This is a genomic window from Streptomyces sp. NPDC008238, assembly GCF_042956445.1.
Classification (GTDB): domain Bacteria; phylum Actinomycetota; class Actinomycetes; order Streptomycetales; family Streptomycetaceae; genus Actinacidiphila.
On record NZ_JBIBGK010000026.1, the window covers coordinates 57,672 to 108,044 of the forward strand.

The window sequence follows — 50,373 nt, forward strand, 5'->3', positions numbered from 1 at the left end:
GGTCGGTGCGCATCGAGGACCGGGCGCCGCTGTGCGTGATGACGGCGGCGCGCGGCGGGGCGTGGATCGTGCCCCAAGTCGGCGCGCCGGTACGGCTGCTGCCCGGGGACGTGGCCGTGGCGCGGGGCCCGGCGCCGTACGCGGTCGCCGACCTCCCCTCGACCCCGACGCAGGCGTGGATCCTGCCCGGTGAGGTGTGCCGTACGGCGGAGGGCCACGACCTGGCCGACGCGATGGCGCTGGGCGTGCGGACCTGGGGCAACCGGAGCGACGGCAGCGACGTGCTGCTGGTCGGCACCTACCGGCTGGACGGCGCGGTCGGCCGGCGGCTGCTCGACGCGCTGCCGCCGCTGCTGGTGCTCCCGGCGCGCGAGTGGGAGAGCCCGCTGCTGCCGCTGCTGGCCGAGGAGGTCGTCAAGGACGAACCAGGGCAGGAGGCGGTGCTGGACCGGCTGCTGGACCTGCTGCTGATCTCCGTGCTGCGCACGTGGTTCGCCCGGCGCGGCGAGGCGGCGCCCGCCTGGTACCGGGCCTTCGCCGACCCGGTGGTGGGCCGGGCGCTGCGGCTGCTGCAGAACAACCCGGCCCATCCGTGGACGGTGGCGGTGCTCGCCGCCGAGGCGGGTGTGTCCCGGGCGGCGCTGGCCCGGCGCTTCGGGGAGCTGGTCGGTGAACCGCCGATGGCGTACCTGACCGGCTGGCGGCTCGCGCTCGCCGCGGACCTGCTGCTGGAGCCGGACGCCACCCTCGGGGCGGTCGCCCGCCGGGTCGGCTACGGCAGCCCCTTCGCGCTCAGCGCCGCCTTCAAGCGGGTGCGGGGGGTGAGCCCCCAGGAGCACCGTGCCGGCACGGTCCGGGCGGAGTGACACTGGAGGGAGGAGTCATGAACGGTTCGGTCCAGGTCGGGCGCGTGTTCGGGGTCCCGCTCCGGATGCACTGGAGCGTCCCCGTCCTCGTCGTGCTGCTCGGTTACGGACTCGGCCGCGAGACGCTGCCCGCCCGGGTGCCGGGGCTGTCGTCGGGGCTCTACACCCTCGCCGCGGCCGCGGGCGCGGTCCTGCTGATGGCGAGCCTGCTCGCGCACGAGGTGGCGCACGCGGCCACGGCTCGGCGCGAGCACCTGTCCGTCGAGGACGTCACCTTGTGGGCCATGGGCGGGATGACGCGCATGGGACGGCCCGGCTCGGCGGGCGCGGCGTTCATGGTGGCCGTCAGCGGCCCGCTGACCAGCCTGGTCATCGGCGGCGCCGCCCTCGGCGCGGGTATCGGTGTGGACGCGGCGGCCCCCCGCTCGCTGCCGGGGGCGCTGCTGGTGTGGCTGGGCTGGGCGAACCTGCTGCTCGGCGTCTTCAATCTGCTGCCCGCCGCACCCCTGGACGGCGGCCGGGTGCTGCAGGCGCTGCTGTGGTGGCGGACCGGGGACCGCGACCGCGCCGATCGGGTCGCCGGGCGCGGCGGGCAGGTGCTGGGCTTCCTCTTCGTCATGGCCGGCTGGCTGGTCTTCGCCCGGGGCGCGCCCAGCGGCCTGTGGCTCGCCCTGGTGGGGCTCTTCATGGCGCTCACGGCGGGCGCGGAGCGGCGGCGCGCGGTCATCAACGCGGCCCTGCGCGGCGTGCGCCTCGCGGACGCCATGTCGGCGCCCGTCGTGACGGGTCCCGACTGGCTGCCGGTGGACCGCTTCGTCGACGAGGTCGCGGTCACCGCCCGCCATTCCACCCTGCCCCTGGTCGACTTCGACGGCCGCCTCAGCGGGGTGGTGCAGCTGCGCCGGCTCGCCTCCGTCCCGGCGGAGCGCCGCGCCGAGGTGCGGGTCCGCGACGTCGCCGTCCCGCTGTCGCAGACCACCACCGGGACGCCGGAGGAGTACGTCAACGACGCCCTGGACCGCCTGCGCCCCGGGGCCGGCGGGGTCCGCGTCATCGTCGTCGACGGCGGCCGCCCGGTCGGCATCGTCACCGGCAGCGACGTCTCCCGGATCGTCCAGCACCGTGGCATGACGGCCCGGCGGCCCTCCGCCTGACCTCCGCGGCGGCTGCGCGCACGGCACGGGCGGTCCAGGATGGAGCCATGTTGCTCGCTGAGCTCGCCCGGACGTCCCGGGAGGTGGCGGCCACGCCCGCCCGGTCGGAGAAGGTGGCGGCGCTGGCCCGGCTGCTGCGTACCGCGGAGCCCGACGAGGCGCCCGTGGTGATCACGTACCTGGCGGGGCGGCTGCCCCAGCGGCGTACCGGGGTCGGCTGGAGCACGCTGCGGGAGCGCGCGGAACCCGCGCCGGCGCCCCGGCTGACGGTGGGCGAGGTCCACGCGGCGCTGGACCGGATCGCGGCGGTCACCGGCAAGGGGGCGGCGGCCGAACGCAAGCGGTTGGTGGCGGGGCTGATGGGGGCGGCCACCGAGGAGGAGCAGGTGTTCCTGCTGGGGCTGATCGGCGGCGAGCTGCGGCAGGGGGCGCTCGACGCGCTCGCGGTCGAGGGCCTCGCCGCGGCGGCCGGGGCGCCCCCGGAGGAGGTGCGGCGCGCGGTGATGCTGGGCGGTTCGCTGGGCGCGGTGGCGCGGGCGCTGCTGGCCGGTGGTCCTCAGGCGCTGGCGGCGTTCCGTCTGGAGGTGGGCCGACCCGTGCAGCCGATGCTCGCGCAGACCGCGAAGGACGTGGACGAGGCCCTGGACCGGCTGGGCCCGTGCGCGCTGGAGGAGAAGCTGGACGGCATCCGGGTCCAGGTGCACCGGACGGGTGAGGACGTCCGCGTGTACACCCGCACGCTGGACGAGATCACCGGCCGGTTGCCGGAAGTCGTCGCCGCGGCCCGGGAGTTGGACGTGGCGGAGGCCGTGCTCGACGGCGAGGTCATCTCCTTCGGCGCGGACGGGCGGCCCCGCGCCTTCCAGGAGACCTCCTCGCGGGTGGGCTCGCGCCTGGACGTCGCGGCCGCCCGGGAGTCGCTGCCCGTGGCGCCGGTCTTCTTCGACCTGCTGTCGGTGGACGGCCGCGACCTGCTGGACCTGTCCACCGCCGAGCGCCACGAGGAGCTGGCCCGGGTCGCCCCCGAGCCGCGCCGGGTGCGCCGGCTGGTGGCGCACGACCCGGGCGACCCGGCCGTCCGTCAGGCGGCCCGCGACTTCGCGGAGGAGGTGCTGGAGCGGGGCCACGAGGGGATCGTCGCCAAGGCGCTCGACGCCCCGTACAGCGCCGGGCGGCGCGGTGCGGCCTGGCTCAAGGTGAAGCCGGTGCACACCCTGGACCTGGTGGTCCTCGCCGCCGAGTGGGGGCACGGCCGGCGGACCGGCAAGCTGTCCAACCTCCACCTCGGCGCCCGCCGCCCCGACGGCACCTTCGCGATGCTCGGCAAGACCTTCAAGGGCCTGACGGACGCCATGCTCGACTGGCAGACCGGGCGGCTGGGCGAACTGGCCGTCAGCGACGACGGATGGGTGGTCCGGGTCCGCCCCGAGCTCGTCGTCGAGATCGCCTTCGACGGCCTGCAGCGCTCCACCCGCTACCCGGCGGGCGTCACGCTCCGCTTCGCCCGCGTCCTGCGCTACCGCGAGGACAAGACGGCCGCCGAGGCGGACACCGTCGACACGGTGCTGGCGTTGCGGCGCTGAGGGGCGGGCCCGGCACGGGGCGACCGTGCCGGGCCCGCCGGGGCACCGGGGTCAGGCGGTGCCGCGGCGCCTGCGGCGCAGGGTGAGGTACCCGCCGGTGGCGGCGGCGGCCAGCGCCGCCGCCCCGACGCCGACCGGGAGCGCGGGGAAGGCCGGGGCGTCGGTCATGGCGGCGGTGGCCTGCATCGCCGGTCCCGCGGTGATGTGCGTGGCGACCGCCTTCACCGGGCGGATGGGGCCGACCGACCTGACCGAGCCGTCGGCGTTCAGCAGCACCTGCTTGCCGTTGGGGTGGCGGAAGTCGAACATCCCGGTGAGCGGGCCCGCCGTGGCGTCGAAGGAGTGGTCGCCGATCCTGCCGGTGCGCCAGTTGTCCTCGATGAAGCGGAGGACGGAGGCCTGGTCGGTCAGGGTGTGGTCGACCTTGTTGACCTTGCTGTACGGGGAGACCACCAGGAGCGGCTGGCGGGTGCCGGGGCCGCAGCGGTCCGCGTAGCCGCCGGACGCCTTCGGTCCGGCCTGGCAGGCCGGACCGTCGGTGGCCTTGCCGTTGGAGCCGGCGGAGGTGTCGGTGGAGCCGTTGCGCGGCTTGGCGAAGGTGTGGTCGTACCAGCCGTCGGAGTCGTCGTAGGCGACGACGACCGCGGTGGAGCCCCACTGGGGCGACTGCTGGATCGCGTTGATCTGCTGGACGAGGAAGTGCTGCTCGTCGATCGGGTCGGAGTAGGCGGCGTGTCCGTCCTGGTACTCGGGCGCCTTCACGAAGCTGACGGCGGGCAGCTTGCCGGCCTTGAGGGCGGCGTCGAAGTCGGTCAGGTCGTAGTTGTGGTTGGCCTGGCCGTCGTGCCCGATCTCGTCGACGCCGCGGGGCGGCAGGTGGTGCGGGTTGGACGTCGACCTGTAGTACTCGAACGGGGAGTGGTGCGGGCTGTAGTCGACGACCGGGGCGCCGCCGATGTTGGCGTGCGTGGTGTCGCACTTGGCGTAGTCGCCCTGCTTGCCGTCCCACGGGGTGGAGGGCCGGAAGCCGCCCTGGAACCAGCCCCAGCTGACGCGCTTGTCGTTCAGCAGGTCGCCGATGTTGCGGCCCTGCATCACCGCGAGCGGGTTGGTGCTGGTGTGGTCCTTGTCGGCGCAGTCGTCGAAGGCCGGGTCCGGGTCGTTGATCACCGTGCCGACGCCCTTGGCGTCGGGCGACTTGACGGTGTAGGCGTCGGGCGTGGACGTCTGCTTCGGGTGCTCGGTCCCGGTGGCCGGGTCGACGGAGACGACGCCGTGGGTCTGGCCGGAGACCAGGTCGAGCGCGCCGGGCGTGGACGGGCCGTAGACCGAGCTGAAGGAGCGGTCGCCCAGGGAGTAGTGCTGGGCGTAGTTCCACAGCGCGGTGACGGTGTTGCCGTCGTAGTAGTCCATCACCAGGCCCGGCTCGCCGAACAGCCCGCCGCTGCAGGTGTCGACGTCGGTGTTCTGCACGAACTGGTCGGCCCTGCCGCCGTTGTAGGCGTACTGCTCCGGACCGTAGGAGTGGTTCTGGTCGCAGGTCAGGGCCTGCGCCGGGGTGAGCCGCTGCGGCGCGTACTGGTTGGGGTTCTTCTTCAGCAGCCCGGCGGTGGCGAGGTTGTCGATGTCCTTCGGGGTCTTCTTGGACGCCGTGAACTTGGTGCCGTCGGTGTTGGCGGCCTTCGGGTACGTCCCGAAGTAGTGGTCGAACGAGACGTTCTCGTCGAAGAGGACGACCACGTGCTTGATGGGCGTGGCCGTCGATGAGGGGGCGGTGTGGTGCGCGGGCGCCGCCCAGGCGGCGGCGTTGCCGCCGAGGACGGTGAGTGCCGCGGCGCTCAGGAGCGCTCCCAGGCCGCGGGCCGTTGCTCGTCTTCTCCTGCTGATCATGCTGGTTCACCCTCTGGGGAGGATCGTCGGTGCGTCGTACGCCCACGGATGCTCCGCCCGGTGCGCTGCGCGTCGGCGGAGCGATGGTGGCCCGGGGATGAACAGGGGGTCAGGGAAGGTGGGCCGAAAATTGACCGTGCGTTGACCGAGCGGCCCTTCGGGGGCACGGCGGCGGCATCAGCCCAGCAAGGAGCGTCCGTACCAGTCCTTTACGTCCCGCACTCCGGGGAGGGCGAAGAAGTAGCCCCCGCCGAAGGGCTTGATGTAGTCGGTGAGCGGCTCGCCCGCCAGGCGGTGCTGGACGGTCTCGAACTGCCGTGCCGGGTCCTGCTGGTAGCAGCAGAAGAGCAGTCCCATGTCGAGGTTGCCGTTGGCGTCCACGCCGCGGTCGTAGTTGTAGGGGCGGCGCAGGATGCGCTGGTCCGCGCTGCCCGGCGTGCGCGGGTTCGCCAGCCGTATGTGGCTGTCCAGGGGTATGACGTCGCCCTTGGGGTCGTCGGCGTACTTCGGGACGTCGCGTTCGAGGTCGCCGTCCAGGGGCGCCCCGGACTCGCGGGCCCGGCCGAACATCCGCTCCTGCTCGGCGAGGGAGACCCGGTCCCAGAACTCCACGAGCATGCGGATCAGGCGCACGACCTGGTAGCTGCCGCCGACGGCCCAGTCCGGTTCGCCGCCGCCTCGGCCCACCCACACCAGGCGGTCCATCGCGCGTGCGTCGGCGGGGTCCGGGTTGGCGGTGCCGTCCTTGAAGCCCATGAGGTTGCGCGGGGTCCCGGAGGGGCGCGGCGGGTTGCCGAAGCCGTCCAGGCGCCAGCGGACCTGCAGCCCGCCGCGGGTGTGCCGGGCGATGTCGCGCAGCGCGTGCAGCACGGTGTCGGTGTCGTCGGCGTGCAGGTGCAGGCTCAGGTCCCCGTGGCACCACTCGGGGCGCAGGTCGTCGTCGGGGAAGGCGGGCATCTCCGTCAGGTGCCGGGGCTTGCGGGCGCCGAGGCCGAAGCGCCCGTCGAACAGGGCCGCGCCGACGCCCACGGTCACCGCCAGCGCGGCGGACGGCGGTCGGCCGCCGAGCAGCCCGGAGTCGGCCGGCGGCCCCGTGATGCCCACCGGCCGCGGTGTGCCGCCGGTGGTGAGGGCCCGCGCGCGGTCGGTCAGCGTGCGCAGCAGGTCGGCCAGTTCGGCACGGCTCTGCGCGGTCACGTCGAAGGAGGTGAACGCGGTGACCCGGCGGCCGGGTGCGGTCACCGAGGCCTGCCGGCCGCCGTGGAAGGGGGCGATCGGCGGGACGGCCGCGCCCTCTCCCGCCCCTGTGCCGTCCGCGGGGCCCGGTGCGGCCGCGCCGCCCACGGCGATCCCGGCCCCCGCCACCGCCGCGCCCCGCAGGAAGCCGCGCCGTCCGACGCCGCCGGTGCCGTGATCGGTGCCGTGGCCGGCGGTGCTCACACCGTCCTCCGCGGTTCGCACAGGGTGGCCACCGAGGCCAGCCGCTCCACGAGTTCGTCGAGGGCGGCGTCCACCTTCTCCCGCTGGGCGCGGCTCAGCCGGGGCAGCGGGGTCCACTCGCCGTCCGCGGCGAACGCGTCCAGGGTCTCCTGCGCCCGGTCCATCTCCCGGTCGAGCTCGGGCAGGTCGGCGTCGCGCGTGGCGAGCAGTGGGCGCAGCCGCGACAGGACCTCCCGGGTGCCGTCGAGGTTCGCGCGGGCGGTGCCCAGGTTGCTGCCGCTGCCGAAGTCGGTCCGTCCGGTCAGCTCGAACTGCACGGTGTTCTCCAAGATCTCGTGTGCCCGCAAGCCCAGTTGGGCCGGGTCCATGCGGGCCTGCGACCAGTCGTCGCGCAGTCCCGTCACCGCGGTGACCAGGGCGGCCGCCGGGGCGCGCAGGCGCGCGGCGGACTCGCCGTGCCACAGCCCGTGCTCGATGCGGTGGAAGCCGGTGAAGGAACGGTCGTGGACGCCGCCGGGCAGGCCCGCGTCCGTTCCGTTGATCAGCGCGTCGGCGTCGCCGAAGGCGTCGTAGGCCGCGCCGAGCCGCTCGTACTCCAGGTGCGCCGGCAGCCAGGCGCGGCGCGCCGCGGCGAGGTCGCCGCGGTCGACGGCGTCGCGCAGCCGCCCGGTGAGCAGCACCACCCGGTCGAGTCCGCCGGCGACCCACTTCTGGTAGTCCAGCGACGGCGGGATCAGGTCGTGCTGCGTGACGGGGGCGGCCCCCGGCCCGCCCCGCCCCGACGTGACGCGGACGGTGGGCCCGGTGACGGCGTCGGCGTCGTCGGGCACGCACCTGAAGGCGTACGCGCCCTTGCCGAGGTCCACGGTCAGCGGCCGGGTCGTGCCGGGGCCGATGTCCTCCACCTCGCCGTAGACGGCCTTGCTGCGCGGGTCCTCCAGGTAGACCTCGGCGGCCTCGGAGGAGGTGTTGTGCAGGTCGAAGACCTGCAGCCCGGCCCGCGGCGCGCGCCAGCCGGCGCCGCAGGCACCGCGCGACACCTCGACGGCGGTGTGCGGCGGCCCGGCCGCCCGCACGGGGGCCGGGGACGATCCGTGCGCGAGGAGCAGCGCCCCCGCCAGGGCCAGGACGAGCAGCGCGCCCAGGCTCCCGGCGAGCGCGCCCGGACGCGAGAGCCGCGCCCCGAGGCCGGACAACGGCATTCCGGGCCTCCCCCGGGGTCGTACGGTGCGTGATCACCTCATGCTAGGCAGGGCATGCGGGCCCGTACCTTTCCCAGACGAATCGATGACCAAGAGTTCCGCCCCGGTTAACCCGCGGCCCGGCCCGGGCTCCGCCCGGACCCGCGCCACAGCACGGAAGGAGATCCGGGATGGAGCACGCCGGAACCGGTGGCGGACAGGCATGGGTCACCGCCGCCCGGGAGCGGCTGCGGGCAGGAGCGGCCCCGGCCGCGGTCTGCGGTGAGCTCGCCGCGCGAACACCGCGGTGGTCGGACTCGGCCCTGGCCGTCGGCCTGGCGCTGGGCATCGCGGAGCCGGAGCTGCTCCGGCGGCTCCACGGCGAACCCGGCCGGCTCCAGGAGCAGTTCCGCGCGGGCGAGGAGCGGTGGTACGGCGAGCTGATGGCGGCGATCGGCGTCTTCGACGTCCCCAGGCCGCTCGACGAGCGGGAGTCGGCCGTCGCCGGACACCTGCGGGACGCGATCCGCGCCATGGGCGGCGTGGCGAGCGGCGCGGCTCTCGGCCTCTCGCGCGGGTTCGTCCGGGGCGAGCTCACCGGCGTGTTCCGCTCGCTCGCGCGCCTGGGCCCCCGTGCAGCCGGCGGCGGCCGGCCGAGAGCCTTCTGGGCGGCCCTGGTGGCCGCCGGAGAACTCCTCGACCAAGGGCCAGACGACAAGGACGGCCTGGCGCGCACGCTCGAGCAGTGCGGGCGCCGCCTGGCCGACCACACCGGTGACGCGTTCTGACGAAGCGGCGGGGGCCGGTAGGGCGTCCTGCCGGCCACGGCGTTGAACCCGGTCAGGCCGTTCCTGCCCGCCGTCGCGGGTTCGGCCCCGAAGTCCGGCCGCCCCATGATCGGCTCATCGCGCCGTCGCAGCTCGTCGGCGCCGGGGGACGGCCCGCCCCTCCCGCCCTCGCGCGCCAGGTCGTTCGAAGACCTCCTCCGGATCACCGGCCCCCTGCCTGCCGGAGCCGCACGTCACTGCTCGCCGGGCCCCCCGCCGGGCAGTCGCGCCGCGAACGCGGCGTAGGCCGGCTCGTCGAAGAGGACGAAGCGGACCTCCTCCACCGCGGTGTCGGTGTCCTGGACGGTGGCCACGGCGATGCGCGCGGCGTCCTCGAGGGGCCAGCGGTAGACGCCGGTCGAGATCGCGGGGAAGGCGACGGTGCTCGCGCCGAGCTCGTCGGCGACGCGCAGCGCCTCGCGGTGGCACGAGGCGAGCAGTGCGGAGCGGTCCTCGGTGGCGCTGTGCACCGGGCCGACGGTGTGGATCACCCAGCGGGCGGGGATGCGGCCGGCCGTGGTGGCGACGGCCTGCCCGGTGGGCAGGCCGCGCCCGTAGCGCGAGGCGCGCAGCGCACGGCACTCCTCGAGGATCTCCGGGCCGCCGCGGCGGTGGATGGCCCCGTCGACCCCGCCTCCGCCGAGCAGGGAGGAGTTGGCGGCGTTGACGACGGCGTCGACGGACTGCTGCGTGATGTCGCCCCGTACGAGGGTGATGCGTGCCATGCGGGCGATCATGCCACCGCCAGTGGCCGGTCGCCCGGACGTCCTGCGCCCGCGGTCACCAGTCGCAGGGCACCCGCAGGTCGATCAGCGAGTCGCTGAACTCGGCGGGGACCCGCGGCCAGCCCTCGCGGTGCCAGTGCGCGATGCGCCAGCCCAGCCGCTTGGGCCACAGCGGCAGGTGCCGCAGGTCCTCGACGGGGACCCAGACCGGGGCGGCCGCCTTCTCGAGGTCGAGGGTGGAGCGGGGCCCGATCCGGCCGTGCGCCTCGACGAGGAAGTAGTGCCCGGGGTGCGAACCGCGGTGGACCCGGTCCACGCGGGCGATCTCCGGGCCGACGGTGCCGCTCAGCCCGGTCTCCTCGGCGAGCTCGCGCAGCACGGCCGTCTCGGGGGTCTCCCCCGGCTCGACCCCGCCGCCGGGTATCTCGTAGAAGTCCCCGCGCCGGTGGGCGTAGCGGATCAGCAGCATGTGCCCGTCGCGGATGATCACCGCCCCGGCCCGGGTCCGTTTGGGCGGCCGGCCCAGCGGGTCCTCCAGCACGAGGCGCCCCCGCCACCAGGGCGGTCCGTCCCAGGAGCGCAGTATGGCCTCCCAGGCCGTCCAGGGCGCGAGCGGCAGGTGCAGGGCCTCGTCCCGGCTGAGCAGCCGAGCGGCGGCGGGGTGGGGCGGCGGCGGTACGGCGGCCCGGTAGTACAGGTGGGTGCCGCCGGTCGCGCGTACCTCCAGGCAGGGCCGGGGGTCGGTGCGGACGTCGGCGCCGAGGATCTCGCGGGCGGCCTCGCGGGCGGTCCCGGCGGGGTCGCCGCGTGGCGGGACGGGGGCCCGCGGCAGGCTCAAGTCGCTGTGCACGGCAAGTCGTCGGTCGTGGAAGAGGAGCACTCCCGCATGAGTTGAGGACATCCCGCCGACGCTAGCAGCGCTCGCCGTGCGGGCCACGGGATTGTCGCGGGTCGGTGCAGGGACGTCCGCGGTGCGCGTCGCCCCGGCCGTCTGGTGGTCGGCCCGCGGGCGTCGCACCCTGGAGGGGAGGAGGCGAGCTGACATGACACGTCCGGTCGGTATAGACCTCGGCACCACCAACTCGGTGGTCTGCGCCCTGGAGGGCGGCGAGCCCACCGTCATCACCAACACGGAGGGTGCGCGGACCACGCCCTCGGTGGTGGCCTTCAGCAAGGGCGGCGAGGTCCTCGTCGGGGAGATCGCCAAGCGCCAGGCCGTGACCAACGTGGAGCGGACCGCCCGCTCGGTCAAGCGGCACATGGGCGATCCCGACTGGCGGTTCCCCGAGTCCGGCACCATCGACGGCAAGCGCTACACGGCCCAGGAGATCTCGGCCCGGGTACTGCAGAAGCTGAAGCGGGACGCGGAGGCGTACCTGGGCGAGGACGTGACGGACGCGGTGATCACGGTGCCCGCGTACTTCGACGACGTCCAGCGCACCGCGACCAAGGAGGCCGGGGAGATCGCCGGCCTGAACGTGCTGCGGATCATCAACGAGCCCACGGCCGCGGCCCTCGCCTACGGCCTGGACAAGGAGAACGACCAGACGATCCTCGTCTTCGACCTGGGCGGCGGCACCTTCGACGTGTCCCTGCTGGACATCGGCGAGGGCGTGGTCGAGGTCAAGGCCACCAACGGCGACACGGAGCTGGGCGGCGACGACTGGGACCAGCGGATCGTCGACCACCTCGTAGAGCGCTTCAAGAACTCCTACGGCCTCGACCTGGCCAAGGACAAGATGGCGCTGCAGCGGCTGCGCGAGGCGGCCGAGCGGGCCAAGATCGAGCTCTCCTCGTCCACCGAGACGACGATCAACCTGCCCTACGTCACGGCCTCCGCCGAGGGCCCGCTGCACCTGGACGAGAAGCTCACCCGCGCCCAGTTCGAGCAGCTGACCGCGGACCTGCTGGAGCGCTGCAAGGGCCCGTTCCACCAGGCGGTGAAGGACGCGCGGATCAACGTCGCCGACGTCGACCACGTCATCCTGGTCGGCGGTTCGACGCGGATGCCGGCGGTCACGGACCTGGTGAAGTCGCTGACCGGCAAGGAGCCGCACAAGGGCGTCAACCCGGACGAGGTCGTGGCGATCGGCGCGAGCCTCCAGGCGGGGGTGCTCAAGGGCGAGGTCAAGGACGTCCTGCTGCTGGACGTCACCCCGCTGTCCCTGGGGATCGAGACCAAGGGCGGCATCATGACCAAGCTGATCGAGCGCAACACGACGATCCCCACGAGGCGTTCGGAGATCTTCACCACGGCCGAGGACAACCAGCCGTCGGTGCAGATCCAGGTCTTCCAGGGCGAGCGCGAGATCGCGGCGTACAACAAGAAGCTCGGGGTCTTCGAGCTGACCGGGCTACCGCCGGCGCCGCGCGGCATCCCGCAGATCGAGGTCTCCTTCGACATCGACGCCAACGGCATCATGCACGTCACGGCGAAGGACCTCGGCACCGGCAAGGAGCAGAAGATGACCGTGACCGGCGGCTCCGGGCTGCCGAAGAGCGACATCGACCGCATGATGCGCGAGGCCGAGCAGTACGCGGAGGAGGACCACAAGCGCCGCGAGGAGGCCGAGACCCGCAACAACGCGGAGAGTTTGGTCTACTCCACCGAGAAGCTGCTGCGGGACAACCCCGACAAGGTCCCCGGTGACCTGAAGTCGGAGGTCGAGTCGGCGGTGGCGGAGCTGAAGGAGCAGCTGAAGGGCGAGGACCCGGCGGGCATCCGCCGGGCGACCGAGCGGCTGACCGCCTCGGCGCAGAAGGTCGGCACCGCGATGTACGCCCAGGCCCAGGCGGAGCGGTCCGCGGCGGGCGAGGGCGAGGCCCCGCACACGGCTCCGACGGAGGGCGACGAGGACGTGGTGGACGCCGAGATCGTCGACGACGACAAGCGGGAGGGAGGCACGGCGTGAACCGCGCCGGCCCGCCTCCGGGCGGCGAGCTGCGGGCGCGGCTCGTCGAACGCACGGCGGACCTGCGGCGGCTCAAGGCCGAGTACGACAACTACCGCAAGCGGGTGCAGCGGGACCGGCTTGCGGTGCGGGAGGCCGCCGTCGCGAACGTGCTGCAGGGTCTGCTGCCGGTGCTGGACGCCGTCGACCGGGCGCGGGAGCTGGGCGAGGTGACCGGTGGCTTCCGTGCCGTGGTCGAGGTGCTGGAGCGGCGCCTGGCGGAGCTGGGCCTGCGGTCCTTCGGCGAGCCCGGCGAGCCCTTCGACCCGGTGTGCCACGAGGCGGTGGACTCGTCGTGCGCCTCCGGCGCGGAGCGCCTGGTGTGCGGCGAGGTCGTACGCTCCGGCTACCGGGTCGGGGCGCACCTCCTGCGTCCCGCGGAGGTGGTGGTCGGCGGACCTGCGGGGGCACCGGCCGCGGTGCACCCTGGAGGCATGGAGACAACCCACAAGGTCGACGTGGCGCCGCTGGGGTCCGACCACCGTTACCGCCGGGTGCACATCCGGGGCGTGGGATGGCGGGAGCTGGAGCGGGAGGAGTTCGAGCCGCGGGTGCGCCGTGCCTTCCCGGACATCGAGATGTCGGACCCGGACCAGGTGCACTGGGCGGACCACCCCGGCGAGTGGCCGCGGTGGCAGCCGGGCGAGGCCTGAGCGCGACGGACCGGCAGGGTGCCGCCCGGGGGTCAGCGGGCGCCGGCGTCCAGCAGCGCGGCGATCCGCTCGACGGCGAAGGCGTAGCCCTGGACGCCGCAGCCCGCGATCACGGCGTCGGCCCGCGCGGAGACGTAGCTGTGGTGCCGGAAGGCCTCGCGCCGGTGGATGTTGGAGATGTGCACCTCGACGACGGGCAGGCCGTCGCAGGTGTTGAGAGCGTCCAGGATCGCCACCGAGGTGTGGGAGTAGGCGCCGGGGTTGATCACGACGCCCGCGTGGTGTTCGCGGGCCTCGTGGATCCAGTCGATCAGCTGTCCCTCGTGGTTGCTCTGCCGGCAGTCGGCGGTCCCGCCGTGGCGCGCCGCCGTGGCGGCGCACAGCGCCTCGACGTCGCCGAGCGTCTCGGAGCCGTAGATCTCGGGCTGCCGCTGACCGAGCAGGTTGAGGTTGGGACCGTTGAGGACCATGATCGGCGCGCTCGCGAGGGTGCGGGTCATGGCCCCAAGGTCTACCACGCGATCACCCGAAGGTGACGGCGGCGTCCATCTCCCAGACCAGCACCTCGGCGCCCTCGGCGCCGGCCGTGAGCCGCTGGCCCTCGGCCCCGGTGACGCGTACGGCGTCGCCCTTGGCAAGGATTCCGGTGCCCTCGAAGGCGACCTCGCCCTTGGCGACGTACAGGTGCACGAAGGGGGCGGTGGGCAGGGCGAGGGTCTGCTGCGGGGCCATGCGGGCGGCCTGCAGCGCGGCGTGCTTCTGGGCGATGGAGATGGCGCGCTCGTCGCGGTCGCGGTCCATCCCGGAGGCGACGGTGACCCAGCCGCCGCGGGCGAGTTCGTCGTTGATGTCGAGCTGCTCGTAGCCCGGCTTGATGCCCTGCTCGTCGGGGAAGACCCACATCTGCACGAAGTGCACCGGGTCCTTGTGCTCGGGCGTGCCGGTCAGCTTCCAGCTGTCGTTCTTCTCGCTGTGCAGGATGCCGGTGCCCGCGCTCATCCGCTGGGCGAGGCCCGGGTAGATGACGCCGTTGTGGCCCTCGGAGTCCTGGTGGACCAGGCCGCCGTCGAGCACCCAGGTGACGATCTCCATGTCCCGGTGCGGGTGGGTGTCGAAGCCGGTGCCGGGGGCGACGACGTCGTCGTTGGAGACGAGCAGCAGGCCGAAGTGGGTGTTCTTCGGGTCGTAGTGGTGGCTGAAGGAGAAGCAGTGGTGCGAGTCGAGCCAGCCGGCGCGGGTGTGGAACCGCTGGCCGGCGCGGCGGACATCCAGCTGGGGGGCCATCGGGGATCTCCTTCTGCGGGGTGGGGTGCCTTTCGGTGCCTTTCGGCCAACCTAACATGTTGAATCTCGAACTATATTCCCTGGATGCCGTAGCTCCGCAGCTTGCGGTAGACCGTGGCCCGCGCGATGCCCAGCGCCTTCGCCGCCCGCGCCTTGTTGCCCCCGTGGGTGCGCAGCGCCTCGAGGATCGCGTCCCGCTCGGCCCGCTCCAGGCTGCCGAGACGGCGCCCGCCGGCCCCGCCGCGCACGGCGTCCGGCAGTTCCTCCGGGCGCACCGGGCCGCCGAGCCGGCGCTCCTCCGCGAGCGTCCTGACGACCGTCGCCAGCTCGGCGACGTTGCCCGGCCAGGTGTGCCGCTCCAGGGTGCGCCGGGCCTCCACGGTCCAGGTCAGCGGCGGGTGGCCGGGCGCGGGCCGCGGGCTGAGGGCGGCGAGCAGCACCGGCAGGTCCTCGGGGCGCTCGCGCAGCGGCGGCACGGACAGCGAGCGCGCCGCCAGCCGGCCCAGCAGGCGGTCCAGGCACGCGCCCGTCCGGTCCCCGGGGGTGTGGGTGACGGTCAGCCGCAGGTGGGGGCGCTGTTCCAGGAGCGCCACCAGCGCCGCCGCGGCACCGGCGTCCAGCGCCTCGACGTGGCGGACCAGGACCCGTCCCGGCGCGGGGCGCACGGCCAGCCGCCGCACCCAGTCACCGGCGGCGGCGCCCGTCGTCTGGGCCGCGTCCAGCTCCAGCTCGCCGGGCCGGACGGCGCGGGCCAGCGTCGTCTTGCCGGTTCCGGCCTCCCCGGACACCAGCAGGGACCCCTGTTCACCCCCGAGCCGTACCGCGCGGGCCACCGCGGCGCGCCAGGACAGTGACGAGCCGACGAGCCCCGGCAGCCTCGGCTCCGGCAGGGCGGGCGGTCCTGCGGCCCCCTCGGCCGGGGCGGACAGCACGGCGACGGCGCCGATGACCTCGCCGGAGTCCATGACGGGCTGGAGCCGGGCGCGCCAGCCGCCGTCCGGCAGGGGCAGCTCGTACGCCTCGGTCCGGCCGTCGCGCACCATGCCGCCGGCCCGGCGCTCCAGCAGCGCCAGCGCCTCCTCGGACAGCCGCCGCGCGGCCTCGACGCTCACGATCCGCGTCCTGCCGTCGGCGGCGACGACCGCCCGGCCGCCCGGCCGCTCGCGCAGGTAGGCGCCGAGCAGCAGCTCTTCAGGGGATGTATCGGATTGAGACACGCCGGCGGTCTCCCTCTGATCCACGATTCGTTCGTTGCCATTTCAATTATCCGTCAAGGAGCCGCATTGATGGAGACCGTCGAGACCGATGTGCTCATCGTGGGCAGTGGGCCGGCCGGGGCAAGCGCCGCACTCGCGCTGAGCACGTACGGGGTACCGAACATCGTGGTCACGCGCTACGGCCGGCTGGCCGACACCCCGCGTGCCCACATCACCAACCAGCGCACCATGGAGGTGCTGCGGGACCTCGGCGTCGAGCAGGAGGTCGTCGCCAGGGCGACTCCCCAGCACCTGATGGGGAACACCGTCTTCTGCACCAGCCTCGCGGGCGAGGAGCTGGGGCGGCTGCGTTCGTGGGGCAACGACCCGCTGGTGCAGGCCGCGCACGACCTCGCCAGCCCGAGCCGCATGTGCGACATGCCGCAGCACCGGATGGAGCCGGTGCTGATCGAGGCCGCCGTCGCACGCGGCACCCGGTTGCGCCACAGCACCGTCTACAGGTCCTTCGAGCAGGACGACGACGGCGTGACCGTCCTCGTCGAGGACCGGCTGCGTGGCGATACGTACACCATCCGCGCCAAGTACCTGATCGGCGCCGACGGCGGGCGCAGCCAGGTCGCCGAGGACGCCGGACTCCCGATGGCCGGGACGATGGGCGTGGCGGGCAGCGTCAACATCGTCTTCGACGCCGACCTCAGCCGCTACGTCGCCCACCGCCCCAGCACCCTGTACTGGGTGCTCACCCCCGGCGCGACGGTCGGCGGGATCGGCGCGGGTCTGGTCCGCAACGTCCGGCCGTGGAACGAGTGGCTCATCGTGTGGGGCTACGACGTCAACGCGGCGCCCCCGGACCTCACCGAGGAGTACGCGCTGTCGGTGGTCCGCAAGCTCGTCGGCGACGACGAGGTGCCGGTCACGATCCGCTCCACCTCGGCGTGGACGGTCAACGAGATGTACGCGCGGACCTACTCCAGCGGCCGCATCTTCTGCGCGGGCGACGCCACCCACCGGCACCCGCCGTCCAACGGGCTGGGCTCCAACACCTCCATCCAGGACTCCTACAACCTGGCCTGGAAGCTGAAGCTGGTGCTGGACGGCGCGGCCGCGCCCTCGCTGCTGGACACCTACACCGCCGAACGGGCGCCCGTCGGCGAGCAGATCGTCACCCGCGCCAACAAGTCGATCGGCGAGACCGCCCCGGTCTTCGAGGCCCTGGACCTGCTCGCCCCGCAGAGCCCCGAGCAGTTGCTCGCCAACATGGAGTCCCGCAAGGAGGCCTCCCCGGCCGGCGAGAAGCGGCGCGCCCGGCTGCGCGAGGCGATCGACTTCAAGCGGTACGAGTTCAACGCGCACGGCGTGGAGCTCAATCAGCGCTACACCTCGGCCGCGGTCGTCCCGGACGGCACCCCCGACCCGGGCTTCGACCGCGACCCCGAGCTGTACCACCAGCCGAGCAGCCGCCCCGGCGCCAAGCTGCCGCACGCCTGGCTGACGGCGGGCCCCCGCACCCTGTCCACCCTCGACCTGGGCGGCGGCGGCCGGTTCGCACTGCTCACCGGCATCGGCGGCGAGGCCTGGACGGCAGCGGCCCGCGCGGTCGGCGCCGAGCTCGGGCTGGACATCGCGACCGCGGTGATCGGCCCCGGGCGCGAGTACGAGGATCCCTACGGGGACTGGGCGCGGCTGCGCGGCATCGGCGACACGGGCGCGCTGCTCGTGCGGCCGGACCTGTACGTCGCCTTCCGGCGCTCCGAAGGGGCCGCCGACGACGCCGAGGCACGGTCCGTGCTCGGCACCGCGCTGCGGCGCATCCTGGGACGGGACTGACGAGGAGAGACCATGGACTTCACCGAACAGAGCGCGACGCCCGCCGTCGTGGAGAGCTTCGCGCGGACGCCCGACCCGCGGCTGCGGGATGTCCTCGGCAGCCTGACCCGGCACCTGCACGACTTCGTCCGGGACGTCGAACCCACGATGGAGGAGTGGGAGGCGGCGATCGGCTTCCTCACCCGCACCGGGCAGGCCTGCACCGACACCCGGCAGGAGTTCATCCTGCTCTCGGACGTGCTCGGCGTCTCGATGCTGGTCGAGACCATCAACCAGCGGAAGTCGGCCGGCGAGGGGGCCACCGACTCCACCGTGCTGGGCCCGTTCCACATGGTCGGCTCCCCCGCGCGGGAGTTCGGCGACGCGATCGACATGATCGGTTCGGGCGAGCCGTGCGTCGTCACCGGGCGCGTGGTCTCCGTGGACGGCACGCCGCTGCCGGGTGCGACGGTGGATGTGTGGCAGGCCGACGAGCACGGCTTCTACGACGTCCAGCAGCCGGGCGAGCAACCCCAGGGCAACGGGCGCGGGCTCTTCACGGCCGACGGGGAGGGCCGCTTCCGGTTCCGCACCGTCGTGCCCGCGCACTACCCGATCCCGACGGACGGCCCCGTCGGCGGACTGCTGAACGCCACCGGGCGGCACCCCTACCGGCCCGCGCACATCCACTTCATCGCGGCCGCCGAAGGGCACCATCCGGTCACCACGCACGTGTTCGTCCAGGACAGCCTCTACCTGGAGTCGGACGCGGTCTTCGCGGTGAAGAAGAGCCTGGTCCAGGAGTTCACCGTGGTGGACGACCCGGAGCGGGCGGCCGAGTACGGGGTTCCCGGCCCCTTCCGGCTGGCGAACTTCGACATCGTGCTGCAGCGCTCATGAGCCTGGAGTTCGTCCACGAGGCACTGCCGATGCGGGTCGTCTTCCGCGCCGGCGCCGCCGGCACGGCCGTCGCCGAGGAGACAGGACGCCTCGGGCTGCGCCGCGTGCTGGTGCTGTGCGGCCGGCACGGCGAGGACACCGCGCGCTCCGTCGCCGCCTCCCTCGGCACGGCCTGCGCGGGCGTCCACCCGGGCGCGGTGATGCACGTGCCGGTGAAGGTGGCCGACGAGGCGGTGGCGGTGGCCGCGGAGCTGGCGGCCGACGGGCTGGTCGCGGTCGGCGGCGGCTCGGCCGTCGGCCTCGGCAAGGCGGTCGCGCTGCGCACCGGGCTGCCGCTGCTGGCCGTGCCGACGACCTACTCGGGCTCCGAGATGACCCCGGTGTGGGGCCTGACGGAGGACGGCGTCAAGCGCACCGGCCGCGACCGCCGCGTCCTGCCGCGCAGCGTCGTCTACGACCCGCGGCTCACGCTGTCGATGCCGCCGGCGCTGTCCGGCACCAGCGGCGTCAACGCCCTGGCCCACGCGGTCGAGGCGCTGTACGCCCCCGACGCCACGCCCGTCGTGTCGCTGATGGCCGAGGAGGGGGTGCGCGCCCTGGCCGAGGCGCTGCCCCGGGTCGTCGCCGACCCGGACGGCCTCGACGCGCGCGCCCGGGCCCTGTACGGGGCCTGGCTGTGCGGGGCGTGCCTCGGCGCCACCACGATGGGCCTGCACCACAAGCTGGCCCACGTGCTCGGCGGCGCCTTCGACCTGCCGCACTCCGCGACCCACACCGTGCTCCTGCCGTACGTCCTCGCCTTCAACGCCCCGGCCGCGCCGGGGGCGACGGCCGCCCTGCGCCGGGCACTGGGGGCCGAGGACCCGGCGCGCGGACTGTGGGAGCTGGGCGGACGGCTCGGCGCGCCGCGTTCGCTGGCCGAGGTCGGTCTGCCGGCCGACGGCATCGGCCGCGTCGTGGAGCTGGTGGGCACGGCCTCGTACGCCAACCCGCGCGCCGCGGACGCGGAGCAGTTGCGCGCGCTGCTGACGGCGGCGTACGAGGGCGCCCCGCCGGCGGCCTGAACGACCGGTCCGCGAGCGCGAGTCGGGCGCGGACGGGCGCGGGGCGGCGTTCCTCACGGGCGGCCGCCGCGCCCGGTCCGCGCCCGGCGCGCTCCCGCCCGGAGTCCGGGGGAAAGGCCGCGAAGCGCCGTCCGGATTCCGGCCCGGATGCGTTTTCCCCGTACAGGCGAACACCTCTTCGCTGTACGGTCACGCGCCCGAACGCATTCCGCCGATCCGGTCCCTCGATTCCCCGCGGAATCCGGCCTTCCGCCGCCGCACGGGAATCCCTCAGCCCCGGCGCCGCGGCTCCCGGTCCGCCGCCGCGGGCGGGCCGGCGCCGTAGTCCAGTCTTTCCGCCGTCCTGACCAGGCGTTCCAGCGCGGCACCGTCCCGCGGCCCGCCGCGCAGGGCACGCCGGGCCCGCGCCGCAACACCGCACAGGCGTACGGAAAACAGGCGTTTCGCGTTCCCAAACGCCATCCCCCGCCACCCCTTCCGCAGTTTAGAAATATCTACCAAGGTTGAGCGTATGAGAAATGCGGCACCGAAACAGGCAATGGAGTGGCTGGCCGCCGCCGCGGCGGATCCGCGGGCGTGCAAGCGGGAATGGGAACACGGCGAGAGCGGGACGGTCCTGCTGCCCGCCGGGCGTTTCTGGGACGTGCTCAGCGTGCCCGAGGACCTCGGCGTGCTGGCCCTCGACGCGCTGCTGCGCCTCCCCCGCGCGGAACCCGGCCCCACGCTGGCCGACACGGCCTCCCGCCGGGTCGGCTTCTTCCTCCCACCGGATCCCGTCACCAGATGGGTGGGCACCGGGATCCGCTACGCCGGCCGGGGCGCCTGGATCGCGGTCCCGCCCCCGTACCGGGCCGCGGGGGCCCTGCGGTGGCTGGTACCGCCCGACGGGACGGGCACCCTGCACACCCCTACATCGGTCGAACTGGCCCTGTTCCAGGCAGCAGTGGCGGCGGAGTGCCGCCGCTGAGCCCGGTCGTGCGCGGTGGTACGTCGGCCCCCGCGAATCCGGGGACCGCGCGCCCGCGGGCCCGCCAGTCGGCCAGGACTTCCGTGTAGATCGGCGGGTCCGTCCAGTAGGCGCCGGTGAGTTCGGCGAAGGTCCGGTGGTGCTCCGGATGTCCCTGGAGAAGGCATCCACGGGTCGAGGATGTGCTGCTGTCCATGTCCCCTTGCAACGCGGCTCGTGCGCCGGTGGTACGTCCGGGGCGGGCGGCGCCACTGGAACGAGTGAGTGCGCCCCCCTCGTTAGGGGCCTTCCTTTCACCGTCTCATCGTCTCGTCGTCTCATCCGCCCGCACGGGAGACGGCTCCGGCAGTCCGAGGGCACGGGAGAGCAGCGGCCATGCCGCGGCGAACTCCCGTCGCCAGTAGGCCCATTCGTGTCGGCCACCCTCGTAGTAGTGCGTCGTCGCCGTGATGCCCCGCAGCTCCAGCGCGGTGGCGAAGACGTGCGCGGCCGGCCACAGGGTGCTCTCCAGCACCTCCGGCAGCAGTTCGGTGCCGCCCGCGGCCGGGGCGGCACCGCTTCCGCAGGAGACGTAGAGCGCCGTGCCGCGCAACCCGCCGGCACGGGCGGCGGGATTGAAGGACCGCCAGGTCTCCCACCGGTCGACGGGGTCGCCCCACAGCGTCCCGGGGCACAGGTCCTCGCGGAGCAGGAGGGCGTCGAGCGCGGCGGGCACCCCGGCGAACGTGGTGTCCAGGACGCCGCTGAAGGAGGCGGCGGCACGGAAGGTTCCCGGGTGGCGGGCGGCGTGGGCCATGGCACCGTGGCCGCCGGTCGAGACGCCCGCCACCGCCCGTACGCCGGAGGCCCGGTAGTCGCGGCGCAGCAGCCCGTCGAGCTCGCGCAGTTGGAAGGTCTCGTAGTCGGAGCCGTCGAGCCAGCGGCTCGACAGCCCCGCGGGGCCGCAGTCGGGCATGGCGAGGATGAGCCCGGCGTCAGCGGTGAGCTCCTCGACGTCCGTCTGCCGGCTCCAGGCGGTGTGGTCCTCGTGCGGCCCGTGGAGCAGGTAGAGCACCGGCCAGGTGCGCCCGGGCGCTCGCGCGAAGTCCGCGGGCAGGACGATCCGGGCCGCCGCCGGACGCCCGAGAGCGGCCGAAGCCACCGTCAGGTCCCAGGTGCGTGCGTCGACACGGGTCGCGGCGGCCACCTCGGCGGCGGCCCGGTCGCCCGGACGCGCGGTGGTGGGGGTCATGGGGGCGGCTCCTCGAGGGACAGGGGGGAACAGGGGCGGAACGGGGGCGCGCACGGACCGGCCGCACCACCTTTACCCGGGGTAACGGACGCGGGCCGTCAGCGGTTCAACGGCGAGCCGCGATCCCTGCGCCGCGCCGGGGGCACGGCGTCGCGCAGCGGCGTGGCCCCGTGACCGACCGGTAGGTTCGGTGCCGGGTCCCACCCCGGGGCCCGGAACGGGCCGAGGGAGCACACGCGCATGACCTGGTTGCTGTACGGGGCCACGGGCTACACGGGCCGCCTCGTCGCACGGGAGGCCGTGGCCCGCGGCGAACGCCCGGTGCTCGCGGGCCGGTCGGCCGCCGCGCTGGCCCCGCTCGCGGACGGACTGGGCCTGGAGCACCGGGTCTTCGCCCTCGACGACCCCGCGGCCCTTCGCACGGCGCTCGCGGACGTGGACGCGGTGGCGCACTGCGCCGGGCCCTTCTCCGCGACGGCGCTGCCGATGGCCGAGGCGTGCCTGGACACCGGCACGCACTACCTCGACATCACCGGCGAGATCGACGTGCTGGAGGCGCTGCACGCGATGAGCGCCCGGGCCCGCGCGGCGGGCGTGGTCCTGCTGCCCGGCGCGGGATTCGACGTCGTCCCCACCGACTGCCTCGCCGCCACCGTCGCCGCCGCGCTGCCCACCGCCACCCACCTCGACATCGCCTTCCTGGCCGGCGGCGGGGCGAGTCCGGGCACGGCGCGCTCCGCGCTGGAGGCGCTCGACCGGGGCGCCGGAGGCCGCGTCCGCGTCGACGGGGTGATCCGCGACGTCCCGCTCGGGCACCCCCGGGTGACGGCGTCCTTCCGCACCGGGCCGCGCCGTGTCGCAGGCGTCGCCTGGGGCGACGTCAGCACGGCCCACCACTCCACCGGCGTCCCGAACGTCTCGACGTACACCTGGCTGCCGGGTGGTGCCCCGCTCGTGGCGCGCGTGCTGGGCCTCGGCCCGGTACGGCGGCTGGCCCGCGCGGGCGTCGACCGCTTCCTGACCGGCCCCGGCGAGCGGGCGCTGGGGCGTACCCGTTCCCAGGTCTGGGCGCGCGCCCGCGACGCTCACGGCCGCGCAGCCCAGGCGGCGCTCTCGGCGCCCAACGCCTATGCGCTGACGGTCGATTCGGTGCTGCGCGTCGTGACCCGCCTGCCCCGCCTGCCGCACGGCACCCAGACCCCGTCCTCGGCCCTGGGCGCGGACTTCGTCCTCGAACTGGACGGGGTTCGCCGCAACGGACCCCACGTCGGCTGATTCCTCGCTACGACGGGCGTACCGCCGGGGCGCGTTGGGCGGCGGTCGCGGCCGCCGCCGCCCAGCCCTCCAGGCTCGTGACGAAGTGCTCCGCGCAGTCGGGCCAGTGCAGGGCGCCGCGGGCGGCGGCGTGGCCGCGGGCGCCCATCGCGCGGCGCAGTGCGGGGTCGTCGCGCAGGCGGCGGACGGCGTCCGCGGCCGCCGCGGGGTCCCCGAACGGGACGAGGAGGCCGCAGTCGTGCCCCCGGACGAGTTCCGCGGCGAGGGGGTTGGGGGTGCTCACGACCGGGATGCCGTAGGCCATGTACTCGGCGACCTTGGTGGGCCGCGAGTGGCGGTAGTTCGCCTCGTCGCGCAGCAGCGACACCCCGGCGAGCGCCCCGCACAGCCGCCCCAGGGCCGCGTCGTTGGGCAGGAAGCCGTGCCAGCGCAGCACGCCGTCGCGGTCGGCCGCCGCCAGCAGCGCGCGGACGTCGCCGTCGGCGGCGCCGATGAGCTCCACCCGGACGTCCGGGGCCAGCAGCCGTGCCATGGCGACCAGTTCCTCGGCGCCGCGGGCCCGGGACAGCTGCCCGAGGTAGACCACGCGGTCGTCGCCCGGTGCCGGCGGGGCCTTTGCGGGGACGGTGACCAGGTTCGGCACCACGGGGTGCGTACGGCGGAAACGGCGCTGGTAGGCGTCCTCGGCGAGCAGCAGGTGCAGATGCCGCTCGGCGGCGAGTTCGGCCGCGCGTACGACGAGGCGCAGCGGCGGGCGCAGCGGGCGCGGCACCCAGGCCTTCATGGCGAGGGCGGCGGCGGTGTCCTCGTGGACGTCCCACACCACCGCGGGCCGGCGGGCGCCGGTGCGGTGCCAGTGCCGCAGGGTGCGCGGCAGGGCGAGCAGGAGTTCGGGGTCGTGGAGCAGCACGGCGTCGACGGTGGGCCCGCGCCGCGCCAGCAGCCGGCGGGCCTCGCGGACGGCCGCGCGCCGGTCGCGGCCGGTGGCCCGCGGCAGGTCGACGCCCTCGACCCCGAGGCGGGGCGGGGTCGCCCGGGCGGTGAACGGCGCGGCGTAGGTGACGGTGTGGCCGTGGGCGATGAGGGCGGCTATCTGCCGGTGCAGGATGCGCGCGTCCTCGGGGTGGTGGACGACGGTGACGACCAGCACGTGCATCACAGCACCTCGACGTCAGGCCGGAAGATCCGTCCGCGCGTGTCGAACAGCAGGCGGGCCCGGTCCGCCACCACCTGGAGGTCGTACGCGCTGTGGTCCTGCAGCAGGACCGTCAGGTCGTGCTCGCGCAGGGCGGCGGGCAGGTCGCCGGCCCTGGGGACGGCTTCGCCGTCGACCTCCCAGACGTCCACGAAGGGGTCGTGGAAGGAGATCCCGGTGCCGAGCCTGCGCAGCAGTCGTGCCACGGGGACGGCGGGGCTCTCGCGGCGGTCGGCGACGTCGGGCTTGTAGGTGACGCCGAGCAGCAGCACCCGCGATCCCTGCAGCGCCTTCCCCGCCGTGTTCAGCAGGTCCTGCGCCCGGCGCACCACGTACTCCGGCATCCGGTGGTTGATCTCCCGGGCGAGTTCGACGAAGCGGAACTCGTAGCCGAGGGTGCGCACCTTGTACGACAGGTAGTTGGGGTCGATCGGGATGCAGTGGCCGCCCACGCCGGCGCCGGGGCGGAAGGCCTGGAAGCCGAAGGGTTTGGTGGCGGCGCACTCGATGGCGTTCCAGATGTCCACGCCCAGTTCGCGGCAGAGGACGGCCAGCTCGTTGACGAGCGCGATGTTGACGTGGCGGTAGGTGTTCTCGATCAGCTTGGCCATCTCGGCCTCGCGGGTGCCCTTGGCCCGGACGACGGTGTCGACCAGCTTCCCGTAGAACGCGACGGCGCGTGCCGCGCACCCGGGCGTGTGCCCGCCGACGATCTTCGGGGTGTCGCGGAGGCCGTGGGTGTGGTTGCCCGGGTCGATCCGCTCGGGCGAGAAGGCGAGGGCGAAGTCCGGCCCCGCGCGCAGTCCTGAACCCTCCTCGAGGATGGGCCGGACGACCTCGTCGGTGGTACCGGGGTAGGTCGTCGACTCCAGGACGACCAGGACGCCGGGGCGCAGCCTGGCGGCGACCGCCTCGGCGGCCCCGGTGACCGCGGTGAGGTCGGGTCCGCCGTCCCCGGACAGCGGGGTGGGGACGCAGATGACGACGGTCTGCGCCTCCGCCAGGCACTCCGGGCGGGTGGTGGCGGTGAAGCCGGCGGCCAGCATGCGCCGCAGGTCCTCGTCGCGGACGTCGTCCACGTGCGAGCGGCCGGAGTTGAGGGCGTCCACCACCGCGGGGTCCAGGTCGTGCCCGACGACGCTCAGGCCCACCGCCGCGGCCTCCCTGGCGAGGGGCAGACCGACGTATCCGAGTCCTACGACTGCGAGCTCCACCGTCATGTCGCACCATCCAGTGCTATACGGCCCCGAGAACGCGGTAGGCGTCGCGCGTCCGCCCCGCGATGTGCGCCCACGTGCGGTCGTGGGCCACTCGTGCACGGGCGGCGGCGCCCATCATCTGCCGGTGATTCGGACTATAGAGCAATATTTCGAGCGCATCTGCCCAGGCTTGTACGTCTCCTGGCGGAATTAGCCTGCCGTTCACCTCGTCTTCGACCAGCTCGCCCATCGCCGTGACATCACTCGCCGCGACGGGAAGACCGCTCGCCATCGCCTCCACCGGCTTGAGAGGGGTCACGAGATGGCACACCCGCTCCCCGGTCCTGGGCACCGCGAAGACGTCCAGCACGGCGTGGTGCGCCCGCACCTCGGCGTACGGCACACGGCCCGTGAACAGGGCGTACTCCCCCAGGCCGAGCCCGGCCGCCTGCCGCTCCAGTTCGGGCCGCAGCGGGCCGTCCCCCACGATCAGCAGCCGCAGCGGCACCCCGCGGCGGCGCAGTTCGGCCCCCGCGCGCAGCAGGGTGCCCACGCCCTCGTGGGGCGTGAGCGTGGAGACGGTGCCCACGACCAGCTCGCCGGGGCCGATGCCGAGACGATCGCGCAGGTCACCGGGGTCGGGCAGGGGCTGGAGGAAGACGTCGTCCACGGCGTTGGGCACGATCCGCACCCGGTCCTCGGGGACCCCCCGGGAGACGATCTCCTCCCGCATGGCCTCACCGAGGGTGAGCACCAGGTCGGCGGCCTTCATGCAGTGCGTCTCCAGGGCCCGCCGCTCCCGGTAGGAGGCGCTGTCGCGATCGCGGCCGGGCCCCTGCGTCAGCCAGGTCTCCTCCAGGAAGCCGCGCACCTCGTAGACGACCGGCAGGCCGAACGATTCGCGCAGGGCGAGTGCCACTCGGCCGTTCGGGTGATCGGTGGCCGCGTGCAGGACCGCGGGGCGCAGCCGTTCGACGAGCCGGGCGGCGAGCTCGGCGTTGCGGGCGAGGGCGGCCGCCGGAGTCCCCGGCATCCGCACCGGCAGCAGGCGGTGGTAGGGCACCCCGTCCACGACCTGGGCCGGGCGCCCGTCCCAGACCCCCTGGGCGACGGGGAAGCCCAGCCGGGTCACGACCTGCGGGTCCAGGCCCGCCTGCCGCTGGGCGCGCGCGATGGCGTGCGTCCTGACGGTGTAACCGGCGTTCCGGTACGGCAGGGAGTTGGTGACCAGGTGCAGGACCCGTCCCGGCACCGCCGTCCCCGGCACACCGGCCGGGGCCGGCACGCCGCGCGGCCCGTAGGGCGGGGCGCCGCCGCCCCCGCGGTGCGGATCGCGTCCGGGCAGCCGGGCCAGCGCCCACCGGGCGGGCCGCCGCGCCGGCCCCGGGGCGACCCGCAGGGCCAGGGACGCCGCGCGCACCGGGTCGTCCCGCAGATGACGTACCGCCACGGAGGCGGCGAGAATCAAGGCACGAAGAGTACGACGACGCACATTCCCACCCTAAGCACCCGCAGTGAACGGGAGGCACCGTGCTCGGCTCGGTAGTCCACGTGGTCGGTGCCCGGCCCAACTTCGTCAAGGCCGCCCCGGTCGTCGCCGCCCTGCGCGGCGCCGGGCAGCCGCAGTCGGTGGTGCACACCGGACAGCACTACGACGAGCGCATGTCGCACGTCTTCTTCCGGGAGCTCGGCCTGCCCCAGCCGGACGTGGACCTCGGCGTCGGCTCCGGCAGCCACGCCCGGCAGACCGCCGCCCTGCTGACCGCGCTGGAGGACGAGCTGTCGGCCCGCGCCCCGGCCCTGGTCACGGTCTACGGGGACGTGAACTCCACGCTCGCCGCCGCGCTGGTCGCCGCCAAGCTGGGGCTGCCCGTGGCGCACGTCGAGGCGGGCCTGCGCAGCTTCGACATGACGATGCCGGAGGAGGTCAACCGGCGGCTGACCGACCAGCTCGCCGACCTGCTGTTCGTCACCAGCCCGGAGGCGGTGGGCCATCTGGCGGACGAGGGCGTGGACACCGCGCGGGTGCACTTCGTCGGCAACCCGATGATCGACACCCTCCTGGCCCACCTGCCGCGGTTCGACCCGCACGCCGCCCGCGCCGCCCACGGGTTGCCCGCCCGCTACGGCGTCGTGACGCTGCACCGCCCCGCCAACGTCGACGACCCGGCCGCCGCGGCCGCCTGCGTGGCGGCGCTGCGCGAGGCGGCACGGCACCTGGAGCTGGCCGTACCGCTGCACCCGCGCGGACGGGCCGCGCTGGAGGCGGCGGGGCTCGGCGACACGCCCGGCATCCGGATCCTGGAGCCGCTCGGCTACCTGGAGTTCATGGGGCTCCTGCGGGGCGCAGCCGCGGTGGTCACCGACTCGGGCGGGGTCCAGGAGGAGACCACCGTCCTGGGCGTGCCCTGCCTGACGCTGCGCCCGAACACCGAACGGCCGGTGACGGTCACCCACGGCACCAACCGCCTCGTGACCCCCGACGGCCTGGCCCCGGCCCTGCTCAAGGCGCTGGACGGCGAGGCGCCCGCCCCCGAGGGCCCCCCGCTGTGGGACGGCCGCTCGGGGCCCCGCATCGCCCGCGTCATCACCGAATGGCTGGACCACCATGTCTGAGCCGCACCCGCACGACCAGCTCGCCTACTGGGACGCCCGCCACCGCGAGCACGACGACCTCGCGTCCGGCGGCCACATCGGCCTCGACCGGCCGGGCAACGAGGTCTTCTACGCGCTGCGGGTCGCCGAGGTGCTGCGCATCACCGGCGACTCCGAACGCGCGAGCGACCGGCTGCTCGTGCTGGACGCGGGCTGCGGCAAGGGCCACTTCGCGCGGGCGCTGGCCGGCTGCGGCCACCTCGTCGACGCCTTCGACGCCAGCCCCTCGGCGGTGGACCACTGCCGCGTGCTCGGCGGCGGCCCCCGCTATCGGGTGGCGGAGCTGTCGGCGTGGCGCAGCCCCTGGCCGTACGACGTCGTGCTCGCCGTGGACGTGCTCTTCCACGTGCTGGACGACGCCGCCTGGCGGGCCGCCCTGGTCAACCTCGCCTCCCTCGTCCGGCTGACCGGCCGGCTGGTCGTCACCGACGAGGACGCGCCCGGGCGCGTGGCCCGCGGCGACCACGTCCTGCACCGTCCGGCGGCCGAGTACCGCGCCGTCGTCGAACCGCTCGGCCTGCGCCACGGCGGCTTCACGCCGTACGGTTTCCGGGAGAGCAGGGTCGGTTTCCACGTCTTCACGAGGACCTCCTGATGCGCCTTCTCGATCTGCTCCACCCGCACCTGGACGGGGTGACCGAGGTCGTCGACGCGACCGGCGGCGGCATCCCGCTCGGCCCCTACCTGCACCTGCCCGAGGGCGTCCGGCTGCGTGCCCACCCGCCCGGCGAGGGGGAACCGGTCGGCGAGGGACGACTGGCCCTGCTGTCGTACGGCCCCGACCCCGCCCTGCACGGGGACGAGGAGGCGTGCCTCGCGGGGCTGCGGCGCATGCGGCCCGGCGGCAGGGGCCTGATCGTGTTCGGCCACCCCGGCGCCGAACTGCCTTACCACCGGCTGCTCGACGCCCTGGTGGCGCAGCACTGCCAGGTGCTGCGGGCGGCCGGCCTGGACTACCTGCACCTGCACGGCGGCGCGGTCTTCACCTGCACCGACGCGCTGCTGCCGCTCCTCGACCCGTCGGGTCGGCCCGTACCGGGCGAGGACGGCACCGCGTTGCGGCTGGCCGGCGAGTACGTGCTGGCGGAGTTCGTCACGCGGGCCGAGCGGGCGCGGCTGCTGGACCTGGAGCGCCGGCACGAGGAGGACCGCCGCGCCCTGGAGGCGCTCCAGGACGGCACGGACGGGGAGCGGACGGCGGCTCTGACCCGTGAGCGCGACCGGATCGCCGCCGAGCTGCGGCGCGCCCGGGAGCGGATCGAGGTGCTGGAGACCCGGGTCGGCATGCTGCAGGGCTCGACCTCGCTGCGGGTGGGCCAGGCGCTGGTCTCGGCCGCCCGGTCCCCGTTGCGCGGTTCGACGCGGCTGCCGCGCGAGCTGTACGGGATGTGGCGCGGCCGCGGCAGGGGCGGGCGTCCGTCGGCGGCCCGGCCGGGCGGGCCCGTCGCCTCCGCGGCGCAGGATGCGGCCGGGGCCGCGGCCGACGGCCACCTGCACCTGGCCCACCGGGCCTTCACGGCGGGCCCCCGCGACCGGCTGGTCCTCGCCGGCGTCCTGGACCCCGGCACCGCCGCGGACTTCTCCCACGACGCCGTCGTCAACCGTGTGCTGCCGCACGACGCCCGGCAGGTCACCGAACGCACCGACCCGGACGTGCTCGTCGTGCAGCTCAGCGCCTGCCTCCGCGGTGCGTGGGCGCACACCGGCACCGGCGACGCCCCCGACCTGGACCGGCGGCTGGCCGAACTCCTCGCCGTCGCCCACGCGCTCGGCCGCACCGCCGTGCTGTGGCGGGACGCCCCCGCCTCGGCCGCCCCGGTCCTGGCCCCGTTCCCCTGGGACGCCGTGCTCGACGGGGACACCGGGGTGCAGCCGGCCCGGCTGGACCCGGCGGCGGTGGACCGGGCCGGCCTCCGGGAGATCTTCACGACCCGGGCCACCCGGGTGCGGTTGTCGGAACTCGCCAGGATCGCCGGGGCGGCGGACCCGCTGGACGCACGGCGGGTGTCCGTGCTGGCCGACCCGCGTGACGACGCCGAGGTCTCGCGCCTGGTCGCGCAGGTCATGGCGCAGCGCCACCGCCCCGCCGAGGTGCTGGTGCCCGTGCCCGGGACGGCCTACGCGGAACTCACCGCGGGCGGGGTCGCCGTACGGGCCGCGGCGGACGGGCCGGGCGCGCCCTGGGTCGCGGACTGGTCGGACCTCGCGGAGGAACGCTCGGCGGTCCACCTGCTGGACCTGATGTGCGCCCAGGAGTGCTCCGGGGCCGACGTGGTGGCCTTCAGCGCCGACACGGCGGGCTTCGTGCCGCACGTCAACGGCTTCCGCCCGGCGCTGGTGCGCAGGGCTCTGTGGCCGTCCCCGGGGGCGGGACAACTGTTCACGATCCGTCCGGAGGAGGTCCGATGACGGGCACGCGCACGGTCAGGGCGATGGTCTACGGGGACGTGGACCTCAACCTCATCGACGGTTCCGCGGTCTGGGCCCAGTCGACGGTGCAGGCACTGGCCCGCGCCGGCTGCGCGACCCGGCTGGTGCTGAAGGCGCCGGTGCGCACCGGGCGGCTGGTCGACCCGCTGGCGGAGTTGCCGGGGGTGTCCGTCGTACCGACCGGCCACGTCCTCTCCGCCGTCCAGGCCTCGCGGGTGCTGCGCGAGCAGGACGAGCGGGAGCCGTGCGACCTGCTCGTGCTGCGCGGACGCCGCCTGGTGGCGCAGGTCGTCGCCGACGGCGCCTTCGACGGACGGATCTGGGCGTACCTCACGGACATCCCGCAGTCGGCGGCGCACATGACGGAGGAAGCCGTCGAGGAGCTGACCGGGATCGCGGAGGCGTCCCGGCATCTGCTCTGCCAGACCGAGGAGTTGCGCTGCTTCATCGAGGCCTGGGTGCCGGCCGCGTGCGGCAAGTGCGTGCTGTACCCGCCCAGCGTGCCCGTCCCGGACTTCGCGGTGCCGGAGCACGAGGCGGCGGGCGACCCCCTGCGCATGGTGTACACGGGGAAGTTCGCGCCGCGCTGGAACACCCTGGAGATGACGGAACTGCCCGAGGCGCTGGCGGCCCGGGGGATCAGGGCCGAACTCCACACCGTCGGCGACAAGATCCACGACGACCCGCGGCACCCCGGCTTCCACGCGGACATGGAGCACGCGCTGCGCACCGCGACCGGCGTGGTGCACCACGGGGGCACCTCGCGCCAGGACGCCATGCGCATCGCCGCGGGCTGCGACCTGGGGCTGGGCTGGCGTCACCCGGAACTGGACGCAAGCCTGGAACTGTCCACCAAGGTGCTGGAGTTCGGGACGCTGGGGCTGCCCGTCGTGCTCAACCGCACCCCCGCGCACGAGGCGCTGCTCGGCGCCGACTACCCGCTGTTCGTCCCCGGCCGGGGCACCCTCGACGACGCGGCGGAGGCGGTCGCCGCCGCCCGCTCCCCCGAGGCCTACCGCACGGCCGCCCGGCGCTGCCGCGAGGCCGCCGCGCACTTCTCGCTGGACCGGGCCGCCGAGCGGCTGCGCGGCCTGGTCGAGCGGGCGCTGCCCGCCGCACCGGCCGGTCTCGCCGGACGCGGCCGGCCGCTGCGGGTCGTCGTCGCCGGGCACGACCTGAAGTTCTTCACCCGGCTGCTGGACCACCTCCAGGCGCTGCCCGGGGTGGAGGTGCGGGTCGACGCCTGGGAGGCGCTGGCCCGGCACGACGCGGCGGCCGGCCGCGAACTCGCCGCCTGGGCCGATGTCGTGGTCGTGGAGTGGTGCGGGCCCGCGGCCGTCTGGTACAGCCGCCACAAGCGGCGCGGTTCCCGCCTGGTGGTGCGGCTGCACCGCTTCGAGCTGTACGCCGGCTACCCCGCGCAGGTCGACATCGACGCCGTCGACCGCGTCGTGTGCGTCAGCCCGCACTACAACCGGCTGACGCGGGAACGCACCGGCTGGCCGCAGGAGAAGCTCGTCACCGTCCCCAACTGGGTCGACGACCGGCAGCTGGACCGTCCCAAGGTCCCCGACGCCCGCTACCGCCTCGGCATGATCGGCGTCGCGCCCTCGCGCAAGCGGCTCGACCTGGGGCTGGACGTACTCGAGGCCCTGCGGGCCCGGGACCCGCGGTGGCGGCTGTCGGTGAAGTCCAAGATGCCGTGGGACTACTGGTGGATCTGGAACAAGCCCGAGGAGCGGGCCCACTACGACGCCGTGCTGCGGCGGGTGCAGTCCGGCCCGCTGGAGGACGCCGTGGTCTTCGACGACTTCGGTCCCGACGTGGCGAGCTGGCTGCGGCGCATCGGCTTCGTCCTGTCCACCAGTGACGACGAGAGCTTCCACCTCGCCCCCGCCGAGGGCATGGCCTCCGGGGCGGTGCCCGCCCTGCTGCCCTGGCCGGGCGCCGACGCGATCTACGAACGCCGCTGGATCCACGACTCCCCCTCGGCCATGGCGGACGCGATCTCCGCGCTCGCGGCCGACGGCTGGGAGGAGGCGGGCGGGCAGGCCCGGGACTGGCTGCGCCGCAGCTTCGGGCTGGACACGGTCCGCGAGGCGTGGACGGAGCTGGTCACCGCTCCGGCGCCGTGACACCCCCGGGCAGCCGGGCGGCCGGGCAGATCCGTGATCGCCCGACGGGGGTCACCCCCCGGCCGTAGCATGACGGCGGGGTGGTGACTGGAGGTGCGCATGACCACGCAAGAGTCGCCGTACGACGTGCTCGTCGTCGGTGGTTCCGGGGTGGACACCGTGGTGCGGGTGGACAGCCTGCCCGTGCCGTACGTGGACTCCCTGGGGGCGGGACCGGTCCGGGAGTGGCCCGGCCAGACCGGCGGCAACGTGGCGCTGGGCTGCCGCGCGCTCGGCATGACCGTGAAGTTCCTCGACTTCGTCGGCGAGGACTGGGTCGGCACCCTGCTCCGGGAGCGCCTGGCCAAGGGCGACGTCGACTTCGAGCCGCTGATCTCCCCCGCCGGGACCCGGCGGGCGGTCAACCTGGTGGACGCAACGGGCCGGCGGATGTCCTTCTACGACGGACGCGACCCGGCGGACCTGCGGATGCCGCGCGAGTTCTACCTCCCGCACCTGCGCCGGGCCCGGCACGTGCACCTGTCGATCTCGCACTTCACCCGCTTCCTCTACGACGACATCGAGGAACTCGGCGTGCCCGTCTCGACGGACCTGCACGACTGGGACGGACTGGCGGAGCACCAGCGGGAGTTCGCCCGCCGCTCCGACCTGGTCTTCCTCAGCGCGGCGGGAGCGGGCGAGCGCATCGCGGACGTGATGCGCGGCATCCTGCGCGACGGCCGCGCGCAGGCCGTGATCGCCACCGCCGGGGCGGGCGGCGCCTACCTGCTCGCGCGCGACGGGAGCAGCACGCCCCGGCACGTGCCGGCCGTCGTCCCGCCCGGCCCGGTGGTGGACTCCAACGGCGCGGGCGACGCCTTCCTGTGCGGCTTCCTCCACGGGCGCACGCGCGGACTGGACCTCGAGTCCTGCGCCCGCCTCGGTGCGACGGCGGGTGCGTACACCTGCACGGCGGGCGGCAACCTGGCCCTCATCGACGCCGCGACGCTGGATTCCGTTCAGGTCTCCCGCGCCGGCTCGTAGTCGGCCTCCTCCAGTCCGAAGGTCCAGGCGACGCCCTCACGGGCGGTCCGGGTCCGCGGCGGCACCCGCAGCCAGTAGGTGCGGTGGGTGCCGTCCGGCTCCGGCGTGGAGTTGACGACCTCGACCATGACCAGCGGCTCGTCCCCCTCCAGTTCGATCCGCCAGAGCACCCCGGCCGCGTCCCGCTGGACGGGCTCCGCCCCGGACTCCTCCAGGTAGCGCTCGTAGCCGTAGTGCTCCAGCATCACCCGGCGCAGTTCGGCGTTCTCCTCCTCGCGTATGCGGCGCGGGGTCAGCCCGGCAAGCCCGTCGAGGAACTCGGCGGGGACCGGCATGCCGCGCCAGGCGTGCAGCGCGAAACCGTCCGCGAAGGCCAGCGCGGGGCCGTCGCCGCGGTCCAGCCGGCCGGCCTCGTCCCGGTGCAGTTCCAGGGGGCGTTCGGCGACGACCGCCGTCCGCTCGTACGGCCACCACCAGCCGGCGTTCCTGGCGACCGCGGCGATCCCGGCCAGCTCGCCCGTGTCCTCCTGGCCGTCGAAGGCGGCCAGCCACGGCGCGTCGTGCTGCCCGAGCACGGCGTCGAGCAGCGCCAGCCGCACGGCCTGCCCGCCCCCGGACACCGCCGGTGCCGCGTCGGCCACGGCGGTCCGTATCCGCTCGGTCAGCAGCACCGTCGTGTCCCACAACTGCGCGCCGGTGACGGCCCAGTGGTCCGCCCAGCCGGCCGGCCCGAGCCGGCCCGCGACCCGCTCCCGCGCGGCCGCCCACGGCCGGGTGCGCACCGCGTCGCGGACGCTGCCGCCCGCCGTGCCGTCCGCCGTCAGACGCACGGCCAGGGCCACCGCCTCCAGCGGCGAGGCCGCCCACACGATCCGTTCCGGCTCCGTCAGCCCGGCCAGCCGGTAGGCCCGGCGCACCCCCTCCTCCGCCGCGGCCCGGTCCGCCGGGCCCGTCGCCGCCACGACCTCGCGCCACAGCGCCGTCGTGTCGGCCTCCGCACCCGTGCCCGCAGCCGCACCCGTGTTCGCAGCCGCACCCGTGCCCGTACTCGCCACCGTCGTCATCGCTCCGCTCCCCCGTCCCCGTCAGTCCGCCACGACGCGCACCGCGCCGGGCGCGTACTCGCGCTGCCGCACGACCCGGTACCAGCCCTTGGGCAGCGGTATCGCGGCGTGCTCCTCGTGCACCACCCGCCCGCCGTCCGGGAGGTGGAGGTACGCCGCCCCGAACGGCCCCGCCTCCCGCACCAGCGTCCCCGGCCCGACCACCGCGTGGGCGTGCCCGGTCACCTCGCCGAGGGCCAGCACGAGCCTGCCCCGCGGGTCCCTCGGCTGCCGCGGCAGCCGCTCCGTGCCCGGCGGCACGGCCGCCTCTGCGACGGGCACGATCAGGACGTCCCCCTGCCGGTACATGCGTGTCTCCCTTCGCCGTCGGCGCCCGCCGACCCGATGTCCACGACGCTACGCGGGGGGTGTGACAACGCCCCCCGGCCGACTGTGCACAGCCCGCGGCGAGCACTGTCGGAGGGACTTGGTAGAACTCTTCGCGAGCGGGGCACACCGCCCCGCGGCAGTGGCCGCACCGAGGCGGCAGCACCGCCGAGGCACCGCGTCCGTCCATCCCGGGGAGACCACCGATGTCCTACGTCGAACATCTGCAGGAACTGAACGGCCTGCCGGCCTTCGACTTCCCCGCGCCCGGCGCGCGGCAGGAACTCCCGGCGGCCGGCGCGGTGGCCTGGCGGCTGGCCGTCAACCCGTACGACGACGACGCGAAGGAGAACTTCGCGCAGCTGTGGGACCGCTTCCTGGAGACCGTGGAGCCCGCCGGGGTGCGGGCCCTGGTCCTGGGGCAGTGGGGGGAGCCGTACGACAACGACTCCGGTGCCGTCGTGCGGCCGCTCGTGGAGGCACGGGAGCGGCTGACCGGGCTGGAGGCCGTGTTCATCGGCGACCTGGAGATGGAGGAGGCCGAGATCTCCTGGATCGAGCAGTCCGACGTGACGCCGGTGCTCGGCGCCTACCCCCGGCTGGAGGTGCTGGGCGTACGCGGCGGGTCGGGGCTGCGCTTCCCGGCGACGGGCCACCAGCGGCTGCGCACGCTGCGCTTCGAGGCGGGCGGCCTGCCCGGCGAGGTCGTCCGCGGCGTCGGCGCGAGCGAACTCCCCGCGCTGGAGCACCTGGAGCTCTGGCTCGGCGTGTCGGAGTACGGGGGCGACGCCACGGTCGCCGACCTGGCGCCGATCCTCGCCGGCGGCCGCTTCCCGGCACTGCGCCACCTCGGCCTGCGCAACAGCGAGATACAGGACGAGATCGCCGGCGCTGTCGCCGCGGCCCCCGTCGTGGCCCAGCTCTCCTCGCTCGACCTGTCCCTGGGCGTGCTCACCGACGACGGTGTGAGCGCCCTGCTCGCCGGCCAGCCGCTCACCCACCTGAACTGGCTCGACCTCCACCACAACTTCGTCACCGAGCCGGTCGCCGAGCGCGTACGGGCCGCCCTCGAGCCCTCGGGCGTCGAGGTCGACCTCTCCGAACCCGGCGACGAGGACGAGTGGGACGGCGAGATCCACCGCTACACCGCCGTCGCGGAGTGAGGCCGTCATGACAGTGACACACCACCTGGAGACCTTCCACGGGCTGCGCGTGCACACGCTGCCCGAGGCCGGCACCGCCGAGCTGCCCGCGCCCGACGCCGTGGCCTGGCGGCTGGACTGCTTCGAGGCCGGCGGGATCCCCTTCCCCGAGGTGTGGGGCCACTTCACCTCGGCGGTCGACACCACGCGGGTGCGCGCCCTCGTCCTCGGGCCCTGGTGGGACGACGAGTACGCGGAACTGCGTCCCGCGCTGGATCTGGTGCTGGCGGACGCGGAGCGCTTCCCCGCGCTGCGCGCCCTCTTCCTCGCCGACGTGACGTACGAGGAGTGCGAGGTCTCCTGGCTGCAGCTGACCGACGTCACGCCCGTCCTCGAACGCTTCCCGCTGCTGGAGGAGTTCGGTGTCCGCGGCGGCGACTCGCAGGGCATGGGCCAGGAGCCGCTGTCCCTGCGGCCGGTCCGCCACGAGGCGTTGCGCGTGCTGCGCTTCGAGTCCGGCGGACTGCCCGGCGCGGTGGTGCGGGCGGTCGCCGCCTGTGAACTGCCCGCACTGGAGCGGCTGGAGCTGTGGCTCGGCGTGTCGGAGTACGGGGGCGACGCCACGATCGCCGACCTGGCGCCGGTCCTCGCCGGCGGCCGCTTCCCCGCACTGCGCCACCTCGGCCTCCAGGACAGCGAACTGCAGGACGAGATCGCGGCGGCGGTGGCCTCGGCGCCCGTCGTCGCCCAGTTGGAGACGCTGAACCTGTCCATGGGCACGCTCGGCGACACCGGCGCCGAGGCGCTGCTGAACGGCCAGCCGCTCACCCACCTCAAGCGGCTCGACCTGCACCACCACTTCCTGAGCGAGGCCGTGGCCGAGCGGCTGCGCGCGACGGTGGGCTCCGCGGGCACCGAGGTCGACCTGTCGGAGCAGCTCGCGTCGCGCCGCCGTCGGGGCGAGGAGTGGCGCTATGTCGCCGTCTCCGAATAGCCGCACCGGCGGTGCGCCGCGGATCGCCGTGGTCGGCAACCCCGGCAACCGCAGGACGACGCTGTTCGCCGACGCGGTACGCGCCGCCGGGCACCGCGCACCGCGCGTGGTGGCGTGGCGCGACGTGCTGCGCGGCCGGTACGCCTTCGCGCCCGGCGAGTTCGTGCGCGTCGACTCCCCCGGTGAGGACGCCGAGGTCGACCGGCTGCTGCGGGGCGCCGACGACCCGGCCCGGGTCGAGGGCACCGCGCTGTGGTACCGCCGTTTCACCGCCGCGGTGCACGAGGTCACGGATGCGGTCCGGCGGGCCGGCGCGGTGCCGTCGGCGTACGCGGGCGAGGTCGCCGTCCTGTTCGACAAGCGCCGCTGCCACGCCCGGCTCGCCGCGGCGGGCGTCGCGGTGCCGCCCGCGCCCGGCGGGCCGCCGGTGCGCGGCTGGGACGAGCTCAAGGAGCGGCTGCGGGCCGCCCGGATCTCCCGGGCGTTCCTCAAGCCCGCGCACGGCTCCTCCGCCTCCGGTGTGGTGGCGCTGGCGATGGCGGGGCCCGGCCGGATCAGGGCGACGACCTCGGTGGAGACCACGACCGACGGACGCCTGTTCAACTCGCTCCGGGTGCGTGAGTACCGCACGGAACCGGAGGTGGCCGCCCTCGTCGACGCGCTGGCCCCGGACGGGCTGCACGTGGAGCGCTGGCTGCCCAAGGCGTCCCAGCACGGGCGCGCGGCCGACCTGCGGGTGGTGGTGGTCGCCGGCCGCGCAACGCACGCCGTCGTCCGCACCAGCCCGCACCCGATGACGAACCTGCACCTCGGCGGCGCCCGCGGCGACCTGGACACGGCCCGCGCGGCGATCAGCGCCGCGGGCGGCGACTTCGGGGACGTGCTGGCGACCGCCGAACAGGCGGCGGCGTGCTTCCCCGGCACCCTCTGCGTCGGCGTGGACGTGCTGGCCACGACGGGCTGGCGCCGCTTCGCCGTCGGCGAGGTCAACGCCTTCGGGGATCTGCTGCCCCGGCTCACCGGTCTCCCGGGCAGCGGGGCCGAGGGACTGGACACCTACGCCGCCCAGGTCGCCGCCGTACCGGCCGCGATGGAACGCGCGCGACGCGAGGAGCACCACCATGACGCCACCGCTTGACATGAACCAGATCGTGGGCAGCCACGACATCCTGCTGGTCACGCTGGACACCCTCCGCCACGACGTGGCCGAGGAACTGGCCGCGGCGGGCCGCATCCCCCACCTGGCCCGCCATCTGCCCGGTGGCCGCTGGGAACGCCGGCACGCCCCCGGCAGCTTCACGTACGCCTCCCACCAGGCGATCTTCGCGGGCTTCCTGCCCACGCCCACCGAGCCCGGCCCCCACCCGCGGCTGTTCGCGGCGCGCTTCGCCGGCAGCGAGAGCACCGCGGACGGCACCTTCGTCTACGACACCCCCGACCTGGTGTCGGGGCTCGCCGCGGCCGGCTACCGCACGGTGTGCATCGGCGGCGTCGGCTTCTTCAACAAGCAGGCCCCGCTGGGGTCGGTGCTGCCCGGGCTCTTCCAGGAGAGCCACTGGGAGCCGGAGTTCGGCGTGCCCTCACCCACCTCCTTCGAGGCACAGGTGGCCCGCGCCGAGGAGGTCGTCGCCGCCCTGCCGCCGCAGCGGCCGCTGTTCCTCTTCGTGAACGTCTCGGCGCTGCACCAGCCCAACTGGTTCCACCTGCCCGGCGCCACCCGGGAGGCCGGCGACTCGCGCGCCACCCACGCCGCCGCCCTGGAGTACGTCGACCGCCACATCGGCAGGCTCTTCGCCGCCGCCTCCAGCCGCCGTCCGTGCCTGGCCGTCGTCTGCTCCGACCACGGCACGGCGTACGGAGAGGACGGCCACACCGGCCACCGCATCGGCCACGAGGTCGTGTGGACGGTGCCCTACGCCCACTTCATACTCGACGGGGCCGCCCGATGACCCGCACCGACGTCACGCTCTCCCCGACGCCCCCGGCCACGGCCGCCGTGCGCCCGTACCGGCACTACGTGTACGCGTACCCGCACAAGACGGCCTACCGCGCACTGCCCCGCGAGCAGGCCGGGCTGCGCGACCTGTGGGCGGACGAGCCGAAGGACGCGCTGTCCCTCTACTTCCACATCCCGTTCTGCGAGGTCCGCTGCGGCTTCTGCAACCTCTTCACCAGGATCGGGGCGCCGGACGGCCTTGCCACCGCCTACCTGGACGCCCTGGAGCGCCAGGCCGCCGCGGTGCGTGAGGCGCTGGGCGAGGGGGCGCGGTTCGTCAACGCCGCGTTCGGGGGCGGGACTCCCACGTACCTGGAGGCCGGCGAGCTGGAACGGCTCTGCGACCTGGCGGAACAGGGCCTGGGCGCGGACCTGCGGGCGATACCGCTCTCCGTGGAGGCCTCGCCGGCCACCGCGACCGCCGACCGGCTGTCGGTGCTGGCGGAGCGCGGCACGACCCGGCTGAGCCTGGGGGTGCAGAGCTTCGTCGAGGCGGAGGCCCGCGCCGCCGTCCGCCCGCAGCGCCGGGCCGACGTCGAGGCGGCGCTGGGCAGGATCCGGGAGGCGGGCATCCCCGTGCTCAACGTCGACCTGATCTACGGCATCGACGGTCAGACCGAGCGGTCCTGGACGACGTCCCTGGACGCCGCGCTCGCCTGGGGCCCTGAGGAGCTGTACCTGTACCCGCTCTACGTCCGCCCGCTCACCGGCCTCGGCCGGCACACCGCCGGCGCCGCGCCGGACGAGGCGGCGTGGGACGAGCAGCGGCTGCGGCTGTACCGCCACGGCCGCGACCATCTGCTGGCGCACGGCTACGAGCAGGTGTCGATGCGCATGTTCCGCCGTGCTGACGCCCCCACCACCGGCGGCGGGGACTACGCCTGCCAGACCGACGGCATGGTCGGCCTCGGCTGCGGGGCCCGTTCGTACACCTCCACGCTGCACTACTCCTTCGACTACGCCGTCGACATGCACCGCATCCGCGGCATCATCGACGCCTACACGGAGCGCACCACGCGGGAGTTCGGTCACGCCGACTTCGGGTGGGAAATGGACTCCGAGGAGGCGCGCCGGCGTCATCTGCTGCAGTCCCTGCTGCAGGCCGACGGCCTGCCCGTCGCCGAGTACCGCGCCCGCTTCGGCACCGCTCCGGAGGAGCACTTCGCCGAGGAGCTGGGCCGCTTCGCGGAGCGGGGCTGGCTGGACACCGCCGCGGGTCCGGACGTGCTGCGGCTGTCGCCCGAGGGCCTGGCCCATTCCGACGCGGCCGGTCCCGAGCTGTTCTCGGCCGCCGTGCGGCGGCGCATGGCCGCCTACGAGCCCAGGTGAGCGCCCCCGCCATGGACCTGACGATCCTCTACCGCGGCCCGCTGGCCTCCTGCGACTACGACTGCCCCTACTGCCCGTTCGCCAAGCGCAGGGACAGCAGGGCCCAGCTGACCGCCGACCGCGCCGCGCTCGAGCGCTTCACCGGCTGGGCGGCCGAACGGACGGACGACCGGCTCTCGCTGCTGTTCACCCCGTGGGGCGAGGGCCTGGTGCGCTCCTGGTACCGGCGCTCCCTGGTCGAGCTGAGCCGGTTGCCGCACGTGAGCCGGGTGGCGATCCAGACCAATCTGAGCTGCCGCACGCAGTGGCTGGACGAGGCCGACCTCGGCACGCTCGCGCTGTGGTGCACCTTCCACCCCGGTCAGACCCCCTACGACCGGTTCCTGGCCAAGTGCCGCGACCTGGCGGACCGCGGGGTCCGGCACAGCGTGGGCGTCGTCGGCCTGCCGGAGCACCTGGAGCAGGCCCGCAGGCTGCGGGCCGACCTCCCGGACCACGTCTACCTGTGGGTCAACGCCGCCGAGGGCCACACGTACACCGACGCGGAGGCGGCCCGGTGGACGGACCTCGACCCGCTCTTCCCCTACAGCCGGCATCCGCACCGCAGCGCGGGCCTGCCGTGCCGGACGGGCGAGTCGGTCGTCTCGGTGGACGGCGAGGGCACCGTCCGGCGCTGCCACTTCGTCCCCGAGGAGCTGGGCAACCTCTACGACGGCTCCTACCGGGCGGCGCTGCGCCCGCGGGCCTGCCCGCTGGCGGTCTGCGACTGCCACATCGGCTACGTCCACATGGAGACGCTGCCGTTGTACGACGTGTTCGCCGGCGGGGTCCTGGAGCGGATCCCCGCCGCGCCGCCGCCCGGGCGGGCACCGCTGCGGCTGCTGACGCCGGCGTCCCCCTGAGCAGGCCCGTGGGGCGGCGTCAGCCCTTGCGGCCGACGCCTCCCCAGAAGGCGATGCGGACGTGCTCGCCCTCCTGCGGGGGCGGGCCGTCCGGGCGCCACCGCGGCACCTGCACCAGGCCCGGCTCGACCAGGGAGAACCCTTCGAAGAAGGGCTCGATCTCCGCCTTGCCGCGCAGGGTGAGCGTGGAGGTCGCGTTCTTGTAGGCCTCCCCCGCGTCGGCGTCGACGTCCCGGTGGAAGTCGGTCGTGCCGTGGCTGAGGATCAGCAGGCTGCCGGGCGCGAGGTTCTTGGTGAGGGTGCGCACGATCCCGGCCGGGTCCTCGTCGTCGCGGACGAAGTGCAGCAGCGCGACGAGCATCAGGGCGACGGGCTCGTCGAAGTCGATCAGCTCCCGGATGGTGGCGTGCTCCAGGACGGTCTCGGGCTCGCGGACGTCACCGAGGAAGAAGCCGGCGTTCCCGGTGTTGGTGAGCCGCGCACCGGCGTGGGCGGCCACGATGGGGTCGTTGTCGACGTAGGCGACCCGGGCGTCGGGGGCGACGGAGCGGGCGACCTCGTGGGTGTTGGGCGAGGTGGGGATGCCGGTGCCGATGTCGACGAACTGCCGGATGCCCTGCCCCGCCGCGTAGCGCACCGCGCGCTGCATGAAGTCCCGGTTGGCGCGTGCGCTGGGGCGCGCGTCGGGGGTCATGCGGATCACCATCTCGGCCGCCTCGCGGTCGGCCTCGTAGTTGTCCTTGCCGCCGAGGTAGTAGTCGTACATCCGGGCCGGGTGCGGCCGGCTGGTGTCGATCTCCTCCGCGGGGAAGCCCTTGTCGGTCAACGCCCTGCTCCGTTCGGATTCCGGTGGCCCTTGCGGGGCCGGGTCGGTGCGGTCGGTGGTCTCCCGGTCCGTCCCGCCGCTCACGGCAGCAGGAAGTCGGCCTGGCCGGCCTTGGCGCCCTCGATGAAGGACGTCATCTCGTTGCCGGTGTAGATCAGGCAGGGCCCGTCGGGGTCGGCGGACTGCCGTAACGCCACCCGGCCGTCGTCCATCCTGAGGGCTTCGACGCACGATCCGCCGTTGCCCCCGCTCCACGGCTTGCGCCAGCCCTCGCGGGCGAGTTCCGCTGCGGGCATGCCGTTGTAGATCCGCTCCATGGTCATGTCTCCTTGTGGATGCCACCGAGGATCCGCTCGGTGCTCTGGGTCGGCGCGGCTTGTGCGCACATCCGGTCCAGGGCCTCCAGGAAGGTCGACACGTCGTCGCGGTCGTCGAAGTAGACGGCCCCGACCAGGCTTTCGGAGTAGACGACGTCCGGGAGTTCGTGCGTCTGGAACCGGAAGATGTGGAACGGGCCGTACATGGCGGGGTGCGGTCCGGCCATGAACGGCATGATCTGCAGTCGTACGTTGGGCAGGGCGCAGGAGTCCATCAGCCTGGCGATCTGGGCGCGCATGACCGCCGGGCGGCCGATGGGTCTTCGCAGGACCGTCTCGTCGATGACGATCCAGACCAGCGGCGCGTCCTCCCGGGTGAGCAGCGCCTGGCGCTCCATGCGCAGCGCGACGCCGCGCTCGACCTCGGAGTCGGCCGCCCCCGGGTTCCCCGCCCGCAGCACCTCGCGCGCGTAGTCCTCGGTCTGCAGCAGTCCGGGGACGTAGTGGGGTTCGTAGGCGCGGATGACGCCGGCCTCGCCCTCCAGGCTCACGAAGGCGCTGAACCAGTCGGGCAGGACGTCGCGGTAACGGTGCCACCAGCCGGGCTGGTTGGCCTCCCGGGCCAGGGCGAGGAACTCCTCGAGCTCCGCCGGGTCCAGGACGCCGTAGGTGTGCAGCAGCTTCTCGACGTAGGGGATCTTCAGGCCGACCTCGGCCTTCTCCATGCGGCGGATCGTGGCGTGGGTGACGTCGAGGGCCCGTCCGGCGTCCTCGAAGGAGAACCCGGCCTTCTCGCGCAGGTCCTGGAGCCGTTTGCCGAGCACCACGCGGAGGACGGTGGGAGCACCGCCCGACCGTGCGTCAGTCAGGACCACTTCCCCCAACTCCCCTCTGCTGCAAGCAGTGTGTCATGCCGTCATCGAAAACCGACACTGCGCACCGGCCGTTCTGTAAATTACAGATCGCACCTTGCCAACAGTTCGAACGGGACCGCATAGTTGTCGACGTGGCCTCCTCACCAGACGCTCTGCGGTTAGAGCGCCGTGGCACCCTCGACGACCGTCGCTGCCAGGACCTGTTCCGTTTGCCCGCCCACGGGTCCTCCGTCGCCGACGCACGCCATCGCGTGCTGGCACGGCTGCGGGAGTGGGAGGCGGACGAGGGACTGCGCGACGACGCCGAGATGATCGTTTCCGAGCTCTTCACCAACGCCGTCATGCACACCGGCAGTGAGTTCATCACCTGCGGGTTGCGCTACGACGGCGCCCGGCTGCGGCTCGAGGTCAGCGACCAGGGGCGCGCGCCGACTGCGCCCCGGCCGCGGGCGGCGGGCGTGGACGAGGAGGGCGGGCGCGGCCTGCTGCTGGTGGGCGCGCTCTCGCAGGCATGGGGCGTCCGGCCCACCGACGACGGCGGCGGCGGCCGTGTCGTGTGGGCCGAACTCGCCCCCGGGGCGCAGCCCTTCTGAGGTGGCCCGGCAGGCCGACCCGCCGGGAACACCGGCGGCCGGCTAGAGCGGCAGCAGGTCCGGGCGCTTGGGCACCACGTTGTCGCCGGAGGACTCCCCGCGCAGCCGCCGGCCGATCCAGGGCACCAGGTACTCCCGGGCCCACTGGATGTTGTCGCGGCGGATGTCGGCGGGCGCGCGGAACGGCTCCGGCGGCCACGCCTGGTCGGGGTCGGCCGGCACCTCGAGCCCCAGCACCTGCGCGGCGCGCAGGGCGACCCTGGTGTGCCCCTCGGGCGACAGGTGGAGGCGGTCGGCGTCCCAGGCCCTGCGGTCCTGGACCGAACGGAGCGACCACAGGTCCAGCACCGGGGAGTCGTACCGGTCGGCGATGGCGCGCACATGGGCCGTGTAGGTGGCGATCTTGCCACGCAGGTGCCGCAGCACGGGGATGCCGCGGGTGTCGAAGCCCGTGCACAGCACGACCGTGCCGACGGCGGAGGTGAGGCGGGCGACCGCCGCCTCGTAGCGCTCCGCGACGTCGTCGGGATCGCTGCCGGGACGCAGGATGTCGTTGCCGCCCGCGCAGAAGGTCACGAGGTCGGGCGCGAGCTCCACGGCCCGCGGCACCTGCTCCTCGACGATCTGGTCGAGGAGGCGGCCGCGCACGGCGAGGTTGGCGTAGCGGAAGTCGTGCTCGGGGCGGCGGTCGGAGAGGAGGACCGCCAGCCGGTCGGCCCAGCCGATGAACGTCCCGTCGGGAGCCGGATCGCCTACACCTTCCGTGAAGCTGTCCCCCACGGCTGTGTACGACCCGATGGCCTCACTGTTGTTTCTCTTCGAATCGTCTGGCACGTCAGCACATACTTCACCTCCTCAAGTGACCTACGCCACCGTAACCAGGGGTTGACGGGGGGTGATCTATCCCACCCGCCCGGATCCGCCGGAAACGGAATAAGACGGCCTCCCGCCCGCGCCGCGACGGCCCCCGTCCCCGATCACATACCGGCCGGTACGGCGCCGCCCGGGGTGCCGTAAGGTCGGGAGTGGTCCGGCCGCCGGTGACCCGCACCGCCCGGCCGCTGAGCGAAGGAGCGCCGGTGACCGAGCAGACGCCGCAGCCCGCCCCGTCGGAACCCGAACTGACCGGGGTGCGCAACTTCCGTGACGTCGGCGGCCTCCCGACGACCGACGGCCGCCGGGTGCGGTACGGGCGGCTCTTCCGCAGCGGCCACCTGGCCCACGCCACGGCCGAGGACGCCGGCTTCCTGTCCTCCCTCGGACTGCACACCGTCTTCGACTTCCGCAACGCCTCCGACATCAGGCTGGAGGGCCCGGACGTCGGCCTGCCCGGCGTCCGCAACGTGAACATGCCGCTGAGCGACCCCGCCCAGGGCGCCGAGTTCTGGACCACCGTCCGCGACGGCGACATCGCGGCGCTGCGCGAGATCCTCGGCGAGGGACGTGCCGCCGCGCGCATGGTGGAGGCGTACCGCCGCATCGTGCTGGACCGCACCGCCGAGCACGCCCGCATGCTCGAACTGCTCACCGAGGACGAGTCGGTACCGGCGCTGCTGCACTGCGCCGCGGGCAAGGACCGGGCGGGCACCTCGATCGCCGTCATCCTGCTCGCCCTCGGGGTCGAGCGCGACGCGATCGTGGAGGACTACCTCAAGAGCAACGAGGCGCACCGCCGTTACCGCATCCGGCGCGGCGACGACGCGGAGCCGGCGAACACGCCCGAGGTCATGGAGCTGCTCGGCCCGCTCTTCGACGCGCGCAAGGAGTACCTGGAGACCGCCTTCGACACCATCGAGGAGCACTGGGGCTCGGCGGACCGCTACCTGGAGGAGGGGCTGGGCCTCACGCCGGCGCGGCGCGAGCGGCTGCGCGCGCTCTTCCTGGACGGCGCGCGGCCGGCCTGACCGACGGGGGCCGGGCCGGCAGGACGAAGCCGGACTGCCGGGCCCGCCCTACTTGGCCCCGGCCAGGTGGAAGATCAGGAAGAAGAACGCGGCGATGACGTGGACCCCCACCAGGTAGATGAAGGCGCGCACCTTGAAGCCCATGGGGGCCTTGTCGCGGGATTCGCCGGACACGGTCAGTCCTCTCGTCATGCGCCGTGCGGGCGCGGGGAACGGCCGTCGCCCAGGCACAGCTCCGCGACGGAACTCCGCAGCAGCGTGTGGACGAACAGCAGGTCGACACCGTCCGGCGAGGCCGCGGCGATGCGGTGCGGGGTGAGCGAGTCGAAGTGGGAGCTGTCGCCGGGCACCAGGCGGTGCACGGCCTCCCCGAGGGTGAGCCGCAGCTCCCCCTTGAGGACGTACAACCACTCCTCCCCGGCGTGGACGCGCACCAGCCCCTCCTGGGGGCCGGGGGGAACGTGCAGCCGCAGCGCCTGCATGGCCCGCCCGGGGTTCCCGGCCGGCCAGTACGTCCAGCCGCCCGCCTCCGCGGGTGGTACGGAACCGCCGCGGACGACGGGGTCGCGCTCCGCGGAGGTCTCGCCGAGCAGGTCGGACACCGTGGTGCCGTAGGTACGGGCGAGGGACAGCAGCATGGGGAGCGAGGGCTGCCGCTGGCCGGTCTCCAGCCGGGACAGGTGCGCGGGCGAGAGCCCGGCGCGGGCGGCGGCAGCCTCCAGCGTCAGCCCGCCCCGGCGGCGCAACGCGCGCAGCTGGGGGGCGACGTCCGGCAGGGGCGCCTCGTCCGCGGATGGTGAGGTCATGCACTCAGGTATAGCCGCGGTTCGCCCCTGAGGCAAAAAGCTTGCCTCAGGGGCAAAGAACCCAGGCGACCCGCGGCGGGCCCGGTCAGCGGTGGGCGACCGCCTGCTTCACCAGTGTCCTGCCGAACTCCCACATCAGGCCACCGCCGCCGTGTGCGTCGTCCATCACGGCGGTGAAGGCGTCCACGAAGCGGTCCACCTCGCGCTCCCCGATGACCAGCGGAGGGATCAGTTTGATCACCTCCAGGTGGTCCCCGGAGACCTGGGTGAGGACGCGGTGCCGCTGCAGCAGCGGCACGACGACCATCTGCGCGAACAGGCCCTTGCGGGCCGCCTGCAGCATCGTCCAGCGGCCGCGCAGCCCCAGTGACTTCGGGCGGCCGAACTCGATGCCGATCATCAGTCCCCGGCCGCGGACCTCGTGCAGCAGCTCGTAGCGGTCCACGAGGGCGGCGAGCCGGTCACGGAGCAGGTCCCCGGTGACCCGGGCGTTCTCGACGACCTTCTCGTCCTCCATCACCGCGAGGGTGGCCAGCCCCGCAGCCATGGCCTGGGCGTTGGAGCCGAAGCTGGCGGAGTGCACCAGCACCCGGTCCATGGACGAGTAGACCTTCTTGAAGATCCAGTCCTTGCCGAGGGTGGCGCCCACCGGCACGTAGCCGCCGGACAGGGCCTTGGCCACGCACACCAGGTCCGGCTCGACGCCCTCCTCGTGCTGGTAGGCGAAGAAGTCACCGGTGCGGCCGATGCCGGTCTGCACCTCGTCGGCGATCAGCAGCGCCTTGTGCCGGTGCAGCAGCTCCTGCGCCGCCCGCAGGTAGCCGGGCGGGGCGGCGTGCACGCCCTTGCCCTGGATCGGCTCGACGATCAGCGCGGCCACGTCGCCCTTGGCCAGCTCCCGCTCCAGGGCCGCCAGGTCGCCCAGGGGCACGGCGGTGTCCGGGAGCAGCGGGTCGAAGCCCTCCCGGAAGCCGCCCTCGCCGTTGACGGACAGCGAGCCGGTGGTGAGCCCGTGGAACGCGTGGTCGCAGTAGAGCACGCGGGGTCGGCCGGTGGCGTAGCGGGCGAACTTCAGGGCCGTCTCGACCGCCTCGGTGCCGCTGTTGCCGAAGAACACCCGGTCCAGGCCCGGCGCGTACGACAGCAGCTTCTCCGCGAGCAGCCCCGGCAGCGGCTGGCAGTCGAAGCGGGTGAGGTCGGCCAGCCCGGCGTCCAGGACGTCGTGCAGCGCCTTGCGGACGACGGGGTGGTGGCGGCCCAGGCCCATCACCCCGAAGCCGGCGAGCATGTCGAGGTGGTCCCGGCCCTCGTCGTCCCAGAAGTACGCGCCCTCGGCCCGCTCGTAGACCTTGTCGAAGCCGATGGTGTGCAGCATGCGCGGCAACTGGTGGTTGAGGTACCTGGCGTGCAGGTCGTAGCGCTCGGCTCCGCGCTCGGCCAGCAGGGTCGCCAGGTCGAACCCCTTGGGTTCAGGATCGGGCGGTGTCATCGCTCACGTGCCTCTCGTCCGGGTGCTGCTGGTCCGCCGCGAGACGGGCCAGGGTGGCCCCGATCCGGCCCGCGATCTCGGCGGGGGTGAGCCCGATGTCGGCGAGCACCTCGCCGCGCTTGGCGTGCGCCAGGAACTGCTGCGGGATGCCGAAGTCACGGACCGGCACATCGGTCTCGGCGTCCCGCAGGGCCTGCGCGACGGCCGAACCGACGCCCCCGGCACGGCCGTTGTCCTCGATGACGGCGACCATGCGGTGCCGGGCGGCGAGCGCGGGGAGCTCCGCGTCGAGCGGCTTGACCCAGCGGGGGTCGACGACCGTGACGCCGACGCCGCGCTCGCGCAGCAGGGCGGCCGCGGCCAGGGAGACCGAACCGAGGGCGCCGACGGAGACCATGAGCACGTCCGGCCGGTCGCCGCGGTGCAGCACGTCCATGCCGCCCACCCGGTCGATGGCCGGCAGCGCCTCGCCGACGGTCTCCTTGGGGAAGCGGACGACGGTGGGCGCGTCGTCCACGTCGATGGCCTCCCGCAGCTGGGCGCGCAGCTGGTCGGCGTCGCGCGGCGCGGCGATCCGCAGGCCCGGGACGACCTGGAGGATCGACATGTCCCACATGCCGTTGTGCGAGGCGCCGTCGTCGCCGGTGACGCCCGCCCGGTCCAGCACGAAGGTGACGCCGCACTTGTGGAGCGCGACGTCCATCAGCACCTGGTCGAAGGCGCGGTTGAGGAAGGTCGCGTAGACGGCGACCACCGGGTGCAGGCCGCCGGTGGCCAGGCCCGCCGCGGAGACCGCCGCGTGCTGCTCGGCGATGCCGACGTCGTAGACGCGGCGCGGGAAGGCCTTGGCGAACTTCTCCAGCCCCACCGGCTGCAGCATGGCCGCGGTGATGGCCACGACCTCCGGGCGCTCCGCGCCGATCCTGACCATCTCGTTGCCGAAGACCGAGGTCCACTTCGGGCCGCTGGACGGGGTGAGCGGTTCGCAGGTGAGCGGGTCCATGGCGCCCACCGCGTGGAAACGGTCCGCCTCGTCGCGCTCGGCGAAGGCGTAACCGCGGCCCTTCTCCGTGAGGCAGTGGACGAGCACGGGGCCGTGGAAGCGCCGGGCCCGGCGCAGCGCCGACTCGACCGCGGCGACGTCGTGGCCGTCGATCGGGCCGAGGTACTTCAGGCCCAGGTCCTCGAACAGGCCCTGCGGGGCGAAGGCGTCCTTGAAGCCCTTCTTGGCGCCGTGCAGGGACTCGTAGAGCGGCTTGCCGACGACGGGCGTCTGCTGGAGCACCTGCTTGCCCCAGGCCAGGAAGCGCTCGTAGCCGTCGGTGGTGCGCAGGGTGGCCAGGTGGCTGGCGAGGCCGCCGATGGTGGGCGCGTAGGAGCGCTCGTTGTCGTTGACGACGATGATCAGCGGGCGGTCCTTGGCGGCGGCGATGTTGTTCAGCGCCTCCCAGGCCATGCCGCCCGTCAGGGCGCCGTCGCCGATGACGGCCACGACGTGGTCCTGCCGGCCGAGCACCTGGTTGGCCTTGGCGAGGCCGTCGGCCCAGCCCAGCACCGTGGAGGCATGGCTGTTCTCGATGACGTCGTGCTCGGACTCGGCGCGCGAGGGGTAGCCCGACAGGCCGCCCTTGCCGCGCAGTTTGGAGAAGTCCTGACGGCCGGTCAGGATCTTGTGCACGTAGACTTGGTGACCCGTGTCCCACAGGATGCGGTCGGCCGGCGAGTCGAAGACCCGGTGCAGGGCGACCGTCAGCTCGACCACGCCCAGATTGGGTCCCAGGTGCCCCCCGGTCCTGGCCACCGCCTGGACCAGGAATTCACGGATCTCCACGGCGAGTTCGCCCAGCCGCTCCGGCGGAAGGGCCTTCAGGTCGCGCGGACCACGGATGTTCTCGAGCAGCGACACTTTCCCACCTCGCTCCCCTACCGGGGATTGTTTCGCTTTAGCTCACACTGATCTGGGGCTCTCCTGACGGCGCTCCGTCGGCCTGCATGCGCTCGGCGAGCTTCATGGCCTCTTCGACGAGGGTCTCGACGATCTTCGACTCGGGGACGGTCTTGATGACCTCGCCCTTGACGAAGATCTGCCCCTTGCCGTTGCCCGAGGCCACCCCCAGGT

The 50,373-nt window shown here is 74.3% G+C and carries 46 protein-coding genes and 1 pseudogene (1 of these 47 cut by a window edge); 24 read left to right on the plus strand and 23 right to left on the minus strand.

From position 1 onward, the window contains the following. The 3 genes in view from ACFZAU_RS34105 to ACFZAU_RS34115 are tightly spaced (at most 47 nt apart) and all read left to right on the plus strand, a layout consistent with a single transcriptional unit that may run on beyond the window. A protein-coding gene (locus ACFZAU_RS34105; protein ID WP_500555387.1) for an AraC family transcriptional regulator crosses the window boundary here: on the plus strand, positions 1–866 show its 3' portion. Its footprint begins 79 nt before the window's first position; only the last 866 of its 945 coding nucleotides appear in the window; its start codon lies beyond the left edge, outside the window; its stop codon occupies positions 864–866. A 17-nt stretch (positions 867–883) separates the two neighbouring features. Further along, the gene (locus ACFZAU_RS34110) at positions 884–2,020 is read left to right on the plus strand and encodes a site-2 protease family protein (protein ID WP_500555388.1); all 1,137 of its coding nucleotides are present in this window, start codon (positions 884–886) and stop codon (positions 2,018–2,020) included. A gap of 47 nt (positions 2,021–2,067) precedes the next feature. Continuing rightward, positions 2,068–3,603: an ATP-dependent DNA ligase gene (locus tag ACFZAU_RS34115; RefSeq protein WP_500555389.1), complete on the plus strand. Its 1,536-nt coding sequence runs from the start codon at positions 2,068–2,070 to the stop codon at positions 3,601–3,603. A gap of 51 nt (positions 3,604–3,654) precedes the next feature. Here the strand turns inward: ACFZAU_RS34115 and ACFZAU_RS34120 are convergent, their stop codons facing one another. From ACFZAU_RS34120 to ACFZAU_RS34130, 3 genes are all read right to left on the minus strand, one after another. Then, complete coding sequence (locus tag ACFZAU_RS34120; RefSeq protein ID WP_500555390.1) at positions 3,655–5,493, minus strand: phospholipase C; 1,839 nt, start codon at positions 5,491–5,493, stop codon at positions 3,655–3,657. Between the two features lie 177 nt (positions 5,494–5,670). Further along, the gene (efeB, locus tag ACFZAU_RS34125; RefSeq protein WP_500555391.1) at positions 5,671–6,933 is read right to left on the minus strand and encodes an iron uptake transporter deferrochelatase/peroxidase subunit; all 1,263 of its coding nucleotides are present in this window, start codon (positions 6,931–6,933) and stop codon (positions 5,671–5,673) included. Continuing rightward, entirely contained in the window at positions 6,930–8,135 is a 1,206-nt protein-coding gene (locus ACFZAU_RS34130; protein WP_500555392.1) for an EfeM/EfeO family lipoprotein, read from the minus strand. The genes efeB and ACFZAU_RS34130 overlap by 4 nt, the downstream gene beginning before the upstream one ends. A 170-nt stretch (positions 8,136–8,305) precedes the next feature. Between ACFZAU_RS34130 and ACFZAU_RS34135 the strand changes: the two genes are divergently transcribed. Further along, positions 8,306–8,902: a hypothetical protein gene (locus tag ACFZAU_RS34135; protein ID WP_500555393.1), complete on the plus strand. Its 597-nt coding sequence runs from the start codon at positions 8,306–8,308 to the stop codon at positions 8,900–8,902. 233 nt (positions 8,903–9,135) lie between these two features. Here ACFZAU_RS34135 and ACFZAU_RS34140 read toward each other — a convergent pair whose 3' ends face one another. Together ACFZAU_RS34140 and ACFZAU_RS34145 are read right to left on the minus strand one after the other, a co-directional pair. After that, positions 9,136–9,666 (minus strand): O-acetyl-ADP-ribose deacetylase, encoded by a 531-nt coding sequence (locus tag ACFZAU_RS34140; RefSeq protein ID WP_500555394.1) that lies wholly within the window; start codon positions 9,664–9,666, stop codon positions 9,136–9,138. Between the two features lie 55 nt (positions 9,667–9,721). Next, positions 9,722–10,567, minus strand: a complete 846-nt coding sequence (locus ACFZAU_RS34145; RefSeq protein WP_500464289.1) for an NUDIX domain-containing protein — start codon at positions 10,565–10,567, stop codon at positions 9,722–9,724. 142 nt (positions 10,568–10,709) lie between these two features. On the opposite strand from ACFZAU_RS34145, the gene dnaK reads away from it, so the two are divergent. Then, on the plus strand, positions 10,710–12,578 hold the full coding sequence (gene dnaK, locus ACFZAU_RS34150; RefSeq protein ID WP_500555395.1) for a molecular chaperone DnaK: 1,869 nt from the start codon (positions 10,710–10,712) through the stop codon (positions 12,576–12,578). After that, positions 12,575–13,270: a nucleotide exchange factor GrpE gene (gene grpE, locus ACFZAU_RS34155; protein WP_499604354.1), complete on the plus strand. Its 696-nt coding sequence runs from the start codon at positions 12,575–12,577 to the stop codon at positions 13,268–13,270. The genes dnaK and grpE overlap by 4 nt, the downstream gene beginning before the upstream one ends. A gap of 32 nt (positions 13,271–13,302) precedes the next feature. Here the strand turns inward: grpE and aroQ are convergent, their stop codons facing one another. The 3 genes from aroQ to ACFZAU_RS34170 all read right to left on the minus strand — a co-directional run bounded on the left by aroQ (position 13,303) and on the right by ACFZAU_RS34170 (position 15,771). Further along, positions 13,303–13,770 (minus strand): type II 3-dehydroquinate dehydratase, encoded by a 468-nt coding sequence (gene aroQ, locus ACFZAU_RS34160; RefSeq protein WP_500555396.1) that lies wholly within the window; start codon positions 13,768–13,770, stop codon positions 13,303–13,305. A gap of 22 nt (positions 13,771–13,792) precedes the next feature. Continuing rightward, complete coding sequence (locus ACFZAU_RS34165; RefSeq protein ID WP_500464293.1) at positions 13,793–14,554, minus strand: pirin family protein; 762 nt, start codon at positions 14,552–14,554, stop codon at positions 13,793–13,795. Positions 14,555–14,625: 71 nt separating this feature from the next. Continuing rightward, on the minus strand, positions 14,626–15,771 hold the full coding sequence (locus tag ACFZAU_RS34170; protein ID WP_500555397.1) for a helix-turn-helix domain-containing protein: 1,146 nt from the start codon (positions 15,769–15,771) through the stop codon (positions 14,626–14,628). A 69-nt stretch (positions 15,772–15,840) separates the two neighbouring features. On the opposite strand from ACFZAU_RS34170, the gene ACFZAU_RS34175 reads away from it, so the two are divergent. The 4 genes from ACFZAU_RS34175 (at position 15,841) to ACFZAU_RS34190 (ending at position 20,508) form a co-directional block, all read left to right on the plus strand. Next, complete coding sequence (locus ACFZAU_RS34175; protein WP_500555398.1) at positions 15,841–17,598, plus strand: FAD-dependent oxidoreductase; 1,758 nt, start codon at positions 15,841–15,843, stop codon at positions 17,596–17,598. A 12-nt stretch (positions 17,599–17,610) separates the two neighbouring features. Next, positions 17,611–18,477, plus strand: a complete 867-nt coding sequence (locus ACFZAU_RS34180) for a dioxygenase family protein (protein ID WP_500555399.1) — start codon at positions 17,611–17,613, stop codon at positions 18,475–18,477. Further along, positions 18,474–19,541 (plus strand): maleylacetate reductase, encoded by a 1,068-nt coding sequence (locus ACFZAU_RS34185; RefSeq protein ID WP_500555400.1) that lies wholly within the window; start codon positions 18,474–18,476, stop codon positions 19,539–19,541. Before ACFZAU_RS34180 ends, ACFZAU_RS34185 begins: the two co-directional genes overlap by 4 nt. A gap of 511 nt (positions 19,542–20,052) precedes the next feature. Then, entirely contained in the window at positions 20,053–20,508 is a 456-nt protein-coding gene (locus tag ACFZAU_RS34190; protein ID WP_500464298.1) for a bifunctional DNA primase/polymerase, read from the plus strand. 301 nt (positions 20,509–20,809) lie between these two features. Here the strand turns inward: ACFZAU_RS34190 and ACFZAU_RS34195 are convergent, their stop codons facing one another. Beyond that, positions 20,810–21,739 (minus strand): alpha/beta hydrolase, encoded by a 930-nt coding sequence (locus ACFZAU_RS34195; RefSeq protein WP_500555401.1) that lies wholly within the window; start codon positions 21,737–21,739, stop codon positions 20,810–20,812. 240 nt (positions 21,740–21,979) lie between these two features. Between ACFZAU_RS34195 and ACFZAU_RS34200 the strand changes: the two genes are divergently transcribed. Next, positions 21,980–23,014 (plus strand): saccharopine dehydrogenase family protein, encoded by a 1,035-nt coding sequence (locus ACFZAU_RS34200; RefSeq protein WP_500555402.1) that lies wholly within the window; start codon positions 21,980–21,982, stop codon positions 23,012–23,014. A 7-nt stretch (positions 23,015–23,021) separates the two neighbouring features. Here the strand turns inward: ACFZAU_RS34200 and ACFZAU_RS34205 are convergent, their stop codons facing one another. The 3 genes from ACFZAU_RS34205 to ACFZAU_RS34215 are packed head-to-tail and all read right to left on the minus strand — an operon-like array spanning position 23,022 to position 26,876. After that, positions 23,022–24,170, minus strand: a complete 1,149-nt coding sequence (locus tag ACFZAU_RS34205; protein WP_500555403.1) for a glycosyltransferase — start codon at positions 24,168–24,170, stop codon at positions 23,022–23,024. Continuing rightward, positions 24,170–25,429, minus strand: coding sequence for a nucleotide sugar dehydrogenase (locus tag ACFZAU_RS34210; RefSeq protein WP_500555404.1), 1,260 nt, complete (start codon positions 25,427–25,429; stop codon positions 24,170–24,172). Before ACFZAU_RS34210 ends, ACFZAU_RS34205 begins: the two co-directional genes overlap by 1 nt. Before the next feature lie 16 nt (positions 25,430–25,445). Then, complete coding sequence (locus tag ACFZAU_RS34215; protein ID WP_500555405.1) at positions 25,446–26,876, minus strand: glycosyltransferase; 1,431 nt, start codon at positions 26,874–26,876, stop codon at positions 25,446–25,448. A 62-nt stretch (positions 26,877–26,938) separates the two neighbouring features. On the opposite strand from ACFZAU_RS34215, the gene wecB reads away from it, so the two are divergent. The 5 genes from wecB to ACFZAU_RS34240 all read left to right on the plus strand — a co-directional run bounded on the left by wecB (position 26,939) and on the right by ACFZAU_RS34240 (position 33,651). Then, positions 26,939–28,024: a non-hydrolyzing UDP-N-acetylglucosamine 2-epimerase gene (gene wecB, locus ACFZAU_RS34220; protein WP_500555406.1), complete on the plus strand. Its 1,086-nt coding sequence runs from the start codon at positions 26,939–26,941 to the stop codon at positions 28,022–28,024. After that, the gene (locus ACFZAU_RS34225) at positions 28,017–28,658 is read left to right on the plus strand and encodes a class I SAM-dependent methyltransferase (RefSeq protein ID WP_499604329.1); all 642 of its coding nucleotides are present in this window, start codon (positions 28,017–28,019) and stop codon (positions 28,656–28,658) included. Before wecB ends, ACFZAU_RS34225 begins: the two co-directional genes overlap by 8 nt. Continuing rightward, positions 28,658–30,472, plus strand: coding sequence for a hypothetical protein (locus tag ACFZAU_RS34230; RefSeq protein WP_500555407.1), 1,815 nt, complete (start codon positions 28,658–28,660; stop codon positions 30,470–30,472). Before ACFZAU_RS34225 ends, ACFZAU_RS34230 begins: the two co-directional genes overlap by 1 nt. Then, positions 30,469–32,628: a glycosyltransferase gene (locus ACFZAU_RS34235; RefSeq protein ID WP_500555408.1), complete on the plus strand. Its 2,160-nt coding sequence runs from the start codon at positions 30,469–30,471 to the stop codon at positions 32,626–32,628. The genes ACFZAU_RS34230 and ACFZAU_RS34235 overlap by 4 nt, the downstream gene beginning before the upstream one ends. Before the next feature lie 99 nt (positions 32,629–32,727). Further along, on the plus strand, positions 32,728–33,651 hold the full coding sequence (locus ACFZAU_RS34240; protein ID WP_500555409.1) for a carbohydrate kinase family protein: 924 nt from the start codon (positions 32,728–32,730) through the stop codon (positions 33,649–33,651). Here ACFZAU_RS34240 and ACFZAU_RS34245 read toward each other — a convergent pair. Both ACFZAU_RS34245 and ACFZAU_RS34250 read right to left on the minus strand, forming a co-directional pair. Then, positions 33,627–34,715 (minus strand): DUF6745 domain-containing protein, encoded by a 1,089-nt coding sequence (locus ACFZAU_RS34245; RefSeq protein WP_500555410.1) that lies wholly within the window; start codon positions 34,713–34,715, stop codon positions 33,627–33,629. The genes ACFZAU_RS34240 and ACFZAU_RS34245 overlap by 25 nt on opposite strands. A gap of 21 nt (positions 34,716–34,736) precedes the next feature. Next, positions 34,737–35,063, minus strand: a complete 327-nt coding sequence (locus tag ACFZAU_RS34250) for a DUF8820 family protein (protein WP_500464309.1) — start codon at positions 35,061–35,063, stop codon at positions 34,737–34,739. Positions 35,064–35,287: 224 nt separating this feature from the next. On the opposite strand from ACFZAU_RS34250, the gene ACFZAU_RS34255 reads away from it, so the two are divergent. The 6 genes from ACFZAU_RS34255 to ACFZAU_RS34280 are packed head-to-tail and all read left to right on the plus strand — an operon-like array spanning position 35,288 to position 41,444. Beyond that, entirely contained in the window at positions 35,288–36,244 is a 957-nt protein-coding gene (locus tag ACFZAU_RS34255; RefSeq protein WP_500555411.1) for an STM4015 family protein, read from the plus strand. Positions 36,245–36,251: 7 nt separating this feature from the next. Continuing rightward, a complete protein-coding gene (locus ACFZAU_RS34260) occupies positions 36,252–37,217 on the plus strand; it encodes an STM4015 family protein (RefSeq protein WP_500555412.1) in 966 nt (321 codons plus the stop codon). After that, on the plus strand, positions 37,198–38,355 hold the full coding sequence (locus tag ACFZAU_RS34265) for an STM4014 family protein (protein WP_500555413.1): 1,158 nt from the start codon (positions 37,198–37,200) through the stop codon (positions 38,353–38,355). The genes ACFZAU_RS34260 and ACFZAU_RS34265 overlap by 20 nt, the downstream gene beginning before the upstream one ends. A gap of 1 nt (position 38,356) precedes the next feature. Then, complete coding sequence (locus ACFZAU_RS34270) at positions 38,357–39,166, plus strand: STM4013/SEN3800 family hydrolase (RefSeq protein WP_500464322.1); 810 nt, start codon at positions 38,357–38,359, stop codon at positions 39,164–39,166. After that, positions 39,163–40,542, plus strand: coding sequence for an STM4012 family radical SAM protein (locus ACFZAU_RS34275; RefSeq protein WP_500555414.1), 1,380 nt, complete (start codon positions 39,163–39,165; stop codon positions 40,540–40,542). Before ACFZAU_RS34270 ends, ACFZAU_RS34275 begins: the two co-directional genes overlap by 4 nt. An 11-nt stretch (positions 40,543–40,553) precedes the next feature. Then, the gene (locus tag ACFZAU_RS34280; protein ID WP_500555415.1) at positions 40,554–41,444 is read left to right on the plus strand and encodes an STM4011 family radical SAM protein; all 891 of its coding nucleotides are present in this window, start codon (positions 40,554–40,556) and stop codon (positions 41,442–41,444) included. A 19-nt stretch (positions 41,445–41,463) separates the two neighbouring features. Here the strand turns inward: ACFZAU_RS34280 and ACFZAU_RS34285 are convergent, their stop codons facing one another. The 3 genes from ACFZAU_RS34285 to ACFZAU_RS34295 all read right to left on the minus strand — a co-directional run bounded on the left by ACFZAU_RS34285 (position 41,464) and on the right by ACFZAU_RS34295 (position 43,456). Next, positions 41,464–42,270: an SAM-dependent methyltransferase gene (locus tag ACFZAU_RS34285; protein WP_500555416.1), complete on the minus strand. Its 807-nt coding sequence runs from the start codon at positions 42,268–42,270 to the stop codon at positions 41,464–41,466. 80 nt (positions 42,271–42,350) lie between these two features. Further along, positions 42,351–42,593, minus strand: a complete 243-nt coding sequence (locus tag ACFZAU_RS34290; RefSeq protein ID WP_500464315.1) for a DUF397 domain-containing protein — start codon at positions 42,591–42,593, stop codon at positions 42,351–42,353. After that, a complete protein-coding gene (locus tag ACFZAU_RS34295) occupies positions 42,590–43,456 on the minus strand; it encodes a Sco1979 family transcriptional regulator (RefSeq protein ID WP_500555422.1) in 867 nt (288 codons plus the stop codon). The genes ACFZAU_RS34290 and ACFZAU_RS34295 overlap by 4 nt, the downstream gene beginning before the upstream one ends. A gap of 215 nt (positions 43,457–43,671) precedes the next feature. Between ACFZAU_RS34295 and ACFZAU_RS34300 the strand changes: the two genes are divergently transcribed. Then, a complete protein-coding gene (locus tag ACFZAU_RS34300; RefSeq protein ID WP_500555417.1) occupies positions 43,672–44,055 on the plus strand; it encodes an ATP-binding protein in 384 nt (127 codons plus the stop codon). A 42-nt stretch (positions 44,056–44,097) separates the two neighbouring features. Here the strand turns inward: ACFZAU_RS34300 and ACFZAU_RS34305 are convergent, their stop codons facing one another. After that, positions 44,098–44,889: an SGNH/GDSL hydrolase family protein gene (locus ACFZAU_RS34305; protein ID WP_499604306.1), complete on the minus strand. Its 792-nt coding sequence runs from the start codon at positions 44,887–44,889 to the stop codon at positions 44,098–44,100. Positions 44,890–45,134: 245 nt separating this feature from the next. On the opposite strand from ACFZAU_RS34305, the gene ACFZAU_RS34310 reads away from it, so the two are divergent. Further along, on the plus strand, positions 45,135–45,959 hold the full coding sequence (locus ACFZAU_RS34310) for a tyrosine-protein phosphatase (RefSeq protein ID WP_500555418.1): 825 nt from the start codon (positions 45,135–45,137) through the stop codon (positions 45,957–45,959). A gap of 48 nt (positions 45,960–46,007) precedes the next feature. On the opposite strand, the gene ACFZAU_RS34315 is transcribed toward ACFZAU_RS34310, so the two are convergent. The 5 genes and pseudogenes from ACFZAU_RS34315 to ACFZAU_RS34335 all read right to left on the minus strand — a co-directional run. Then, positions 46,008–46,133 (minus strand): DUF6126 family protein, encoded by a 126-nt coding sequence (locus ACFZAU_RS34315; protein WP_499604303.1) that lies wholly within the window; start codon positions 46,131–46,133, stop codon positions 46,008–46,010. A 14-nt stretch (positions 46,134–46,147) separates the two neighbouring features. Continuing rightward, complete coding sequence (locus ACFZAU_RS34320; protein ID WP_500464319.1) at positions 46,148–46,765, minus strand: helix-turn-helix domain-containing protein; 618 nt, start codon at positions 46,763–46,765, stop codon at positions 46,148–46,150. A gap of 85 nt (positions 46,766–46,850) precedes the next feature. Further along, a complete protein-coding gene (locus tag ACFZAU_RS34325) occupies positions 46,851–48,254 on the minus strand; it encodes an aspartate aminotransferase family protein (protein WP_500555419.1) in 1,404 nt (467 codons plus the stop codon). Then, positions 48,235–50,160, minus strand: a complete 1,926-nt coding sequence (gene dxs, locus ACFZAU_RS34330) for a 1-deoxy-D-xylulose-5-phosphate synthase (protein ID WP_500555420.1) — start codon at positions 50,158–50,160, stop codon at positions 48,235–48,237. The genes ACFZAU_RS34325 and dxs overlap by 20 nt, the downstream gene beginning before the upstream one ends. A gap of 37 nt (positions 50,161–50,197) precedes the next feature. Then, positions 50,198–50,373 (minus strand): annotated as a pseudogene (locus tag ACFZAU_RS34335) (flavodoxin-dependent (E)-4-hydroxy-3-methylbut-2-enyl-diphosphate synthase); the annotation flags it as partial.

What these genes read in the sequence shown, in the direction of transcription:
- ACFZAU_RS34145 (WP_500464289.1), bottom strand. Translation starts at nt 10,567, where the DNA reads ATGTCCTCAACTCATGCGGGAGTGCTCCTCTTCCACGACCGACGACTT.
- ACFZAU_RS34205 (WP_500555403.1), bottom strand. Translation starts at nt 24,170, where the DNA reads ATGCACGTGCTGGTCGTCACCGTCGTCCACCACCCCGAGGACGCGCGC.
- ACFZAU_RS34275 (WP_500555414.1), top strand. Translation starts at nt 39,163, where the DNA reads ATGACCCGCACCGACGTCACGCTCTCCCCGACGCCCCCGGCCACGGCC.
- ACFZAU_RS34180 (WP_500555399.1), top strand. Translation starts at nt 17,611, where the DNA reads ATGGACTTCACCGAACAGAGCGCGACGCCCGCCGTCGTGGAGAGCTTC.
- ACFZAU_RS34225 (WP_499604329.1), top strand. Translation starts at nt 28,017, where the DNA reads ATGTCTGAGCCGCACCCGCACGACCAGCTCGCCTACTGGGACGCCCGC.
- ACFZAU_RS34165 (WP_500464293.1), bottom strand. Translation starts at nt 14,554, where the DNA reads ATGGCCCCCCAGCTGGATGTCCGCCGCGCCGGCCAGCGGTTCCACACC.
- ACFZAU_RS34255 (WP_500555411.1), top strand. Translation starts at nt 35,288, where the DNA reads ATGTCCTACGTCGAACATCTGCAGGAACTGAACGGCCTGCCGGCCTTC.
- ACFZAU_RS34320 (WP_500464319.1), bottom strand. Translation starts at nt 46,765, where the DNA reads ATGACCTCACCATCCGCGGACGAGGCGCCCCTGCCGGACGTCGCCCCC.
- ACFZAU_RS34120 (WP_500555390.1), bottom strand. Translation starts at nt 5,493, where the DNA reads ATGATCAGCAGGAGAAGACGAGCAACGGCCCGCGGCCTGGGAGCGCTC.
- ACFZAU_RS34260 (WP_500555412.1), top strand. Translation starts at nt 36,252, where the DNA reads ATGACAGTGACACACCACCTGGAGACCTTCCACGGGCTGCGCGTGCAC.
- ACFZAU_RS34140 (WP_500555394.1), bottom strand. Translation starts at nt 9,666, where the DNA reads ATGGCACGCATCACCCTCGTACGGGGCGACATCACGCAGCAGTCCGTC.
- ACFZAU_RS34130 (WP_500555392.1), bottom strand. Translation starts at nt 8,135, where the DNA reads ATGCCGTTGTCCGGCCTCGGGGCGCGGCTCTCGCGTCCGGGCGCGCTC.
- ACFZAU_RS34195 (WP_500555401.1), bottom strand. Translation starts at nt 21,739, where the DNA reads ATGACCCCCACCACCGCGCGTCCGGGCGACCGGGCCGCCGCCGAGGTG.
- ACFZAU_RS34325 (WP_500555419.1), bottom strand. Translation starts at nt 48,254, where the DNA reads ATGACACCGCCCGATCCTGAACCCAAGGGGTTCGACCTGGCGACCCTG.
- aroQ (WP_500555396.1), bottom strand. Translation starts at nt 13,770, where the DNA reads ATGACCCGCACCCTCGCGAGCGCGCCGATCATGGTCCTCAACGGTCCC.
- ACFZAU_RS34290 (WP_500464315.1), bottom strand. Translation starts at nt 42,593, where the DNA reads ATGACCATGGAGCGGATCTACAACGGCATGCCCGCAGCGGAACTCGCC.
- ACFZAU_RS34135 (WP_500555393.1), top strand. Translation starts at nt 8,306, where the DNA reads ATGGAGCACGCCGGAACCGGTGGCGGACAGGCATGGGTCACCGCCGCC.
- ACFZAU_RS34185 (WP_500555400.1), top strand. Translation starts at nt 18,474, where the DNA reads ATGAGCCTGGAGTTCGTCCACGAGGCACTGCCGATGCGGGTCGTCTTC.
- dnaK (WP_500555395.1), top strand. Translation starts at nt 10,710, where the DNA reads ATGACACGTCCGGTCGGTATAGACCTCGGCACCACCAACTCGGTGGTC.
- ACFZAU_RS34240 (WP_500555409.1), top strand. Translation starts at nt 32,728, where the DNA reads ATGACCACGCAAGAGTCGCCGTACGACGTGCTCGTCGTCGGTGGTTCC.
- ACFZAU_RS34250 (WP_500464309.1), bottom strand. Translation starts at nt 35,063, where the DNA reads ATGTACCGGCAGGGGGACGTCCTGATCGTGCCCGTCGCAGAGGCGGCC.
- ACFZAU_RS34200 (WP_500555402.1), top strand. Translation starts at nt 21,980, where the DNA reads ATGACCTGGTTGCTGTACGGGGCCACGGGCTACACGGGCCGCCTCGTC.
- ACFZAU_RS34280 (WP_500555415.1), top strand. Translation starts at nt 40,554, where the DNA reads ATGGACCTGACGATCCTCTACCGCGGCCCGCTGGCCTCCTGCGACTAC.
- ACFZAU_RS34230 (WP_500555407.1), top strand. Translation starts at nt 28,658, where the DNA reads ATGCGCCTTCTCGATCTGCTCCACCCGCACCTGGACGGGGTGACCGAG.
- ACFZAU_RS34265 (WP_500555413.1), top strand. Translation starts at nt 37,198, where the DNA reads ATGTCGCCGTCTCCGAATAGCCGCACCGGCGGTGCGCCGCGGATCGCC.
- ACFZAU_RS34110 (WP_500555388.1), top strand. Translation starts at nt 884, where the DNA reads ATGAACGGTTCGGTCCAGGTCGGGCGCGTGTTCGGGGTCCCGCTCCGG.
- ACFZAU_RS34235 (WP_500555408.1), top strand. Translation starts at nt 30,469, where the DNA reads ATGACGGGCACGCGCACGGTCAGGGCGATGGTCTACGGGGACGTGGAC.
- ACFZAU_RS34175 (WP_500555398.1), top strand. Translation starts at nt 15,841, where the DNA reads ATGGAGACCGTCGAGACCGATGTGCTCATCGTGGGCAGTGGGCCGGCC.
- ACFZAU_RS34245 (WP_500555410.1), bottom strand. Translation starts at nt 34,715, where the DNA reads ATGACGACGGTGGCGAGTACGGGCACGGGTGCGGCTGCGAACACGGGT.
- ACFZAU_RS34270 (WP_500464322.1), top strand. Translation starts at nt 38,357, where the DNA reads ATGAACCAGATCGTGGGCAGCCACGACATCCTGCTGGTCACGCTGGAC.
- ACFZAU_RS34190 (WP_500464298.1), top strand. Translation starts at nt 20,053, where the DNA reads ATGAGAAATGCGGCACCGAAACAGGCAATGGAGTGGCTGGCCGCCGCC.
- ACFZAU_RS34115 (WP_500555389.1), top strand. Translation starts at nt 2,068, where the DNA reads ATGTTGCTCGCTGAGCTCGCCCGGACGTCCCGGGAGGTGGCGGCCACG.
- ACFZAU_RS34210 (WP_500555404.1), bottom strand. Translation starts at nt 25,429, where the DNA reads ATGACGGTGGAGCTCGCAGTCGTAGGACTCGGATACGTCGGTCTGCCC.